This is a genomic window from Helicobacter cinaedi CCUG 18818 = ATCC BAA-847, assembly GCF_000155475.1.
Lineage (GTDB): Bacteria > Campylobacterota > Campylobacteria > Campylobacterales > Helicobacteraceae > Helicobacter_C > Helicobacter_C cinaedi.
Window position 1 is genome coordinate 112,535 of sequence record NZ_DS990393.1, and the last position, 57,671, is coordinate 170,205.

General features: G+C 38.7%; 60 protein-coding genes, 1 other RNA gene and 1 pseudogene (1 of these 62 cut by a window edge). 42 read left to right on the forward strand and 20 right to left on the reverse strand.

Annotated elements, in window-relative coordinates:
- Positions 1-82: 82 nt before the first annotated feature.
- Entirely contained in the window at positions 83-1,501 is a 1,419-nt protein-coding gene (fliI, locus tag HCCG_RS08450) for a flagellar protein export ATPase FliI (RefSeq protein ID WP_002957078.1), read from the reverse strand.
- A gap of 72 nt (positions 1,502-1,573) precedes the next feature.
- On the opposite strand from fliI, the gene tig reads away from it, so the two are divergent.
- Genes tig through HCCG_RS08480 form a run of 6 tightly spaced genes read left to right on the forward strand, consistent with a single transcriptional unit; the run spans position 1,574 to position 7,058 of the window.
- Positions 1,574-2,956 carry a trigger factor gene (gene tig, locus HCCG_RS08455; RefSeq protein WP_002957079.1) on the forward strand — a complete coding sequence of 461 codons (1,383 nt, stop codon included), beginning with the start codon at positions 1,574-1,576 and terminating at the stop codon, positions 2,954-2,956.
- A gap of 9 nt (positions 2,957-2,965) precedes the next feature.
- Entirely contained in the window at positions 2,966-3,556 is a 591-nt protein-coding gene (gene clpP, locus HCCG_RS08460; protein ID WP_002957080.1) for an ATP-dependent Clp endopeptidase proteolytic subunit ClpP, read from the forward strand.
- A 16-nt stretch (positions 3,557-3,572) separates the two neighbouring features.
- Positions 3,573-4,760, forward strand: coding sequence for a GGDEF domain-containing protein (locus tag HCCG_RS08465; protein ID WP_002957081.1), 1,188 nt, complete (start codon positions 3,573-3,575; stop codon positions 4,758-4,760).
- Positions 4,711-5,250, forward strand: a complete 540-nt coding sequence (gene def / locus HCCG_RS08470; RefSeq protein ID WP_002957082.1) for a peptide deformylase — start codon at positions 4,711-4,713, stop codon at positions 5,248-5,250. The genes HCCG_RS08465 and def overlap by 50 nt, the downstream gene beginning before the upstream one ends.
- Positions 5,250-6,776 (forward strand): YifB family Mg chelatase-like AAA ATPase, encoded by a 1,527-nt coding sequence (locus HCCG_RS08475; RefSeq protein ID WP_002957083.1) that lies wholly within the window; start codon positions 5,250-5,252, stop codon positions 6,774-6,776. Before def ends, HCCG_RS08475 begins: the two co-directional genes overlap by 1 nt.
- A gap of 9 nt (positions 6,777-6,785) precedes the next feature.
- Positions 6,786-7,058, forward strand: coding sequence for a metal-sensing transcriptional repressor (locus HCCG_RS08480; RefSeq protein ID WP_002957084.1), 273 nt, complete (start codon positions 6,786-6,788; stop codon positions 7,056-7,058).
- Positions 7,059-7,116: 58 nt separating this feature from the next.
- On the opposite strand, the gene HCCG_RS08485 is transcribed toward HCCG_RS08480, so the two are convergent.
- On the reverse strand, positions 7,117-7,557 hold the full coding sequence (locus HCCG_RS08485; RefSeq protein ID WP_002957085.1) for a MarR family winged helix-turn-helix transcriptional regulator: 441 nt from the start codon (positions 7,555-7,557) through the stop codon (positions 7,117-7,119).
- 62 nt (positions 7,558-7,619) lie between these two features.
- On the opposite strand from HCCG_RS08485, the gene rnpB reads away from it, so the two are divergent.
- The 23 genes from rnpB (at position 7,620) to HCCG_RS08595 (ending at position 29,838) form a co-directional block, all read left to right on the forward strand.
- An RNA gene (gene rnpB, locus HCCG_RS11545) (RNase P RNA component class A) lies at positions 7,620-7,945 on the forward strand.
- 102 nt (positions 7,946-8,047) lie between these two features.
- Positions 8,048-8,611, forward strand: coding sequence for a flagellar FLiS export co-chaperone (locus HCCG_RS08490; protein ID WP_230197936.1), 564 nt, complete (start codon positions 8,048-8,050; stop codon positions 8,609-8,611).
- A 2-nt stretch (positions 8,612-8,613) separates the two neighbouring features.
- Positions 8,614-9,996, forward strand: coding sequence for a glutamate--tRNA ligase (gltX, locus tag HCCG_RS08495; RefSeq protein WP_002957087.1), 1,383 nt, complete (start codon positions 8,614-8,616; stop codon positions 9,994-9,996).
- 9 nt (positions 9,997-10,005) lie between these two features.
- On the forward strand, positions 10,006-10,305 hold the full coding sequence (locus HCCG_RS08500) for a YggT family protein (protein WP_002957088.1): 300 nt from the start codon (positions 10,006-10,008) through the stop codon (positions 10,303-10,305).
- Positions 10,306-10,313: 8 nt separating this feature from the next.
- The gene (locus tag HCCG_RS08505) at positions 10,314-11,942 is read left to right on the forward strand and encodes a lytic transglycosylase domain-containing protein (protein ID WP_002957089.1); all 1,629 of its coding nucleotides are present in this window, start codon (positions 10,314-10,316) and stop codon (positions 11,940-11,942) included.
- A 9-nt stretch (positions 11,943-11,951) separates the two neighbouring features.
- The gene (gene galU, locus HCCG_RS08510; RefSeq protein ID WP_002957090.1) at positions 11,952-12,776 is read left to right on the forward strand and encodes a UTP--glucose-1-phosphate uridylyltransferase GalU; all 825 of its coding nucleotides are present in this window, start codon (positions 11,952-11,954) and stop codon (positions 12,774-12,776) included.
- Positions 12,777-12,786: 10 nt separating this feature from the next.
- On the forward strand, positions 12,787-13,194 hold the full coding sequence (locus tag HCCG_RS08515; RefSeq protein ID WP_002957091.1) for a hypothetical protein: 408 nt from the start codon (positions 12,787-12,789) through the stop codon (positions 13,192-13,194).
- A 21-nt stretch (positions 13,195-13,215) separates the two neighbouring features.
- The gene (murA, locus tag HCCG_RS08520; protein WP_002957092.1) at positions 13,216-14,481 is read left to right on the forward strand and encodes a UDP-N-acetylglucosamine 1-carboxyvinyltransferase; all 1,266 of its coding nucleotides are present in this window, start codon (positions 13,216-13,218) and stop codon (positions 14,479-14,481) included.
- Positions 14,482-14,516: 35 nt separating this feature from the next.
- Entirely contained in the window at positions 14,517-15,125 is a 609-nt protein-coding gene (locus tag HCCG_RS08525) for a toxin-antitoxin system YwqK family antitoxin (RefSeq protein WP_002957093.1), read from the forward strand.
- 11 nt (positions 15,126-15,136) lie between these two features.
- Positions 15,137-15,979 (forward strand): hypothetical protein, encoded by an 843-nt coding sequence (locus HCCG_RS08530; protein WP_002957094.1) that lies wholly within the window; start codon positions 15,137-15,139, stop codon positions 15,977-15,979.
- 92 nt (positions 15,980-16,071) lie between these two features.
- Positions 16,072-17,571 (forward strand): threonine synthase, encoded by a 1,500-nt coding sequence (thrC, locus tag HCCG_RS08535; protein ID WP_015453284.1) that lies wholly within the window; start codon positions 16,072-16,074, stop codon positions 17,569-17,571.
- 68 nt (positions 17,572-17,639) lie between these two features.
- Positions 17,640-18,134, forward strand: a complete 495-nt coding sequence (gene purE, locus HCCG_RS08540) for a 5-(carboxyamino)imidazole ribonucleotide mutase (protein ID WP_002957096.1) — start codon at positions 17,640-17,642, stop codon at positions 18,132-18,134.
- Between the two features lie 9 nt (positions 18,135-18,143).
- Positions 18,144-18,629, forward strand: coding sequence for a DUF3972 domain-containing protein (locus tag HCCG_RS08545; protein WP_002957097.1), 486 nt, complete (start codon positions 18,144-18,146; stop codon positions 18,627-18,629).
- Positions 18,626-19,588: a damage-control phosphatase ARMT1 family protein gene (locus HCCG_RS08550; protein WP_002957098.1), complete on the forward strand. Its 963-nt coding sequence runs from the start codon at positions 18,626-18,628 to the stop codon at positions 19,586-19,588. The genes HCCG_RS08545 and HCCG_RS08550 overlap by 4 nt, the downstream gene beginning before the upstream one ends.
- 1 nt (position 19,589) lies before the next feature.
- Positions 19,590-20,477 (forward strand): glycine--tRNA ligase subunit alpha, encoded by an 888-nt coding sequence (glyQ, locus tag HCCG_RS08555; protein ID WP_002957099.1) that lies wholly within the window; start codon positions 19,590-19,592, stop codon positions 20,475-20,477.
- Positions 20,477-22,576, forward strand: a complete 2,100-nt coding sequence (locus HCCG_RS08560) for a M99 family carboxypeptidase catalytic domain-containing protein (RefSeq protein ID WP_015453283.1) — start codon at positions 20,477-20,479, stop codon at positions 22,574-22,576. The genes glyQ and HCCG_RS08560 overlap by 1 nt, the downstream gene beginning before the upstream one ends.
- Positions 22,577-22,593: 17 nt before the next feature.
- Entirely contained in the window at positions 22,594-23,277 is a 684-nt protein-coding gene (locus HCCG_RS08565) for a metallophosphoesterase (protein WP_002957101.1), read from the forward strand.
- Between the two features lie 44 nt (positions 23,278-23,321).
- Positions 23,322-25,400 (forward strand): RNB domain-containing ribonuclease, encoded by a 2,079-nt coding sequence (locus tag HCCG_RS08570; RefSeq protein WP_002957102.1) that lies wholly within the window; start codon positions 23,322-23,324, stop codon positions 25,398-25,400.
- Positions 25,393-26,394, forward strand: coding sequence for a DNA polymerase III subunit delta (gene holA / locus HCCG_RS08575; protein ID WP_014666396.1), 1,002 nt, complete (start codon positions 25,393-25,395; stop codon positions 26,392-26,394). The genes HCCG_RS08570 and holA overlap by 8 nt, the downstream gene beginning before the upstream one ends.
- Positions 26,395-26,467: 73 nt before the next feature.
- Positions 26,468-26,878: a 30S ribosomal protein S6 gene (rpsF, locus tag HCCG_RS08580; protein ID WP_002957104.1), complete on the forward strand. Its 411-nt coding sequence runs from the start codon at positions 26,468-26,470 to the stop codon at positions 26,876-26,878.
- An 18-nt stretch (positions 26,879-26,896) separates the two neighbouring features.
- Positions 26,897-27,451: a single-stranded DNA-binding protein gene (locus tag HCCG_RS08585; RefSeq protein ID WP_002957105.1), complete on the forward strand. Its 555-nt coding sequence runs from the start codon at positions 26,897-26,899 to the stop codon at positions 27,449-27,451.
- A 26-nt stretch (positions 27,452-27,477) separates the two neighbouring features.
- Positions 27,478-27,732: a 30S ribosomal protein S18 gene (rpsR, locus tag HCCG_RS08590; RefSeq protein ID WP_002957106.1), complete on the forward strand. Its 255-nt coding sequence runs from the start codon at positions 27,478-27,480 to the stop codon at positions 27,730-27,732.
- Between the two features lie 147 nt (positions 27,733-27,879).
- Complete coding sequence (locus HCCG_RS08595; protein WP_034548444.1) at positions 27,880-29,838, forward strand: MMPL family transporter; 1,959 nt, start codon at positions 27,880-27,882, stop codon at positions 29,836-29,838.
- Positions 29,839-29,868: 30 nt separating this feature from the next.
- On the opposite strand, the gene rpsO is transcribed toward HCCG_RS08595, so the two are convergent.
- Positions 29,869-30,141, reverse strand: a complete 273-nt coding sequence (rpsO, locus tag HCCG_RS08600; RefSeq protein ID WP_002957108.1) for a 30S ribosomal protein S15 — start codon at positions 30,139-30,141, stop codon at positions 29,869-29,871.
- Between the two features lie 245 nt (positions 30,142-30,386).
- Between rpsO and HCCG_RS08605 the strand changes: the two genes are divergently transcribed.
- Entirely contained in the window at positions 30,387-30,917 is a 531-nt protein-coding gene (locus HCCG_RS08605) for a hypothetical protein (protein ID WP_002957109.1), read from the forward strand.
- Positions 30,918-31,151: 234 nt separating this feature from the next.
- On the opposite strand, the gene rpoD is transcribed toward HCCG_RS08605, so the two are convergent.
- From rpoD to HCCG_RS08630, 5 genes are all read right to left on the reverse strand, one after another.
- A complete protein-coding gene (rpoD, locus tag HCCG_RS08610; protein ID WP_002957111.1) occupies positions 31,152-33,023 on the reverse strand; it encodes an RNA polymerase sigma factor RpoD in 1,872 nt (623 codons plus the stop codon).
- A gap of 119 nt (positions 33,024-33,142) precedes the next feature.
- Positions 33,143-34,090 (reverse strand): thiamine pyrophosphate-dependent enzyme, encoded by a 948-nt coding sequence (locus HCCG_RS08615; protein WP_002957112.1) that lies wholly within the window; start codon positions 34,088-34,090, stop codon positions 33,143-33,145.
- Between the two features lie 12 nt (positions 34,091-34,102).
- Positions 34,103-35,323 (reverse strand): 2-oxoacid:ferredoxin oxidoreductase subunit alpha, encoded by a 1,221-nt coding sequence (locus HCCG_RS08620; protein WP_002957113.1) that lies wholly within the window; start codon positions 35,321-35,323, stop codon positions 34,103-34,105.
- 9 nt (positions 35,324-35,332) lie between these two features.
- Positions 35,333-35,737, reverse strand: a complete 405-nt coding sequence (locus HCCG_RS08625) for a 4Fe-4S dicluster domain-containing protein (protein WP_002957114.1) — start codon at positions 35,735-35,737, stop codon at positions 35,333-35,335.
- A gap of 15 nt (positions 35,738-35,752) precedes the next feature.
- Positions 35,753-36,313 carry a pyruvate flavodoxin oxidoreductase subunit gamma gene (locus HCCG_RS08630; protein ID WP_002957115.1) on the reverse strand — a complete coding sequence of 187 codons (561 nt, stop codon included), beginning with the start codon at positions 36,311-36,313 and terminating at the stop codon, positions 35,753-35,755.
- Positions 36,314-36,563: 250 nt separating this feature from the next.
- Here HCCG_RS08630 and trpS point away from each other — a divergent pair, with 250 nt between their 5' ends.
- The 6 genes from trpS to HCCG_RS11715 all read left to right on the forward strand — a co-directional run bounded on the left by trpS (position 36,564) and on the right by HCCG_RS11715 (position 43,546).
- Positions 36,564-37,586, forward strand: a complete 1,023-nt coding sequence (gene trpS / locus HCCG_RS08635) for a tryptophan--tRNA ligase (RefSeq protein ID WP_002957117.1) — start codon at positions 36,564-36,566, stop codon at positions 37,584-37,586.
- Between the two features lie 56 nt (positions 37,587-37,642).
- Entirely contained in the window at positions 37,643-38,488 is an 846-nt protein-coding gene (locus tag HCCG_RS08640) for a phosphatase PAP2 family protein (protein WP_002957118.1), read from the forward strand.
- Entirely contained in the window at positions 38,485-41,076 is a 2,592-nt protein-coding gene (locus tag HCCG_RS08645) for a PEP/pyruvate-binding domain-containing protein (protein WP_002957119.1), read from the forward strand. The genes HCCG_RS08640 and HCCG_RS08645 overlap by 4 nt, the downstream gene beginning before the upstream one ends.
- A 101-nt stretch (positions 41,077-41,177) precedes the next feature.
- On the forward strand, positions 41,178-42,617 hold the full coding sequence (gene glnA / locus HCCG_RS08650; RefSeq protein ID WP_014666389.1) for a type I glutamate--ammonia ligase: 1,440 nt from the start codon (positions 41,178-41,180) through the stop codon (positions 42,615-42,617).
- A gap of 85 nt (positions 42,618-42,702) precedes the next feature.
- Positions 42,703-43,329: a class I SAM-dependent methyltransferase gene (locus HCCG_RS08655; RefSeq protein ID WP_002957121.1), complete on the forward strand. Its 627-nt coding sequence runs from the start codon at positions 42,703-42,705 to the stop codon at positions 43,327-43,329.
- Positions 43,283-43,546, forward strand: a complete 264-nt coding sequence (locus HCCG_RS11715) for a class I SAM-dependent methyltransferase (protein ID WP_002957122.1) — start codon at positions 43,283-43,285, stop codon at positions 43,544-43,546. Before HCCG_RS08655 ends, HCCG_RS11715 begins: the two co-directional genes overlap by 47 nt.
- A 3-nt stretch (positions 43,547-43,549) precedes the next feature.
- Here the strand turns inward: HCCG_RS11715 and HCCG_RS08660 are convergent, their stop codons facing one another.
- On the reverse strand, positions 43,550-45,799 hold the full coding sequence (locus HCCG_RS08660; protein ID WP_230197937.1) for a heavy metal translocating P-type ATPase: 2,250 nt from the start codon (positions 45,797-45,799) through the stop codon (positions 43,550-43,552).
- Positions 45,800-45,985: 186 nt separating this feature from the next.
- Positions 45,986-46,267: a hypothetical protein gene (locus HCCG_RS08665; RefSeq protein ID WP_015453280.1), complete on the reverse strand. Its 282-nt coding sequence runs from the start codon at positions 46,265-46,267 to the stop codon at positions 45,986-45,988.
- Between the two features lie 25 nt (positions 46,268-46,292).
- On the opposite strand from HCCG_RS08665, the gene HCCG_RS12210 reads away from it, so the two are divergent.
- Positions 46,293-46,466 (forward strand): hypothetical protein, encoded by a 174-nt coding sequence (locus tag HCCG_RS12210; RefSeq protein ID WP_015453279.1) that lies wholly within the window; start codon positions 46,293-46,295, stop codon positions 46,464-46,466.
- 50 nt (positions 46,467-46,516) lie between these two features.
- On the opposite strand, the gene HCCG_RS12215 is transcribed toward HCCG_RS12210, so the two are convergent.
- The 9 genes from HCCG_RS12215 to HCCG_RS08695 form a co-directional block, all read right to left on the reverse strand.
- The gene (locus HCCG_RS12215; protein ID WP_133247153.1) at positions 46,517-47,101 is read right to left on the reverse strand and encodes a hypothetical protein; all 585 of its coding nucleotides are present in this window, start codon (positions 47,099-47,101) and stop codon (positions 46,517-46,519) included.
- On the reverse strand, positions 47,019-47,303 hold the full coding sequence (locus tag HCCG_RS08675; protein WP_002957127.1) for a hypothetical protein: 285 nt from the start codon (positions 47,301-47,303) through the stop codon (positions 47,019-47,021). The genes HCCG_RS12215 and HCCG_RS08675 overlap by 83 nt, the downstream gene beginning before the upstream one ends.
- Before the next feature lie 120 nt (positions 47,304-47,423).
- Positions 47,424-47,564, reverse strand: a complete 141-nt coding sequence (locus HCCG_RS12220; protein WP_002957128.1) for a hypothetical protein — start codon at positions 47,562-47,564, stop codon at positions 47,424-47,426.
- A 286-nt stretch (positions 47,565-47,850) separates the two neighbouring features.
- On the reverse strand, positions 47,851-47,982 hold the full coding sequence (locus HCCG_RS12855; RefSeq protein ID WP_268257958.1) for a hypothetical protein: 132 nt from the start codon (positions 47,980-47,982) through the stop codon (positions 47,851-47,853).
- A 13-nt stretch (positions 47,983-47,995) separates the two neighbouring features.
- Positions 47,996-48,151: a hypothetical protein gene (locus tag HCCG_RS12225; protein ID WP_002957131.1), complete on the reverse strand. Its 156-nt coding sequence runs from the start codon at positions 48,149-48,151 to the stop codon at positions 47,996-47,998.
- Between the two features lie 124 nt (positions 48,152-48,275).
- Positions 48,276-48,851 carry a uracil phosphoribosyltransferase gene (locus tag HCCG_RS08680; RefSeq protein WP_002957132.1) on the reverse strand — a complete coding sequence of 192 codons (576 nt, stop codon included), beginning with the start codon at positions 48,849-48,851 and terminating at the stop codon, positions 48,276-48,278.
- The gene (locus HCCG_RS08685) at positions 48,848-50,038 is read right to left on the reverse strand and encodes an AAA family ATPase (RefSeq protein WP_002957133.1); all 1,191 of its coding nucleotides are present in this window, start codon (positions 50,036-50,038) and stop codon (positions 48,848-48,850) included. The genes HCCG_RS08680 and HCCG_RS08685 overlap by 4 nt, the downstream gene beginning before the upstream one ends.
- The gene (locus tag HCCG_RS08690; RefSeq protein ID WP_002957134.1) at positions 50,025-50,945 is read right to left on the reverse strand and encodes a radical SAM protein; all 921 of its coding nucleotides are present in this window, start codon (positions 50,943-50,945) and stop codon (positions 50,025-50,027) included. Before HCCG_RS08690 ends, HCCG_RS08685 begins: the two co-directional genes overlap by 14 nt.
- Positions 50,935-51,930, reverse strand: a complete 996-nt coding sequence (locus HCCG_RS08695; protein ID WP_015453278.1) for an ankyrin repeat domain-containing protein — start codon at positions 51,928-51,930, stop codon at positions 50,935-50,937. Before HCCG_RS08695 ends, HCCG_RS08690 begins: the two co-directional genes overlap by 11 nt.
- 132 nt (positions 51,931-52,062) lie before the next feature.
- Here HCCG_RS08695 and ilvD point away from each other — a divergent pair, with 132 nt between their 5' ends.
- The 5 genes and pseudogenes from ilvD to HCCG_RS08715 all read left to right on the forward strand — a co-directional run bounded on the left by ilvD (position 52,063) and on the right by HCCG_RS08715 (position 56,761).
- Complete coding sequence (gene ilvD, locus HCCG_RS08700; RefSeq protein ID WP_002957136.1) at positions 52,063-54,114, forward strand: dihydroxy-acid dehydratase; 2,052 nt, start codon at positions 52,063-52,065, stop codon at positions 54,112-54,114.
- Positions 54,115-54,169: 55 nt separating this feature from the next.
- Complete coding sequence (locus tag HCCG_RS08705; protein ID WP_002957137.1) at positions 54,170-54,919, forward strand: BsaWI family type II restriction enzyme; 750 nt, start codon at positions 54,170-54,172, stop codon at positions 54,917-54,919.
- Complete coding sequence (locus tag HCCG_RS08710) at positions 54,916-56,136, forward strand: TRM11 family methyltransferase (protein ID WP_002957138.1); 1,221 nt, start codon at positions 54,916-54,918, stop codon at positions 56,134-56,136. The genes HCCG_RS08705 and HCCG_RS08710 overlap by 4 nt, the downstream gene beginning before the upstream one ends.
- An 11-nt stretch (positions 56,137-56,147) precedes the next feature.
- Positions 56,148-56,265, forward strand: a pseudogene (locus HCCG_RS12000) (class I SAM-dependent methyltransferase); the annotation flags it as partial.
- Between the two features lie 67 nt (positions 56,266-56,332).
- Positions 56,333-56,761 carry a hypothetical protein gene (locus tag HCCG_RS08715; RefSeq protein WP_015453277.1) on the forward strand — a complete coding sequence of 143 codons (429 nt, stop codon included), beginning with the start codon at positions 56,333-56,335 and terminating at the stop codon, positions 56,759-56,761.
- Positions 56,762-56,789: 28 nt separating this feature from the next.
- Here HCCG_RS08715 and cysK read toward each other — a convergent pair whose 3' ends face one another.
- On the reverse strand, positions 56,790-57,671 hold the 3' portion of the coding sequence (gene cysK / locus HCCG_RS08720) for a cysteine synthase A (protein ID WP_002957140.1). It continues 24 nt past the right edge of the window; only the last 882 of its 906 coding nucleotides appear in the window; the start codon falls outside the window, past its right edge — the gene reads right to left on this strand; its stop codon occupies positions 56,790-56,792.

The window sequence follows — 57,671 nt, forward strand, 5'->3', positions numbered from 1 at the left end:
TGTGTGTTTTTATGCTTTTGTAGTTTGTAGAATTTTTATATTCTAATCTGCTTAAATTTTAGATTCATTTCCTAGCTTCAAACTACTCCTGCATAATCTTGCATAGCTCATCAAGAGAGCGTTGAAAGTCCCACTTTTCATCAATCTCTTGTTTTAAAAATGCTTCCATTGCTGTGCGTTTATTTATCGCCTCATCAAGTTCTATATCTGCCCCCCTTTGATACGCTCCAATGCGGATAAGCACTTCATTTTCTTTAATCAATGAATACAACCGCCGAAACTTCCGCACATAGCCTAAATGCTCCGGGCTAATAATATCATTAATAATCCTTGAAGCAGAGTTTAGAATATTTATCGGTGGGTAGATTCCCATATCTGTCAAATCACGATTAAGCACAATATGCCCATCTAGGATACTTCTGCTTTGGTCTGCAATAGGATCGCTCAAGTCATCACCCTCAACTAGCACGGTAAAAAACGCTGTGATAGAGCCTACGCTATCTTCTTTCCCCGCCCTTTCCATAAGCTGTGGCAGGAGCGTTAAGACTGATGGGGGATAGCCCTTACTCGTAGGTGGCTCTCCTAGGGCTAGTCCTATCTCTCGCTGAGCCATAGCAAAACGCGTAACAGAATCCATAATAAACAGCACATCATTGCCAAGCGATTTAAAATATTCAGCAATAGCCATTGCACTAAATGCCCCATATTTACGCATAAGTGGCGAATCATCGCTTGTAGCCACCACAAGAATGGTATTTGTCAAATCATTATTAAGATTCTTATAGATAAACTCCGGCACTTCCCTGCCCCGCTCCCCTATCAATGCAATAACCTTAATGGGTGCTTTTGCCCCACGCACTATCATACCCATAAGCGTGGATTTGCCTACGCCACTTCCAGCAAAGATTCCCATTTTTTGCCCTTTGCCACAAGTAAGAATACTATCAATGGATTTTACCCCCACCTCAAAGACTTCATCTATAAGCCCTCGCTTTAACGCACTTAGCGGCGAACGCATAAGCGGCGTTGTCGCTTGAGTATGCAAACTCCCCTTATCATCAATAGGCTCTCCCAAAGGATTCACCACTCGCCCCAGCATAGCCTCCCCCACAGGAATATTTAACCCGTGGTTTAGAATCTCCACCTTATCACCACATTTATGCCCCTCTACAAAGGAAAATGGGCTAATAAAAAATTTCTCCCCCTCAATGGCTATCACCATACCCAAACTTTGCTTTTTTTCACCCTGTGTGTGAATCTCGCTTTCATCTTCTTTATCAAATTCTTTATCAAATTTGCCACAAAGCTCCCCATTAAGTCTCCCATTACGATTTTGTGCGTTTAGATTCTGCCTACTTGGGATAATTTTTACAATATCGCCAACTGAAGGCTTCACACCATTAGCTACAAACATATTTTGCATAACTTTTATAAGCTGCCCGTAGCTTGGAGAAAGATTCATATTATGTTTTAATTTTTCTTTGATGTGAGATAATGGCATTACAAAACCTACTTTTAAGATTTTTTTTTATAGAATACCAAATTATACTTTTTTATTTCATTAAGGACCACTATGAATTTCACAACAAAACGCACAAACAACGCTAATGCCATCATTAATGGTAGTATTGCTCAATCCAAACTTGAGGAAAAGTTTGACAAAGTCATCAAAAAAATCGCTCAAAGCGTGAAAATTGATGGGTTTAGAAAAGGCAAGGTCCCCGCACAAGTCATCAAAGCAAGATACAAGGATCAAGTAGAGCAAGACGCACAGCAAGAGGCGATACAAGATTTACTTGACTTGGCACTTAAGGAGTTAAATGTCGCTCCAAACTCGCTTATTGGGAATCCTATGATTCTAAAGTTTGATAAGAATGAAGATAAGATTGATTTAGAGATAAAAATTAGCATTACACCAAGCTTTGAAACCGATAATGTAGAAAAATATGTCCCTGAAGTGCAGCTTGAAGCTATTACAAAAGCTCAAATTGATGAGCGATTAGCAGAGATTGCTAAAAGTCGCGCTCCGCTTAGTGAAATTACAGAAAATAGGGCTTTAGCAAAAGACGATACGGCAAATATTGACTTTGAAGGCTTTGTTGATGGCAAGGCGTTTGAGGGTGGTAAGGGAGAGAATTTCAACCTTGTCATTGGCTCAAATCAGTTTATCCCCGGCTTTGAAGATACTCTTATTGGTATGAAAAAGGGTGAAAAGCGAAGTATTGATGTTACTTTCCCAGAAAATTATCAAGCCACACATCTTGCGGGTAAAAAGGCGAAGTTTGATGTAACACTTCACAAGATTTTGCAAAAAGATTCAACTAAAATTGATGATGAGTTTGCAAAGAGTATCGCCGGAGTTGAATCTAGCCTTGAATCCTTAAAAGATATGATTAAAGAACAGCTTGAAATGGAGCAAAAAACCGAGCTTTATAATAAAGAGCTTAAAGAAAGGCTTGTGGAAGCATTGCTTAAAAATATCTCTTTTGACCTGCCCGAGCTTATTGTAGAGCAGGAAATGGATATTTTATTTAGAAATGCCCTATCTCAACTTGCCCCAGAAGAGATTGAAAAAATGAAAAACAATCAAGAAGAGGCAAAAAAGGTGCGTGAAACACACCGAGATGAAGCGTGTAAAAGTGTGCAAATCACTTTCATTATGGATAAATTAGCAAAACAATATAATATCGTTATCCAAGATAATGAAGTTTTACAAACGATTTATTATGAAGCGATGATGATGGGGCAGAATCCAAAAGAAGTTTTAGAATACTATCAACAAAATAACCTTGTCCCTGCTATTAAAATGACAATGATTGAAGATAGGGTGTTACATTATTTGCTTAATGAAAAGTTTGCAAAAAGCAAAGAAAAAGGCACAACTTCAAAAGCGGATTCCAAAGCAGAATCTAAGGCGGATTCAGGCAAAACGGAATCTAGCAAAAAAACTAAATAAGGATAAGCAATGAGTGGATATATTCCTTTTGTTATAGAACGCACGGGGCGAGGTGAGCGAAGTTATGATATTTACTCGCGTTTGCTTAAAGACCGCATTATTTTGCTAAGTGGCGAGATAAATGACCATATCGCTTCTTCAATCGTAGCCCAACTGCTATTCTTAGAAGCTGAAGACCCGGATAAGGATATTAACTTTTATATCAACTCGCCCGGTGGGGTTATCACAAGTGCGTTTAGCATTTATGATACGATGAATTATATCCGCTCTGATATAAGCACCATTTGCATTGGACAAGCTGCGTCTGCTGGGGCATTCTTACTTAGCTCTGGCACAAAGGGTAAGCGTTTCTCTCTGCCAAACTCTCGCATTATGATTCACCAACCACTTGGTGGCGCACAAGGACAAGCCACAGACATTGAGATTCAGGCTAAAGAGATTTTGCGTTTGAAAAAGATTCTTAATGAGATTATGGCGGAAAACACAGGGCAGAGTGTGGAAAATATCACACAAGATACGGAACGAGATTTTTTTATGAGTGGAGAAGAAGCGAAAGATTACGGATTGGTTGATAAGATTCTTACAAAAAGTTTGAAATAGGTTTTGGAGGTATTTTATGGATTTAAGTGGATTAGACTTAGATATTGGCAATAATGATTTTTTTGGGAATCTTGATGTCGTGGGGCTAGAAGGCGGTAAAGCAAAAACGCAGTCTATCCCCTCTGTGTCCATAACCCCGACAGATACGACACAAAAGCTCAGCTCTATTTCCAAACAGACAATGGAAGCCCTTGAAAAAGATGACATTTTGCCTTTACCCGAAAACTTTGAAGCTTATTTTGAAAAAACACTCTCACAAGAACAAGATGAAAATGTGCGAGAAAAGATTAAGGCGATGGTAGAGAGTGCAAATCACGATTCTAGGCTTATTGCCCTTGAAAAAACTTTCAATGATAATTTTACAACGCTTAAATCCGTTTTGGAGCAGCTCCTTACCCTTTGTAAGCAACTCTCATCAATGGAGAGCAATACAAACAAACGCCTTGCTGAAATTGCTGCTATCACAAATCCCCTTGGCACACAGAATGCCATTAAGGTGTTGCTAAACGAGATTAAGGGCTTTCACAAGCAGTTTGTTACACAAGCTGATAATATCTCTCGCTCATATCGAGATATGTATGCAAAGTCCTCCACAGCCAAAACAAGTGCTATGTATGACACAACACTTGGAATCCACAGCAAAAGCTTTTTCCTGCAATCTTTGGAACTTGAATGTAAAAATGGCAAAGAGTTTCCACGCCACTCTGCACTTGTAGTGTTTTCTCCGTCAAAGGAGCTTGGCGCACAACTCACAGACCAAACAAAGCTTGTTACGACTTTTAAAAATATCGCTAAAATCGTTTCAAAGAATATCGGCACAAAGGACCTTGTCAGCTATCTTGGCGGTGGGCGATTTGGAATGTTGCTTAAAAATGTTCAAGCCCAAGGTGCGATAGACTTGTGCGAAGAAGTGATTAAAAAATGCAAGACGACCAATATTTTTATCGGTGATTTGGATTTGCATTTGCATATCGTTATGGGCGGGATTGTATTTGATGTCAATAAAACGCCTGAATCTATGCTAGAAGAGGCAAAAGCCGCACTTGATGAAGCATTGAGCGAAAACAAACACTTGCAATTTAAACAAGCAGAAAATAGCAGCGGGGGCGGGACATTTGGCAGTGCAGATTCAGATGATTTAGATATATCTAAAGATGGCTTTGGAGATGATTTTGGCGACTTTGGCGATTTTGAAATATCCTAACCCCATTTTGCGTCAAAAATCTACAAAAGTAGAATCTTTTGATGAATCTCTACATACCCTACTTGATGATATGTATGAGACGATGATAGAAAGTGGCGGTGTGGGACTGGCGGCAATTCAAGTCGGCATTGCCAAGCGGATTCTTGTTATCAATCTCCCACGAGATGAGGATAAGCAACAATACAAAGAAGATTTACTAGAAGTAATTAATCCCACTTTTTTAACCCAAGAAGATGATATAGAGTGGGAGGAGGGCTGTCTGTCTGTGCCGGAGTTTTATGAAAGTGTGAAGCGATTTAATAAAGTGTCAGTCGCTTATAAAGATAGATTTGGCAATGATAAGATTCTCCAAGCAGAGGGCTTTTTAGCCGTGGCATTACAACACGAGATAGATCATTTAAATGGAATCTTATTTGTAGATAAGCTCCCCATTCTTAGACGCAAGAAGTTTGAAAAAGAACTCAAAAAACTAAAAAATCAAAAAACATAATGGTTAATACAATCCTTAGTGCGACAAGCTTTGGCACGAGTGCAAAAATCATTCAGGTAGAAGCCACTTTCATTAGGGGACTGCCTAGCTTTAATATCACAGGTCTAGCCCATAGCTCTATCCAAGAATCCAAACAACGCGTCCAAGCTGCACTTGCCAATATCGGTATCACCCTGCCACCGCAAAAAATTAATATCAATCTCTCCCCCTCAGATATTCCCAAAAATGGAGGGCATTTTGACTTGCCAATCGCCCTAGCACTGCAAAAAACGCAGCTCAAGGATATTTTTGCCTTTGGGGAGCTAGGGCTTGATGGGAGTGTGAAATACACAGATTCTATTTATCCACTCCTGCTTGACATTACCCTTTTGCATAAGGACGCAAAAGTCATTGTCCCCTTGTCTGCAAAAGAGCTTCTATCCCCCATTCCGCATTTGCAATTTTATTTTGTCTCGCACCTGCAAGAAGCCATAGATATTTTGAATAATCTAGAATCTAATCCGCATAGCACAACGCCCCATAGCATAGATTCTATCTCGCATTTTGGCTTTGCAAACTTTGAAGTGCAAGGGGAGAAATATTTTTATAATGAAAATTTTGACTTTGATTTTAGCGAAGTGCAGGGGCAGGATATTGCTAAGCGTGTTGCCCTTATTGCTGCTGCTGGGCTTCATAACTTCATTATGGAAGGCTCACCGGGTAGTGGCAAAAGTATGATAGCCAAGCGTTTGCCCTATATTCTCCCGCCTAGCTCACTGCAAGAGATGATAGAAACCATAAAATATCAGTCCCTAAACAAGCAAACTGCCACTTATACGCCACTTCGCCCATTCCGCAATCCCCATCAAAGTGCGAGTAAATCAAGTATCCTAGGCTCTGCTACGCAGTATGAAGTCAAGCCCGGGGAAGTGGCATTAGCCCATAATGGCATTTTATTTTTTGATGAATTACCGCATTTTAAAAAAGATATTTTAGAATCTCTGCGTGAGCCACTTGAAAATAATAAACTTAGCATTTCACGCGTGCATTCAAAGCTTGAATATGATACAAACTTCCTATTTGTCGCCGCACTCAATCCCTGCCCGTGCGGGAATCTGCTTAGTAAAACAAAGGAATGCCGCTGTCAAGAACGAGAGATTAGTCTCTATCGTGGGCGATTATCCCAGCCATTTTTAGATAGGATTGATTTATTCGTGCAGATGAATGAGTATGAAAAAGATAGGAATCTACCAAAAGGGCTAGATTCTAAGAGTATGCAAGAGCTTGTATTTCAAGCCTTTACAATGCAAAAGCAAAGGGGGCAAAACGCCTTCAATGGCAAGTTAAATGAAAAAGAGATTGAGACATATTGCAAGCTAGATTCACAATCACTTGCCTTACTTACCCAAGCAAGTGAGCGTTTCTCACTCTCATATCGTGGGCTAAATAAGATTAAAAAAGTCGCACGAACCATTGCCGATTTAGCAGGGGAGCAGGAGATACAAAAAGCCCATATCCTAGAAGCGTTGAGTTATAGGAAAATCTAAGGAGAGACTATGCACGATAAACAAGCCCTGCATCGCCGTTTAAAAAAAATCATAGGTCAGCTTAATGGCATTGATAAGATGATAAGTGAAGACGCTCCCTGCCCTGATGTGCTTATCCAGCTTAATGCCGCAAAAAGTGCCATTCACAAAGTGGGGCAGATTGTGCTTGAGGGGCATATTAATCATTGTGTGCGAGATAGTATCGCAGATTCTAAAAGCGATATTGACACGGCACTTAGTGATCTTGCCAAAGCCCTAGAGCATTTTGGTCGTATGAGTTAGAAGCATCTCTATTGCTTAATAAACAAAGTGTGTTAAGCAGAATCTTAAAAAAAAGCCTCTACTCTTGCAAACTTTCCTTAATCGCCAAACGCATATTTTCAAGCACATTTAGGCAGGTGTTAATCTCATCTTGTGAAAAACGCGAAAAAAGCAAAGATTCTAATTTTTTGATTTTATCTTTAATAAGATTAAGTGCATTTTCACCATTTGGGGTAAGCACAAGGAGTGTAGTGCGTTTATCACAAGAATCTTGAGTTTTTACAAACAAGCCCTTATTGACAAGGGAATTAGCCTCGCGTGAAATAGTCGCCTTATCCTTATGCAGCTCCCTTGCGATATGGCTAATGTGAATTTTGGGATTTTCTGATACCATAAAAAGTATCACACCTTGCTCAAAGCTAAGATTATGAGCCTTAAGCTCTTTAATGAAAAATTCCTGAAAACTTCTAGCCGTTCTACCGATGTGATGCCCGATGAGATATTGCGTATCATTCTGCAAAATTTAAGCCTTTTTAAAGTTAGATTGTGGGTATTGTAACAAATTTTGCTATAATTTGCACTTAGGCATAGTAGGTGGTTGCTTTTGTTTAACAAAAGAGGAAAGTCCGAGCTACAAAGACAGGATTCCATTTAACAAATGGCTAAGGTAACTTAAGGGAAAGTGCAACAGAAAACAACCGCTTTTGCAAGAAAGTAAGGGTGAAAAGGTGGGGTAAGAGCCTACCGATTTTGCAGCAATGCAAAATGTCAATGCAAACCCAATCCGTAGCAAGAAGAGTATGGTTATCGTCTTACACTTCAAACTCTTCGCTTGAGACATATTGTGAAATATGCCCTAGATAAATAGCCACCCACGACAGAACTCGGCTTATCGCTATGCCTAGTTTGACGCATATTTAATGACTATACATTCTTTCAAGCTAGAATCCAAACTCGCTAAAACCGCTTAGAACTAAATTACAAAGACAACGCATTATATGGAACAAAATATGCTTAAACAATCAACAAGATTCCAAAGTGAAGAGGTAAATATGCAAAATATAATCGCCATGATGCAAAAGCACCAAAAGGACATAGAAAAGCAATTTAGCCAAGATTCTAATACGCAAAGCATACATAAATTTAGCGAGGATATGAAAGGGGCAAATGAGTTTATAGGAGCATTGCAAACGGCGAATGTAGCGTGTAGAAAGATTTTGAAACTAGCAAAAGATTTGGGTGCAAACAGCCTTTCACAAGATTCGCAAGACTTGCAGGACATTATAGAAAACACCGCTTTTATGGGGGTAAAGCTCTTTAACACACAGCTTAGCACGACACTCAATGCGACTTCTTACATATTTTGTATTGATAACCCTATGCCACTGCTTCAAGCAGATTCAAATACACAAGCCCTTATTGCCTACATAGAGGAAAAATCACAGGAAATCACGCAGATGCTTCTAACTCTTAGCGATGCGTTAATAGAATCTAGCACACCTAGCACATCAAGCGAGAATTACAACTTTAATGAGTTTAACGCCAAGGCGTTTAGCCAAATGCTTAAAGGATAGAAATGTTGCGTTTTGCTCCATCTCCCACAGGTGATATACATATAGGCAACCTGCGGGCTGCGATTTTTAACTACATTATTGCCAAACAAACTAACCAAAAGTTCCTTATCCGCATTGAAGATACAGACTTAGCAAGAAATATTGAAGGCAAAGATAAGGAGATTCTCTCTCTTTTAAATCTTTTTGGCTTATTGTGGGATAATCTTATCTATCAAAGTCATAATTTTGACAAGCACCGCCAACTCGCACAATATCTCATAGAAAAAGATTTAGCCTTTTACTGCTACTGCTCTAAGGAGTTTTTAGAATCTAAGCGAGAAGAGGCAAAAGCACAAAAAAAGCCTTTTCGCTACGATATGCAGTGGGCGGAGCTTGAAAAGCATACAAATAAAAATCCCGTTATCCGCATTAAAGGAGCAAGCTCCACCATTAGCTTTGAAGATTCAATCAAAGGACATCTAAGCTTTGAACCCCACGAGATTGATAGCTTTGTGATTATCAAAGAAGATGGAATCCCAACCTATAACTTCGCTTGTGCGGTAGATGATATGCTCTATGATGTAAGCTTTGTAGTGCGTGGAGAAGATCATACAAGCAACACTCCACGGCAGATTCTAATCCATCGTGCTTTGGGCTATGAAAAAGTCTTAGGCTACGCACATTTGCCTATTATTTTGGGAGAAAGCGGTAGTAAGATGAGTAAGCGAGATAGTGCCTCATCTGTGGCGTGGCTGTTAGAGCAGGGCTTTTTACCACAAGCGATTATCAACTATCTCATCTCAATGGGGAATCATACGCCCCAAGAAGTGTTTAAACTGCAAGAAAGCTTTGCGTGGTTTGATATAAAAAATATCGCTAGATCGCCTGTGAAGTTTGACATCAAGCGATTAAGATTCTTAAATAGAGAACATTTAAAAATGCTAAACGAGCAGGAATTTGCCCTGCTTGTTGATAGCAAAGATTCAAGTGTGGGGGCATTAGCAAAGCTACATTTGCAAGAGGCAAGCACACTTAATGAGATAAGAGAAAAGCTAGATAAGATTTTTGCTCCAAAGTGCATAGAGACTGCTGAAAATGGAGAGAGCGGAGAAAACTATGTGGAGGAATGTAAAATTTTATATGCGATTTTATGCGAGATGATAGAATCTAAGGACTTAAATTTGCAAGATTATGAAAGCTTGAAAAATGCCCTAATGCAACGCTCAAACTTAAAGGGCAAAAAATTCTTTAAGCCTTTAAGGATTCTGCTCACCGGACAAACGCACGGCTTAGAATTAAGCGAGATTTACCCCTATTTGCGATTTTTCCTAAAAGATATTGTGCGATTAGATAGAAATGCCATTGCGGATTCAAATGCAGATTCAACACAAGCTATAAAAGACTAGGAGGAGATGATGGTAGTAGGCACTCTCTTAAATGCGGTTGCTATGATTTTGAGTATGCTTATAAATCTTTATGTGTGGGTGATTGTGATTGCCGCACTTGTAAGCTGGGTAAGACCTGATCCATACAACCCCATCGTGCAAGTGCTAAATCGCCTAACACAGCCCCTTTATGCTAGGCTACGCTCCATTATACCAACAGCGATAAATGGCATTGACTTTGCCCCACTTATTGTGGCGGTGCTACTTAAATTTATTGATTTATCTCTCGTGCAGATTCTAGCCAACTACGCTAAAACTTTGCAAATTTAAGGATAAAAATGAGAAGCTTAATCTTACTGCTTTTAGCCCTTTGTATTGGTTTTGCCAAAACGGATATTATACTTGAATTTTTAGAATCTAAGCCAAAAGGCTTGGCAAGGGATTTTTACATCTGGCAATTTTTATCAAATGAGCATACTTCATTGCAAGATGCACTCAAAGCCTATGAGCTTATCCACCGCAAAACTTCAAAGCTTGATAGCCTTATGAGTGCCAAAGGAAAAGTCAGCGAACTCCCACGCAAACTTTATTGCCAACGCTTGAGCTTTGAAAGTCTAAAAAAGCAAGACAAAGATTGTATAAAATCAGGGCTAAATCTCGCTAATGTCCCCACAATGCCACAGAAAAATAAAGACTTTTTGCTCAAAACCTTTCAAAATGATCCTACATACAAAAAACGCATTGAGATTCTAAGCAAACCAAATATCCTAACAGGTATGCTAAATAGCGATGCGGCGACTTTTGCAGCCTTGTATTATACACTAAGAGATAACCAACGCTTACAGATTATCAATCAAACCATTAAACCCCAAGCCCTTAAAAAATTTGCTGATGAAAATAATAAATCTTTTAACAATATGCTACAAAAAATCATCGTTACCCACGATAACAGCTATGCAAAGTTTAAAAAATCGCTTATCGGTGCAAAAATTACAGGAGCAGATTCTTACACACTTTTTTTGCTAGGGCTTAATGAGATTTTACATCAAAAGCCCAAAGCGGCATTAGAATATTTTAGACTTTCAAGTAAAAATGCCCCAACAGCTATGCAAAAAAATCGTGCTTTGTTTTGGGAATACTCCCTAAGCCACGATAACAAAGTCTTAGAGAATCTTGCTTCAAGCACAAATGTGGATCTCTACACCATTTATGCTAATCAAAAGTTAGGCGTAAAACCAAGCTACGAAGTAGTAACAGATTTAGGCAAACTCTCACCTAAAAAGCCTGATTTTGACATTAAAGACCCATTCCAATGGCAACTTTTAAAAGATAATCTCTCGCAAGTTAAGAGTGATAAAGACTTAGAAGAGTTAAGCAAACATTTCACCTATGAAGATACAAGCGCACATCTTGCGTATGTTTTAAATCAGCTCAATAAATTTAAGATTCACTATTTTATCACGCCTTTTAGCGACAAGCTTAAGTGGAAAAGTGATCACGAAAAAGCCTTTACCTATGCTATTGCCAAGCAGGAAAGCACCCTTTTGCCCGCTCTTGTCTCGACTTCTTATGCTTTGGGTATGATGCAAATTATGCCTTTTAATGTAGAGCCTTTTGCCAAAAGCTTAAAACGCGACAATATCACGCTTGAAGATATGTTTAACCCCATAACCGCCCTAGAATTTGGGACATTCTATCTTAATGATTTGGGCAGGGAGTTTAAACATCCGCTTTTTGTATCTTATGCTTACAATGGCGGTCCGGGCTTTTTACGCCGCACATTAAAAACAAAAAAATTCTTTTTGAAAAATCGCAACTACGAGCCGTGGCTCTCTATGGAACTTATCCCCTATAAAGAATCCCGTGATTATGGCTTTAGAGTTTTAGCAAATTATATTGTTTATCAAGAGAGTTTTGGCAATACTATCAATCTTGAAGAATATCTCAAGCAAACACTTATCAATTAAGGAGATTCTATGATACATAAATGCTTATTTCCCGCCGCTGGGTATGGCACACGATTTTTACCCGCAACAAAAGCTATGCCAAAAGAAATGCTCCCTATTCTTACAAAGCCCCTTATTCAATATGGTGTAGAAGAAGCTTTAGAATCTGGTTGCCACAATATCGGCATTGTTACAGGGCGGGGCAAACGCAGTATTGAAGACCATTTTGATATAAATTATGAGCTAGAACATCAAATCTCTGGCACAGATAAAGAAGAACTACTCTCTAGCATTAGGAAACTCACAGATTCTTGCACCTTTTCTTACACAAGGCAAAATGAAATGAAAGGCTTAGGACACGCTATTTTGACAGGCGAAACACTCATTGGTAATGAAGCCTTTGCCGTAATCCTTGCTGATGACTTGTGTCATAATGCAAAAGGTGCAGGGGTGCTTAACCAAATGGTAGCTTTATACAAAAAATATCGTTGCTCCATTGTGGCTATTGAAGAAGTGGATAAGAATGAAGTGAATAAATACGGCATTATCCAAGGTGAAGAGATAGAATCTGGCGTGTATCGTGTAAGCGATATGATAGAAAAGCCAAGCATTGATAAAGCCCCTAGCAATCTTGCCATTATTGGTCGCTATATTTTAACGCCTGATATTTTTGATATTCTGCGTGTTACAAAGCCGGGCAAAAAAGGGGAGATTCAAATCACTGATGCCCTTTTAGAGCAAGCCAAGCAAGGCAGAGTATTAGCCTATAAATTTCAAGGCAAACGCTATGACTGCGGAAGTATTGATGGCTATGTAAAAGCAACAATTGATTTTTATGAGCATTTTAAGCACTAGAAGCCCTTAAATGTTTAATATTAGCTTTTATGTTGTTTGTTGGTTGGTATTTTTTCTGCTATGCTTACCTGTTATCTTTGCTGGGCTTTTGGCTGTTGCACTTGAAAATGATAAGACAGAGATACAAGAAAGTCGCTTGAGTATCCTGTTTAAAGAACTCAATGAGTTTGCAAATGACAAAGCTAAACTTAAGCCATTGCTTGATGAGTTTTTACGCTCTTTTAAGACTTATCCAAAGAATGGCGAAGAGTATGGCTTGTGGATTGAGCTTATTTCTGCCTTTGCTGTAAATATGAATCTTATGGAGGTTGATGAAGTAGTGAATTTTCAAGATAGCCTTGAATCTGCCAACCCTGAAAGCAAAGCAAATATCAAAGAGGCAATTGGCAGAGCCTTACAAAAACGCGAAAGCAAATAAGCACAAACAAAAGGATAAGAAATGGATTTTTTACAAATACACAAAACTCCAAAGATTCAAGGAAGCATTAGCATTTCTGGTGCGAAAAACTCCGCCCTACCCATACTTGCAGCCACACTTCTTAGTAAAAACGAAGTAACAATCAGCAATCTGCCTAATGTAGCTGATGTCAAAACTCTAGCTAAACTTTTAGAACATCTAGGCGTGAATCTTGAGTGGTGTAATCCTAACACACTCAAAGCTCAAGCCCAAAATATCGTGCATACTAAAGCCATTTATGATATTGTGCGAAAAATGCGTGCTTCTATTCTTGTGCTTGGACCGCTTTTAGCGCGATTTGGACATTGCGAGGTGAGTTTGCCCGGTGGCTGTGCTATTGGTGCGCGTCCTGTGGATTTGCATATCAAGGCTATGGAAAAAATGGGTGCAACAATTCAAATTAAGGGTGGATATATTATTGCTGAAGCCAAAGGCGGACTAAAAGGGGCTGATATTTTATTTGATAAAATCACCGTTACAGGCAGTGAAAATGTCATTATGGCAGCCGCCTTAGCTCAAGGCACAACGCGTATTATTAATGCTGCTAAAGAGCCTGAAGTCGTGCAACTATGCGAGATTCTAGCCCAAAGTGGCGTTGAGATTATAGGTATTGGGACAAATGAGCTAACTATTACAGGCAGTGGCGGAGAATTACTTGATTTTAATCCTATTGAAGTTATACCTGATAGAATTGAAGCTGGGACCTATCTATGTGTTGCGGCAATCACAAACTCTTCTATCACGCTTGAAAGGGTGCAAAATGCTCATCTTGGAGCGATTACTGATAAGCTAGAAGAGATTGGCTTTAGTTTTAACAGGCACGATTCTTCACTCACTTTGCTTCCAGCACAGAAGCTAAAACCTTTTGAGATTATTACCACTGAATATCCCGGATTCCCAACCGATATGCAAGCACAATTTATGGCTCTAGCGACACAATGTGAAGGCACAAGCGTGATTGAAGAGCGATTATTTGAAAATCGCTTTATGCATGTGAGTGAATTGCAACGCTTGGGTGCAGATATTTCACTCAAAGGCAATCACGCCACGATAAAGGGCATTAGCCCCCTTGTTGGAGCCGATGTAATGGCGACAGACTTAAGGGCAAGTTCCGCCCTCATCGTTGCTGCCCTTGTGAGTGAAGGGGTAACAAATATCCACAGAATCTACCACCTTGATAGAGGCTATGAACAAATTGAAAAAAAGCTTCTTAATCTAGGTGTCAATATCACACGCCTAAAGAGCTAGATTCTAAGTCTATGGGGAAAATCTAAGGGGGACAAGTGATAAAAAATGTGATAAAAAGAATCTTTTTAGTCTTAAGCGTAGTCTTTGCTTTCACAGCACTTGCAACACAGAGTGAAGTAAATGAGCTGGAATTAAGAATCTCCTACACAGGAAGCAAAGATTCACCTATCACCATAAAGACACAATACTGCAAAGGCACAACGCTCAAATGTGGCAAACAAATTAAAATCGCACCAAATGGCGTTGTGATTTTCCGTGCAAATTACATTAATGATAAATACGATGGACTTGTCCGCTCATATTACTTAAGCGGCAAACTTAAAGAATCCCGAGAATATATTGAGGGCAAAGAGACAAATACCCGCACACTTTATTATGAAAATGGCAAGATTGAAAGCTCACAAATGTATGTGGATAATAAACGCGAGGGCGAGGGCAAAAAATACTATGAATCTGGCAAAATAAAAGAACAGTTTTTTTACAAAAATGATATGCGTGAGGGCGTAAGGCAGGAATTTGACAAGTATGAAAAGCTCACTTTTGAGACAATGTATAAACAAGGCAAGAAGCAATGGATTAAGCAATACGACACAAAAGGTAATGTCATTAATGAAACAAGCTGTCGCTGGAATCCGTGCTACTAAAAGGAGGGAAAATGACAAAGGGCAAAATAATAACAAAAGCTTGTAGCTTTCTTATCTTTTGCTATGTGTTAGGGTTTTTGACCGCCTGCCAACGAGAGCCAACACCACAAGAAACCACAATTTCAACCCCCGCAAAAACACCCACACACAAACAAAACGAAAATACAAAGCCTAAGCAAAAGCCCACTCAAAAACCTACTCAAACTTCTGCTAAAAATGCTATCAAAGATTCTATCTCAAACCCTGCCCAAAGCCCCATAAATGAGCCAAACACAAGCACTCCAAGCAGTCAAAAAGAGCAAGATTTTGTAGCTTCCACAGAGCCTTTATCTCCACAAGAAAGCCAAACTCACAAAAAAACCTACACGCAAGAAATGCTTGAAAACATCACAGGAGAGGAAAAAAACGAGCAAATACAAGAAGATGGACGCACATATAACGCCCAAATCACTTACAAAAATGGCACAAAAATCAAGCACGGCAAAGAGATTCTATACTACCTTGATGGCGGAGTGGCACAGAGAGCATTTTATATTGATGGCAAAATGGAGGGGTTATTTCAAATGTTTAGCCAAAAAGGTGTGCTGATTTATGAAGCCCATTATCGTAATGGGCTACTTCACGGACCTTGCAGACTTTTTGATGTAACAAGTGGCAAGATTAAAAGTGAGATGAACTTTGCCTATGGTTTGCAAGAAGGACAGATGAATATTTATGACATAAAAAATGGCAAACTTTGGCATCAGCTCCACTACAAACAAGGCAAAAAAGAAGGCAAGGCAGTAGGGTTTGATGAATCCGGCAAGATTGTGCGTGAAGTGTTTTACAACCAAGATATGGAAATAAAGCGTTAAAACAAAATATGCTAGAATGCGGGGATTGCTACAAGAATTTTCACAAGTAAAGATTTTTACAAAAATTATCACAACATATAAAGGATTCTACAATGAGTATGTTTATTTCTACGCGAGATGATAATAAAGATTTAGGCGTTACTTTTCAACACGCAATACTTAATCCAAATGCCCCACAAGGCGGACTTTATACATTTTTTAAACTTCCTTTGTTTAGTCAAGAAATGCTACAAAGTTTTCAAAATCTCTCATATAAACAATTATGCGAAAGGCTCTTTTCTTCTTTGAATCTCAATCTTAACCCAAATCTTTTGCAACAAGCCCTGCAAAGCTATGATAGCTTTGATAATCCTACAAATCCCGCCCCGCTCCACACTTTAAGCAAAAATCTCTTTATGCTCAATCTCTATTCTGGTCCTACACGAGCTTTTAAGGATATGGCTTTGCAACCCTTTGGTGTTTTACTCTCTTCCTTTGCCAAAACAAATAAAACCCCTTTTATGATTCTAGCTGCTACAAGTGGTGATACCGGTCCTGCGACACTGCAAAGCTTTGCGAATAAAGAATATATAAAAGTTGTATGTCTCTACCCAAGTGGTGGCACAAGTGATGTGCAAAGACTGCAAATGACAACACAAGAATCTAAAAATTGCAAGGTTATTGGCATTAAGGGGGATTTTGATGATGCTCAAAGTGCGTTAAAATATCTCCTTGCCAACAAAGATTTTATCCATAAGCTTAACAATCTTGGAATCTCGCTCTCCGCTGCTAATTCTGTGAATATAGGACGCATTGTTTTTCAAATTGTGTATCATTTTTGGGCGTATATGAGTGCGGTAAAAAATGGCAATATCACCTTTGGAGAGAAGCTATCCATTGTCGTGCCTAGTGGGAATTTTGGCAATATTTTAGGGGCATTTTTTGCTAAAAAAATGGGCTTACCCATACACAAGCTTGTGGTTGCCTCTAATGTCAATACTATTTTAAGCGATTTTATAAATACGGGTGTATATGATATTTCTTTTCGTCATCTTATCAAGTCAAAATCCCCAGCAATGGATATTCTAAAAAGCTCAAATGTAGAGCGAATGCTGTATTTTTACTTTGGGGCTAAACGCACAAAGGAGCTAATGGAGAATCTCTCAACGCAAGGCAAATATAGCCTTTTAGATTCTGAACTTGCTCTTGTGAGAGAAGATTTTAGTGCGATGAGTTGCGATGATACACAATGTCTGCAAAGTATCGCAGAATGCTTTAAAAATGGCTATGTGCTTGACCCACACACGGCTATTGGCTATTATGTAGCAAAGACATTGCAGGAAAAAGGCGTGATAGATAAAAGCATTATCCTAGCCACAGCGGAATGGAGTAAATTCGCCCCAAGTGTGAATACCGCTCTAACACAAGGACAGATTCTAGAATCTTCCCAAAATATTTGTGATGAAGAAGCCATTAAAACAATCTGTGCCAAAGCCAACTGCACAATCTCAAAACAAATCACAGATCTTTTTAACAAAGATGAAGTGCAAAAAGATGTGCTTGATGTGGCAAAGCTAGAATCTTGCATTATAGAGTGGCTAAAGACATTCTAAAGGCACACAAGGAATTAATACAAATATGCTAGAATCCGCACATTTTAAAAGAGTCAAAAGGAGTGAAAATGGACTTTGTTAGCGTGATTATGGGGAGCAAGAGCGATTGGAGTGTGATGAGTGAATGTATAGAAGTATTTAAAAAATTTGATGTGGCTTATGAGGTGATTATAAGCTCGGCTCATCGCTCACCGGAACGCACAAAAGAATATGTCAAAGACGCACAATCTCGTGGCGCACAAGTTTTTATCGGTGCAGCGGGAATGGCAGCACATCTAGCCGGGGCGATTGCCTCTCAAACTTGTAGGCCTGTGATTGGTGTGCCTTTAAGTGGTGGGGCAATGGACGGACTTGATGCCTTGCTTTCAACGGTGCAAATGCCTAGCTCTATGCCTGTGGCAACGGTGAGTATCGGTAAGGCTGGGGCAATTAATGCGGCGTATTTAGCTATGCAGATTCTAAGTCTTAAAAATGATGAGCTAGCGGGGAAACTCATTGAAGATCGCGTGATGAAAGCCAAAAAGGTAGAGCTAGATTCGGCAGAGATTGAAGTGAGAATCTAAGGGGGATTTATGGAAAATACGACAACTTGGCTAGAACTCCACGAGTTTATTAAGCTCTCTGGGCTTGATGAAACAAAGATTATGGACTTAATCAATGAGGGGAGTATTAAAAGCAAGGAAGAGGAAAATAAGATTTTTGTTGATGCGACTTCTGGGACTTCCGCCCTTGTGAAAAAGGTAGAATCTGGGCTAGTGTCTGCGGATATGAATGGCAAGGAGCTTGATCCTGTCTTTGTAGAAAAGACAATTTCCACTATCCTTGGGCTGCACGATAAAGTTATTTCAGCAAAAGATGAAACCATCAGTGCTTTTAAAAATGAAAACTCATTTCTAAAAGATGCGCTTATTTCTATGCAGGAAGTGTATGATGATGATAAAAAGACAATGGAGACTTTGCGTTTGGAATTAGAGCGTTCAAGGGAAGAAATTGAATTTATGAAACGCAAATATCGCTTGATGTGGGGCAAAGTCTCCAATATGACAGAGACAAAATGATAGCACAAGAGATGTGTTTTGACTGCTTACAAAGGCAGATTAAAAACTTTTCAAAAATGCTTCCAACGCATAATTTACAACCCTTGCAAGAATGCGTTGAAAAAAAACTTTCATCTCTTAAACAAAGCTATATCACACCAAATAAGCAAGATAATCTTCTCACACCCCCACAAATTGCTATTGATATTTATAAAGATTTATCCACCACGCTACAAAATGATGACCCATACGCATACATCAAGCAAAAGAGCATACAAAAAGCCTTTCATATCTGCCAAGAGCTTATCTCACGCTACCCTGCCCCAAAGCTTGAGCCAACAATACATAATGAAAAAATAGTATGGGGTGAAGATTCTATCTTTGCTCGGCTAGATTGGGCAGTTAGAATGGCTATTTTAGGCAATGTTATTGACTATGGCTCACAGCATAGCTTTAGCTTTGACAATGCAGATTTTGATTTTAAATCTTTGCACTTTGGGGCGTATGACTTAAAGCCTTTTATCTCAAAATTAGAATCTGCTAGAAGTCTTTTATATATTGCGGATAATGCGGGGGAAAATATCTTTGATACTCTGCTTATTGCCACGCTTAAAGCTATTTATCCACATCTTAGCATAAGCTATGCGGTGCGTGGCAGGGCGATTATTAATGATTTGACATTGCAGGATATGCTTCACCCATTAGCACAGCCTTTGGCAGAATCTTGTGAAGTTTTAAGCTCAGGTGTGAGAAGTCCGGGCTTTGTGTATGCTGATGCGAATACTCAAACGCAAAGCCTTTATGATTCTGCGGATATGATTCTAGCCAAAGGTATGGGGAATTTTGAATGTTTAGAATCTTATAAAGATGAACGACTTTTTTTGCTTTTTAAGATTAAATGCGATGTTGTGGCAAAGTTTTGCAACAAAGCCAAAGGCACGATGATGTTTTTACACAATACACATTATATAAAGGAGTGATATGCTTAGTTTTTCAGATATTTTATTACAATTGCAGGAGTTTTGGAAAAATCAAGGTTGCCTTATCGTGCAGCCCTATGATATTCCCGCAGGAGCGGGGACATTCCACCCTGCGACTTTATTAAGAAGCCTAGATTCAAAGCCGTGGAGTGTAGCCTATGTCGCCCCATCTCGCCGCCCCACAGATGGACGCTATGGGGAAAATCCAAACCGCCTAGGGAGCTACTATCAATTCCAGGTGCTTATAAAGCCTAGCCCCGATAATATACAAGAGCTGTATTTGCGTAGTCTTGAATCTTTGGGACTAGATATAAAGGCTCACGATGTGCGTTTTGTAGAAGATAATTGGGAATCCCCAACACTTGGAGCGTGGGGGCTAGGCTGGGAAGTATGGCTAGATGGTATGGAAGTAACGCAATTTACATATTTTCAGCAAGTAGGCGGTATCCCCTGTCGCCCTGTGGCAGTAGAAATCACCTATGGTGTGGAAAGACTAGCAATGTATATTCAAGGCAAGGAAAATATTTTTGACATTGTGTGGAATACTAATCCGCCAATGCTCTATGCCGATGTGCATTTGCAAGGGGAATATGAGTTTTCAAAATATCACTTTGAAGTGGCAGATACACAAATGCTTTGTAGCATTTTTAATCAATACGCTAATGAAGTCAAAAACTGCTTGGAGCAGAAAATCCCCCTTGTTGCTTATGACTACACAATGCTTGCAAGCCATTGCTTTAATGTCCTTGATGCCAGAAAAGCCATTTCGGTAGCTCAAAGGCAAAACTACATTTTGCAAATTAGAGATTTAGCCAAATCCTGTGCCTTACTCTATAAAGAAATGGAGAGTGAAAGGGAGCATAGAATCACAAAGGCAAAAGGGCTATAATGCGTTTTATCCTTACTTTTTTTCTTACTTTTAGCACCTTTACACATCTGCTTTATGCGGAGAATCTCGTGCGGGATTTTGAGCTTTACAAGCTTAATTATGGCGATAAAAACGCACCGACTTTATTGCTTATGGGCGGGATTCACGGCGATGAACCCGGGGCGTATTATTCCACAGATTTATTTTTGCGACATTATAAGATAACAAAGGGGAGCGTGTGGGTTGTGCCTGTGGTGAATCCGCACGGAATGTTTGCCAATATGCGTGGCGTGTATGGCGATATGAATCGCAAGTTTGCTGCTTTGAGCCACAATGACCCAGATTATGAGAGTATCCAAAAAATTAAAAAGCTCCTTGCCAACCCGGAAATTGACATCTCTATGCACTTGCACGATGGGAGTGGATATTGGCGTCCAAAGTATGAAAGCAATCTTTTAAATCCACATAAATGGGGCAACTGCTCGGTTGTGGATCAAATACGCATTGATGGAAAATATGGGGAATTAGAATCCTTTGTGGCTCAAATGGTGGCTGATATTAATCTGCGGATTTTAAATCCCATTCATCGCTTCCACGTGCATAATACCCAAACAAAAGCCAAAAATGATGTTGGGCAACTCAAAGCTCTCACTTTCTTTTCACTCTCTTTAAATAAACCCGCCCTTACAAATGAGACAAGCAAAGAGCTTGATGTGCCAACGCGTGTGTTTTATCATCTTTTAGCTATTGAATCTCTGCTAGGACAGCTAGGTATTACTTTTGAGCGGGATTTTAAGCTGAATGTCGCTACGATTAAAACGCTTCTTAACACAACAGATTTATACGCAAAGATTGAAGATTCTATCTTTTTGCCCCTAGATTCCTTGCGGACTAACCTTGCCTATTTTCCACTGCCAAAGCAAAACAGCCCAAAACAGCTAAAGATTGAAAGCCCAAGCTATCTGCTTGGTATAGTTCCGGGCAAAAATGGCAAGCTCAATTTACACTATGGCTCACGCAAACTTAGCACACTTTCCCCACAATGGTATGAGTTTGAACATTCACTTGAAAATGTCAAGATCAAGGTTGATGGAGAGCTACAATCCGCACCAATAGGCTCAATAGTCTATGCTAAGCAAAGCGTTGAGTTTGAGCCTTTAGCCAATCATAGAGTAAATGTTATCGGTTTTGTCTTGCCTAATGATAATAATCCCCTGCCTAATGAAAGCGGTGTAACAATCTACAAAAAAGACTTTAAGCCCCAATATAGCCTTGATACTAATGCTTTACATTTTCGTGCGGAGTTTTACCGCGATAATGCCTTTAGCGGTATGATTATCATCTCTTTTGCCAAGCCTAGAGAGAAAAGAGTTTCAACCTTTCAGCAAGTGCATTACACGCCAGCTCCGCATTCTAAAACTGCCAAAGCCACGCAAACAGCAAAAATTGCAGATTCAAAACAAACCCAAGCAAAGACAATAGATTTAAAAACAACAGATTCACAAGCGACTTTAAAACCCAAGCCAAAAATAATAGAATCTGAATCTACAAACACAGCCCCCGCAATACTTGCTGTCAAATCAAATCTCGGGCTAAATTTAAGAGCAAAGCCTAGCACAGATTCTGCTATCATCGCCAAATTGCCAAAATATACACAGGTAAAAGTTTTACAACAAGTAGGCAAATGGAGCAAAGTTTCAGTAGATTCTATTCCACAAACAAAATCCACGCAAACATTGCAGGGCTATGTGATAAGCCAAGCTCTAAGCAACACGCTTTTGCCCCCACAAGAGCAAAGCCAAGCCCAAAACACAGAATCTACACCGCAAAAAACCACAAAAACGCCCCAAAGCACAGAGCAAGATTCTAAATTAGAGCAAAAAAAGACAGAATCTTATGCCAAAGTCATCGTTAATACCGCTATGGTAAGGGCAAAGCCTAGCACAGATTCTATCATCATCGCTAAAGCACCAAAGGGACGAAAAATGCAGATTCTATCCTTTGAAAAGGGCGAGAACAATGCACAGTGGGCGAAAATTTATTACATCTTTGAATCTCAAAGTGGCAAAAGAGAGATACAAGGCTATGTAGCAAAGCGACTTTTAGAGCCAATCCCATAAATTATAAGGATAAGGGTATGGATTTTATCATTAATGAAAATACTTTTCTTATCTCCGATAGCCACTTTGGACATAAAGCAGTATTGCAAAGAGAGCCTTCACGCCTAAAAAGTGCTAGGACAAATGGCTATGATGATTTTTATGCGTTTCATAAAGATTTATGGAATAAGGCAGTGGGGAAAAAAGATAGAATCTTACATTTGGGGGATTTGTATTATCCGGGTGGGTTTCACTACCTAAAAGAACTGCGGGGTAAAAAACAGCTCCTTGTCGGCAATAATGATGTTACGCGTTTTACCAAGCTTAAAGCACTGAAAAGCTGGCAGGTGCAAAGGGGCTTAAATTTGCAGATTCCAAATGCTAAGGCGATACGCAAAAAACTCTATGAAAAATACGGCAAGATGATGATAAAAGATGATGTGTATCTCAATGCTATTATTGCTGATTGTGGTGGGGAGCGGATTATGTTTTCGCATTTTCCGGTATTTCACCGCAAGGCACACGATAGATTTGCTAAGAGTAGAGAAAGCCTAGATACGCTTTTTGCCCTAGCAGATTGTAGCTTAAATATCCACGGACATATCCATTCACGCGATACAAATTATTCCTTTTGCTTTAATGTCAGCTGTGAGCGTTTGGGCTTTGAGCCAAAGACTTTGGGCGAGATTCTAAGATTATGGCGAGAAAAAAATAGAATCTAGAGGATAGAATCTAATGGGAAAAATAAGACTCAAAGGATAAAAGAATGATTTATTTTTACGCACTTATCGCCAATGGCACAAAGCAGATTCCAAGATCATTCCATAATGCCTTTGTAAAACTCCAAGAATACGATGTCCTTGAAACACAAGGGAATATCCATAAGCTTAAAAGTGATTTTATCATCGGCAGTGTGGATATTTCACAAAGTGGCAAGGTTTTTTTAAAAAGTTTTAGAGATACAGATTCTGCGGATTTTGTGCTTGAAAAAGGTAAATTTTATAAACTCAAAAAGGGCGATATTATCTTAGCTAAAAGGGGTAAAGCAAAAAGCAAAGGACAAAAAGGCAAAACAAAACAAAAAGCAAATCTTATCACACTTTTATACGCCATAAAGCCCTACGCCATTGCCGTGCTTGTGATGAAAAAGGGGTGCATTCTTGCCCTAGAGTTAGAATCTAGGGGCAAAAGGGGGCGTTACCTTGAGCTAAAACTCTCACAAAAATCACTCAAAGCCCTGCCAAAGCATTGTGTGGTAAAAGTGGAAGTGGCAAGTGGCAATATAGTTGAAGTTTTTGGGGTGCTAGAAGATGCAAATATTGATGAAAAAATAGCCCTAAGCACTTATAATCGTGCCTATGATTTTAGCCCTAGCTCTAATGAATTTGCTTTGTCTTTTGGTAATGAAGTGGATAAGGCTATGTATCCTAATCGTGCGGATTTAAGCCATTTGCCCTTTTGCGTGATAGATCCCATTGATGCAAAAGACCACGATGATGCGATTTATTTTGATGTAAAATCACGCACACTCTATGTGGCAATAGCCGATGTCAGCGAGTATGTAAGCTTTAATAGTGAGCTTGATAGAGAGGCTAAAAAAAGGGGCTTTAGTCTGTATTTTCCACACAAAGTCCTGCCTATGCTGCCTTTTGCCCTAAGCAGTGGAATCTGCTCTTTAAAGCAGAATGAACTGCGTTTAGCAATGGTGTGGGAGATAAGCTTAAACACAAAAGCAGAAGTGAAAAAAAGTAGGCTTTTTGAAGCCCTTATACAATCACACGCCAATGTCAGCTATGAAGAAATAGAATCTTTTTTACAAAATAAGTCCGTTAAATCCACGCAACTGCCCGATTCTGTTACGCAATGGCTCAAAGCCTATGTGCCATTTGTGAAAAAATGTAGAAAAAACCGCTTAAATGTGGGCTTTGATTTTAAAAATGAAGAGATAAAATTAAAGTTTAATAAATCTATGGAAATTTCCTCGTGGCAGAAAAACACTCAAAGTTTAGCCCATAGCATTATTGAAGAATCTATGCTTTTAGCTAATGTGGAGAGTGCAAAAATGCTAGATTCAGGTATTTTTAGAATCCACCCTCCGCCACAGCTAGAGCGAATAGATGAGCTAAGATGGGATTTAGAATCTATGGGCTATGAAGTGCCAAGGACACAAGATATACACACGCTGATTACGCAGATTCAAGCTCAAGCTGATGAAAACGATAACGCCAAAATATCTCAAAATGACAATCAAAGAGCAATAGTAGATGGGCTTATGATTAAATCTCTAAGCAAAGCGACTTATAGCTCAAAGCCTTTGGCACATTTTGGCTTAGGATTTGAATCTTACACGCATTTCACTTCACCTATCCGCCGATATAGTGATCTTATTGTGCATAGAATCTTAAAAGCGATTTTACATAAGGATAAAAATTTGCCATTTTTGCTTGAATCTTGCAATGCCACCACCCACGAACTCAACCTAAAAGAAAAGCAAATAGCCCAGATTGAATCGTATTTTTATCATCTTAAAATGTTGCGATATGCTAAAAGGCTGCTAGATAAAGGGCTTAGATGTGAGATTCTAGTCAGCAGAGATGAAGGGGAAGGTGTGGCTCTTAATGTCATTCCGCAAGTGAAAATCACACTTGATAGGTTTATGCCGCGTTTTAGCGTGGTGGAAGTGGAGATTATGGAGGTGGATTTGCTCACTATGAGTGTTTATGCAAAGGTGCTAGATTCACAAGCACAAGATTCTATGTTGCAGGATTTAGCACAAAAAACCACGCAAAAACGCACTAAAAATCACACAAATGCCACAAAGAAAAAAAAGGATAAAAATGAATAAAGCCCAGCTTGATACATTGCTCAAAGAAAATCCGCCTCGTGCGAGTTTGCTGTATGGAGATAGCTTTATGGTGGGCTATTATGGTAAGAAAATTGCCCAAAGCTTAAAGAGTGAAGAAAAAACCACCTTTTATTTTGATGAATACAATAATATCAGCATCAATACCCTGCTTTCACAAGGCTCACTTTTTGGCACAAGCTCCCTTGTGGTGCTAAAGATTAATCACAGACTTAGCAAAGCAGATATTGAACTCTTTTTACACTCTTTGAGTGCTAATACACATAATGCCTTGATTATAGAATATTATCAAGCACAAAATAAGTCTAGTGGCGATTATATGCGTGATTGCAAGGGTATTGTGGGGTATTTTCATCACCCTAAAATGCCAAAAAATAGCGTTGTTGAAGTGCGATTTTTTGAGCCAAATATGAGAGAATGTATAGGCTTTTTACAGGAAAGAAGCAAGGAGCTTGGGCTAAAGATTGAAGATAGAATCTTAACTCAAATTCTAAATATACAAAATAATGATATTGCCCTAAGCCTAAATGAGCTAGAGAAATTTAGCATTTATGCGGGAAAAAGCATTGATATGAGTGAAGTTAATCTATTATGCGATGGTGTGGGGAGCTTTAGCATAGAAGAGCTGTGCTGTGCGGTTATGGATAAAAAGCCCTTTATTCATATATTGCAAAATATTTATGAAGAGGGTGTGAATGAAATAATGATGATTGGGGAGATTCAGCGATTTTTTTATCAACTTTTTTTATTTTTTGCTTACGCGAAAAGCTATGGGAGTATCAATGCAAGGGAGATTCTAGGCTATAATCCCCCAAACCACATTATTGAGCGTTTATCACGCTACTGCATACGCTTTAAGGAAGCAGAATATATTCATATTTTTGAGTTACTTTCACTCTGGCGATATGAAGTCAGCAAGGGCAAATCTAAGCAATCTATGGGTGCTTTAATCAAAATTCAAGAATTGATACGCTAGAATCCGCCCCCTATGCCTTGCTCTTTTGGCTCATTTAGGCTACGAAAGGGCGGTTACACCAAAAGGAGACATAATGAAATTCTACGAGACGATGTTTATTCTCAAACCGACACTTGTTGAAGAAGAAATCAAGGCAAGAATTGATTTTTTCAAAGAAGTTATTACAAAAAATGGTGGCGAGATTGAAACCTGCCTTGATATGGGTATGCGGAATCTTGCTTATGAAATCAAAAAAAATAAACGCGGATACTATTTTGTTATCTACTTCAAAGCAGAGCCTAGCTTGATTTTGGAGCTTGAGCGAAATTACCGCATTAATGAAGAAATTTTGCGATTTATTGTGATTAAGTATGAGAGCAAAAAAGAGCAAAATGCGTGGCAATCGCTTGTCAATAAGGCAAATAATAAGCCTGAAGCAAAAGCTACAAAGCCAAAAAAAGAGGAAACCCCAAAGGCAGACACACAAGAATCTCCACAAGCCTAACACACAAAAGGACGCTAGATGTATAACAAGGTAATTATGATGGGAAATCTCACACGAGATGTAGAGCTACGATACTTGCCTAGCGGAAGTGCTCTAGCGACTATTGGATTGGCAAGCAATAGGAGATATAAAAAGCAAGATGGTTCGCAAGGCGAAGAAGTATGCTTTGTTGATGTGAAGCTTTTTGGGCGAAGTGCGGAAGTGGCAAATCAATACCTAAGAAAGGGGAGTAAGATTCTCATTGAAGGGCGATTAAGCTTTGAATCTTGGACCGATCAAAGTGGAGCTAAAAAAAGCAAACACACCATCACAGCTGAAAGTATGCAAATGCTAGATTCTAAATCTATGGGCGAAAGTGGTGCGTATAGCGAGAATGGAGGGGGATATAATAATGCCTACTCCGCAAATCCTGCAAACACCACAAACAATGGTGGATATAATAATCCAAATGCAGGATACAATCCTCAAGGCTATAATCAGCCACAAACTTATGGCGGTGGGAGAGAAGCAGCGGGAGGCTATTCTCAAAATATCCCTGAAATCAATATTGATGATGAAGACCTCCCATTCTAAGCATAATTTTTGGTAAGGAGACTCAAATGGAAAAGAAAAAATACTCAAAACGATACTGCCGATACACTGAAACTAAGCTTGAGTTTATTGACTACAAAGATGTGGAAATGCTGAAGCATTCACTTTCAGAGCGATATAAGATTATGCCAAGACGCTTGACAGGCAACACAAAGAGATGGCAAGAACGTGTGGAAGTAGCTATCAAACGGGCAAGACATATGGCACTTATTCCATATATTGTAGATAGAAAAAAGGTGGTTGAAAATCCTTTTAAAATCTAATTTGCCGATGTGAAAGGGCTTTGAATCTTTCACATAGCTGCTTTTGCAGCATAATCTCTTCATTTTTCTCGCATAACTTTAGCTTTCTCTTATAGCAAAGGTTTTATAATACTTACTTTGCATTCTCTTAGATTCCAAGGCTTAACAATGAACAAATCTGTCTCGCTACACTTAATACTTTTTGTCTGTATTTTTGGCATTTTTTTATGGATTGTAGATTCTTCTAGGATAAGTCAAGAGGTGCTTGATTTATTCCCAGATAATGATAACAGAGCCTTGATTGAAGCCCACAGACATTTTGCAAACTCAAAATATGTCCCCTTAGCTTTGCGTGGATTTGATGAATCTTCAAAAAAGCGATTTGAGACACTTCTTTCACAGGTTGAAAAAATTCCCAATGTCGCTTCCATCTCGCAATTCCGCTCCTCACAGCAGCAACAACTCTATGACTTTTTAACCAACCCTAGCTCATATCTCCTTACCCCAGATTCAAACTCACAGGCAGACTTAGATTTTACTCAAATTTTTACCCCTATATTGCAAACGCTCCAAACTTCGCAAACGCCACAAATTTTACAAGATTCACGCTCACCCCTTATTGCCAAAGATTATGGATTTTACGCCCTTGTGGAATTGCGTAGCCTTGAGGATACAGAGCTTCAAGGCACACTCCAAAGCTTCAAAGAGTTAGAATCTAGCTATACGGATATGCGATATTTTTCCGCTGATTTTATGCGAGTGGAGAATCTAGGCTTGATTTTACAAGAAGTCAAATTTCTTTTAGGCTTTGCATCGCTTGTATTTATTGTGCTGTATTTTGTGATTCTCCGCATACCGCTTTTGACTTTTCACACCATTTGCACACTTATTCTTGCTAATATCATTGCCATTTTGCTCGTGCTGTGCGTGTATCCAAAGGTTACGATTATGGCATTAAGCTTTGGTATGGGGATTTCAAATATTGCCATTGACTATATGATGCACCATCACTTTTTTGGGCTTTATGCACGGAAAAAAGCAATATTTAATCGTGCCGTGTTTTATGGCTACATTACCACAATACTAGGCTTTGGGGCGTGTTTGTTTATCCCTTTTCCGCTTTTAGCTCAACTTGCCCTATACGCGATGATTTCTTTAAGTATTGCTTATATGAGTTTTGCTTTTATCTATCCGCATTTGGGCTTAAATCCCCCTAGGCTTTTTTCTTTTATCAATCATTTAAGAAAGCCTTACATACCCTCTTTTGTGTTTTTGCTCCTAGCCTTTCTTGGCTTTATTTACGCCGCTTGGCATACAAGGCTTGATTTTGATCTCTCTAAGCTTGACTATCACAACACGCAAATGCTTGAACAAAGGGCATTTTTTGAAAGACTTCACAACGATACACCACAAGTTTTGCTACAAGCTAGAGAGCCTCAAGGGCTTATGCTCTTTGTGCGAGGACTTCTTAGCGAAGGGCTAAATATAACTTTTAATAAAAAGCAGGGAGAAACGCAAGAAAAGCATTTTTATCTTTTGGTAAATATGACACAAGAGCAGATAAAGCACGCCACTTCGCTCCTTGAAGCATTAAAAACAAATTCAAACAGCAACCTTAAGCTATGGAATGCAGCAGAGCAAAAGCAGATTCTAGAATCTGATCTTATGCTTGAAACACGCTCTTTACAAAGCATTATGGATAATCTTGCAGATTCTATTTATAAGCCTATGATGTTTGTTTTGAGCCTTGCTCTAGGGCTTATGCTTCTCTCTCTGTCCCTTAGTTTAAGAAAAGATTTTTTTCACGCAGTGGGATTTGTGCTTTTTCCTTTGAGTGTGGCACTTTGTGTTGTTGCGAGTCATAGTGAATTTAATATGATGCACCTTTTTGCGTTGCTTATCCTTGTGGTAGTAAGTGTAGATTATGGAATCTATGCGATAAAAGAGGGAGAAAATCCACGCACAAACCACGCTATTGTCTTTTCAGCCTTAACTACCGGGGCGAGTTTTGGGATTCTAATCCTATCACAAACCAAGGCACTTAATTCCTTTGGAGAAGTGATTTTTGGCGGTATGTGTTGTATGTTAATTCTGCTTGTGTTTGGAAGATTTGGAGAAAGATTCTAGTCTAAAATCAAGGCTAGAATCTTAAAAACGCTACCTATCTTTGAGTTTTAGCTCACCAATGAGTTTGGCATAGCGATTATATTGTGTTTTCTTAAGGTAGGCTAGAAGTGATTTTCTCTGTCCTACAAGCTTCAAAAGCCCCAAGCGACTTGAATGATCCTTTGGGTTTGCTTTTAAATGCTCTGTCAAATCCGCAATTCTCTGTGAAAGCAGTGCGATTTGCACCTCACTTGAGCCTGTATCCTTACCATCTCTTGCAAATTTTGCAATGATTTCCTTTTTTTTCGCCGTATCTAAAGCCATAATGACCTCCTTGATTGGTATAAAATAAAGGGTGGATTGTATCGTAATAAACTAAATATCAGTTAAAAGCAACTCCAAATCAACCTCCATTTTAAAATCATACTTTTTTATTATTTTGTAAAATTTTTACTTTTTTTTCAATTTGTATATCAAAATTTTCAACTTATCCCGTATTTTAATCTAAAATACGGGGGGGGGGGGGGGTAAAATCGCAATCTCAAAAAATACTTTTTGGAGGTTTGATTATGAATATTTTTAGGTGGCACATATGGATGTTTTTAGTCTTTTTGGGGGTTACTTCTGCTTCAGATTCTGTAGAATCTCTTCAAGCAAACACCAAAAAAGAACAATCAAAGCACGAAATAGAAATAAAACATCGCTACTTTGTGGGTGCAAGCTTAGGATATGGTATGAGTTCAATAACAAGCAGCGGTGTAACCCTTTTTACAGATAGTGGTAATGGATTGAATTATGGGTTTTATATAGGACAAGAAACACAAATGCCTGAAAGCGATTTCTCAGCTCGTTACTATACAAGTTTGGATTACATCTTAGTAAATTATCCCGGTCAGTGGGACATTAGCACATTTAAAATAGGTTTTAATTTTGATGTACTTTACAACATTAAGCATTATCTTGATGTATTTGGTGGATTAGGCGTTGGCTTTAATTTTTTTGGTGGCAATACGATTAACAACTATCGTGATGTATATATTAACCACAAAATAGGCTATAAACCTATGGGCAAATCTAGGAATAAGGAAATTATTTGCTAACAGGCATAGTTTAGAGTTTTTTACACGAGTGGCAATTCTACCTAGCACCATTTTTGACACAACAGCAACCAATATCTACACAGGTGCCACTGGGCGATTTGAGTTAAAAGATAGAACACACACCATTAATATACGCTATATCTTTCTATTTTAGTGTGTATGATAGCTGTCCATTAACCCAACTAAATACTCAATTTCATTGAGAGTAGTAATACCCTCAATGAAAACAACTACCTACTCTTCAATATAATTCTTTAATTTTCTGCCTACTTTTGGGTGTTTGAGCTTTTTAATCGCACTAGATTCTATTTGTCGCACACGCTCACGGGTAACATTTAGCTCCTTGCCAATCTCTTCTAGTGTGCGATCGCTCTCATCATCAAGCAATCCAAAACGCATACGGATAACCGCCTTTTCCCTATCATTAAGCTGTTCTAGCACATCATCAATTTGCACCTTCAAATCCTCTTTAAGGATATAGTCCATAGGACCAACAGAGCTTTTATCCTCTACAAAATCCCCAAACTTCCCATCATCATCGCTCCCAATAGGTGCATCAAGGCTTACTGGCTCTTTTGTAATCTTAATCACATTTTTGACTTTATCAATAGGCAATCCCACTTCTTTAGCAATATACTCAATATCTGGCTCTTTACCCGTTTCCTGTATATGCTTACGCATAATCTTGTGGATTCTATTAATCGTTTCTATCATATGGATAGGGATTCTAATTGTGCGTGCTTGATCGGCTATGGCACGAGAGATAGCTTGGCGAATCCACCAAGTCGCATAAGTAGAAAACTTAAAGCCCTTTTTATACTCAAACTTATCCACAGCTTTCATAAGCCCAATATTCCCCTCTTGAATCAAGTCCAAAAAAGGCAACCCACGATTTGTATAACGCTTGGCAATACTCACAACAAGGCGGAGATTTGACTTTGCCATTTTTGCCTTTGCTTTATCAGAAATGGACTTTCCACGTTTGATTTGCTCTAAAATCTCTTTTAACTTTTCTGGCTCTAGGTTAAAGCCCCCCTCACTTGCCTCTTTTGTTTGAAAAAGCTTCTTAAGCTCCATATACACACTAACCATAGTCGTCTCTGGCACCATTGAGGCAATCTCATCGCGACTCATCGCGGTAATATTAGCAAGAATCTTTTGATGATTTTCCACAAGCGTGTCATTAAATAATGGCAGTTTATATTCCAAACGCTTTAATTCACGCTCAAAGCCATCGCCACTTTTTAAGCTATTCTCCATAGCTCTTACAAGCTCATTAATAAGCTTACTTGTAGGTCCCAAATCCAAAAGCTTCATTTTCAAAATATGCTTTTTGTGGGAGAGCAACAAAATATGCCCTAATTCATCTTCACTTTCACTAATGGGCGTCTCGAGCACTTTGAGCCAATCCTTCTTAGCCTTATCAAGTACTTTAAAACTCTCCATTACCTTTTCAATTCTCTTTTGATCTTTTTTGGAATTTGCCTTGCGTGAGTTCTCCTCCTCTTCAACAGCATCAAACTCCTCTTCCTCCTCTTCGCCCTCTTCTTCCTCATCATCAAAGCTTTTAAACAGCTCTTTTACGCGTCTCTCTCTATTAATCAACGCATCTTTATAGTCATAAATAAAATCAATCAAATACGGCACAGAGCAAATCGCATCAAGTATGGTATTCTCACCTAGCTCTATATTCTTACTTAGGCTTACTTCCTCTTCTTTTGTTAATAATGGAATCTGTCCCATCTCCCGCAGATACATTCTTACAGGGCTATCACTTCTACTCCACTCTAACAGCTCCTTGTCTTTCATAAAATCAAATTCATCTTCAAGCTCTTCATTGAGTAGCTTTTTTCTATCAGCTTGGCGTTGAATCTGCTCTTTGGTATTCAGCATTTTTGCTACTTCAGATGAGCTTAAAAGCTGTTTTTTATACTTTTTACTTAAATCTTTTATTTTTTTGACTTGTGCTGTTGTTGGGGCTTTGAGCATAATCTGTGCGATTTTCTCATAAGTGATATAATCGCTATCCTCTTCTTTAAAAAGATTTTCTAGTTCTGCATTAACTTCTTTTGATTTTTTGCCTATTTTTTCGGATTTTTCTGACATTTATTGTATCCTTAGCAGTGAAATAGTGGAAAATAAAATCGGCAATTGTATTTAAAATTGCATAAATCTTTGATTAAGACTTTTAATTCTCCCCAATCCTAAAGATTAGGGATTGGGGATTATTTGGGGTTGATTTCTTCGCGTCTTTGGAGATATTCCCAACGCGCTTCTACATCTTTTTGGAATTGTGTAATGATATGCTCATTTTCAGGCTTGAAAAGATGTTTGAATCGCCCTTGTGCGCCAAGATAATCACGCACAGGAATCACATTTCTTGGGCGATATGTAATGTGAAGCTCCACACCATGAATAATCTCAAACAATGGGAACACGAGAGAATCCACAGCCAAATCACTCACTTCAACCGTCTTATTAGATTCAAATCGCCACTCTGTGGTGCAGGCACTCATTGCATTAATAAAAGTAGGACCCTCTGTGTCAATGGCTCGTTTAATTTTTTTATTCATATCTTTCCACTTATTGGGTGCGACTTGAGCGACATACGGAGAGCCGTGAGCTGCCATAATAAAAAGCAGATCTTTTTTCTTTTCTTTCTTACCATAGCTTGAGCTTCCAGCAGGGGTTGTTGAAGTGCTTGAACCAAGCGGAGTAGAGCCACTTCTCTGCCCACCGGTATTCGCATAAACTTCATTATCAAGGCAGATATAAGTCATATCGTGCCCTCTTTCAAAGCAACCGCTAATCCATTGAAACCCAATATCATAAGTCGCCCCATCACCACCAAAAGCTACAAATTTTGGCTTTTCTCCAGTATATCGCCCCTTGCGTGCCAAAGCCTTATACATCGCTTCAGCTCCAGCCACTGCCGTAGAGCCATTCTCAAAACCTATGTGAATCCACGGCACATCCCAGCTTGTATGTGGATATACCGCACTTGACACTTCCAAGCACCCTGTTGAGTTTCCTAAAATAATAGGTCCATCAACCGCACTTAGCACCTCACGCACAATCATTCCGTGTGCACAGCCCGGACAAAGTAAATGTGCACCTTCAAATTTTTTTGATGATTTTTGAAATTCTTTTAGATTCTTGACTTCTTTTACCATTGCATTCTCCTTTTAAAAAAAGCTCATCTTAGGTCCGCGTAAGCCCAGCATTTGCTGAAGTGGGTGGGTAAGCTTACCAGCCTTTGCATTTGCATCAAGTTCAGCAAAAATACCCTCTAAATGTGCTTGTGTCAAATCGCGTCCGCCAAGCCCATAGATATAGTTTGACATTATAGGGTGTGCCCCAGCTGAAAGAGCTGCTGCTGAAAATTCATTAAATAACATTCCAAGCGCTCCAGCAGGCAAACTTCTATCCAAACACGCCATCGCTTTAAGATTCTTCATCGCTTCGCCAACTTCTTTAAATGGAAAGGGACGCAAAGAGCGGATAGATAGCACACCAGCTTTTATGCCCTTTTGCTCACGCACCTCTTTTGCTGCCACACGCGCAGATTCTACACTTGTGCCAAGTGCGACAATCGCCACCTCCGCATCTTCTAAGTCATAGCTTTCAACAAGGCTATACTTACGCCCACTTAGCTTTTCAAATGCTTCAAACACTTCATTAATCACAATATGTGAATCCATAATGCCCTTATGTAGCTGTGCCTTATGCTCAAAATGCCAATCTTCTTCAGTTTGCGCACCATAGGTAATAGGATTAGAAAAATTCAGCATAGGATTATGTGAGATGTACTCACCAATAAACTTATATGCCACCTCATCGCTAAAAGGTCGCACAGATTGTGCTGTATGAGAGCAAATAAAGCCATCTTGATTTACAATTACCGGCACTCTCACACGCATATCTTCAGCAATTTTAAACGCCATAAGGTTGAAGTCATACGCCTCTTGGGGATTGTATGTGCAGAGATTTATCCAGCCTGTATCGCGGCTAAGATACATATCAGAATGATCGCCATTAACATTAAGTGGTGCGGCTAAGGCACGATTGACAAGATTTAGCACGATAGGCAAACGCATACCAGACGCTTGATACAACACCTCAACCATCAAAGCAAAGCCTTGAGAGCTAGTCGCTGTGGCTACACGCCCACCAGCAGCTGCAGCCCCCACACACGCACTCATCGCCGCGTGTTCAGATTCTACCATTACAAACTCACCATCAATGTAGCCATTACTCACAAAACTCCCATAATTTTGCACGATAGGCGTTGAAGGCGTGATAGGATAGGCTGCCACGACATCAATTTGAGCTTGACGCAACGCTTGGGAAGCAGCCATATTCCCATCCCATACTTCAATATCTCTTACTTCCATTACTTTTGCCATATTCTCCTCCTATGCTTCTGTCTTTTTAGGTTGCTTTTGGGGCCACTCTCTTAATGCCTCATCATTATCCTTGTGATCATTAAACATAAGCAAAGACTTAGGATTTGTAGGACATACATCTACACAAACACCACAACCCTTGCAATGCACATAATCCACCCCAGCTAACTTATCATTACTTGTCAAAATAGCCGCATCAGGGCAAAATACCCAGCAATTAAAGCAGTTAATGCAAATCTCGCTATTATGCACAGGCTTTTCCACACGCCAATGTGCCACACTATCAGTAAATGAGCTATCGCCACTATAAGTTCTCTCGCATTTATAAAGCTCCATCGCCCCATCTACACCCTTTTTAAAAGGAAAAAGCACGGAGCCTATTTCAAATTGATCCCAATCTTTTAACTTTTCCATAAAATCTCCTTTATGTTATTTGACTTCCTCATAAGCTCGTCTAATCGCCACCTTATTCGCATCAATCACCTTTTGAGGAAGCTTCTTGCCAAGCACTTTTGAAAAAGATTCTAAAAAATAATCAATCTCAAGCATACCTGAAACTTTCATCAATGCCCCAAGCATAGGTGCATTTGGCACGGATTTACCAATGGCATCAATAGAGATTTGAATACAATCAAGTGTGTAAAGCTTCTTTGTCGCAAGTTCTGGCTTTTTCTCTATAAGCTCTTCCTTGCTTAAACGCGTAGTGATGATGTATTTTGTAGAAGGCTTATCATACAAGCAAATATTTGTGATAAACACCAAGCCCGGGTCAATCACCAAAATATAATCCGGATTCATAAATTTCTCGTGATTTAAAATCGGCTCAGAATCTATCCTATTGTACGCCGTCATTGATGCACCGCGTTTGGCTGAACCATAAAACGCAAATGCCTGCACTTCTTTGCCTGTCCCTGCGATTACATCGGCTAGACCCTTCGCACCTGTTACAGCACCTTGCCCAGCACGAGAATGCCATCTAATTTCAAGCATCTTTATATCTCCTTCCATTGTTGGATTTTGTGTGGGGATTCTAGCACAGCAATGCTAAATAATCGTGTCATTTTGAAACATTTTAATTTTATATAAAGAAAAAAGGGGGAGATTCTACACATTTTCGTAAAGAAAAACTTTACCAAAATTTAGGCAGTTTTTTTGCTATAAACACAACTTTTCACGCTAAGATTTTAGGCTATAATACCGCCTTGATAATCTTTATCATCTCACAACATTAAGGAATCTTATGACTGACACAGCACAGAGAGAATCTCACACGATAGAATCTAAAAAACGCGTTTTTTCAGGCATTCAGCCCACCGGCAATATCCACCTTGGCAACTATCTAGGAGCAATCAAGCAATGGGTAAGCTCACAAAATGAGTATGAAAACATCTTTTGCATTGTCAATTCCCACGCCATTACCACGCGTCAAAACCCTGCCGAATTGAAACAAAAAACCTTTGAACTTGCTGGAATCCTACTTGCCTGCGGGATTGATACAAGCAAATCAAGCCTTTTTATCCAAAGTCAAATTGATGAGCACCCGGCATTAGCGTGGATTCTAGACTGCCATATTCCTATGGGCGATATGAGTCGTATGACGCAGTTTAAAGATAAATCAAACAAGAATTCAAAAAATATTAATGTCGGTTTGTTTAACTATCCAGCCCTTATGGCAGCAGATATTCTGCTCTATCAAGCTCACAATGTGCCTGTGGGCGAAGATCAAAAGCAGCACCTAGAGCTAACGCGTAATGTCGCTATCCGCTTTAACCGCGAGTATGGCGAGTGCTTTAGGATTCCAGAGCCTATAATCCCTAAAATTGGTGCTAGGATTATGGGGCTAGATGACCCACATTCTAAAATGAGTAAATCCGCCAAAGGCGAAAATCACGCGATTTTCCTGCTTGATAGCCCAGATATAATCACACGAAAAATCAAAAAAGCCATTACAGATTCACAAACTGAAATTGTCTTTGATGAAAGTCGCTCAGGGCTTTATAATCTTTTGTGCATTTATGAGATTTTCACGCAAAAAAGTCGCCACGATATAGAATCTGAATTTATAGGCAAGGGCTATGGACATCTTAAATCCGCCATTGCCGAAGTATTGGTAGAATCTTTGCGTCCTATTCAAGAAGCTTATGCCAAAATCAGCCAAGATAAAGCCTATATCCAAAGTGTGCTTGATAGCAGTGCGGATTCTATCCGCCCCATTGCCAAGGCTACTTATGATAAAGCCAAACAACTTGTCGGGCTAGTGTAATGGCAAAATCTATGAAATCTGTGAAATGCTTATCAAGCTTGTATTGAAGGAACAAAATGTCAAAACTCGCTCAACCCAAAAGAATGCTACTCCACGAATATTTATGGTTTATCCTACTTGGCATTATCGCTACAAGGCTTGTGTATTCTAGCCACACAGGCACAAGCCTGTCTTTTATACTTGCCCTTATACTTCTTGTGCTGCTCAACACACGCATAACAGCCTTTATCGTGCGGTTTGGATTCTATATCGTGCTAATGAATGTGCTATTTATAAGTTTAAGGGATATTTCGCCACTTATCAATCCACAAGGCAAGGTAGATTCTTTGCTCTATGGGCTTGATACTTGGCTTTGTGGAGAGTATCTAGGCAAACTCTTTTCCTACTCGCACTCTAGCCTTTCACTTTTACTTGATGATTTTTTTAGCTTTTTTTATTTGCTTTTTTTGTTTGAATTGCTGTATTTTTTTATCTATTATCTGCTCTATAAGCCTTCAGCAAGGTTTTTCATAGGCATTATGAGTGTATATGCCATTGGCTTTTTGGGTTATATTTTTCTCCCTGCTATCGGTCCTTATGCCTTTTTACAAGATGAGCTTACCGCTCCGCAAGGCTATTTTTTCTACCCGCTCCTTGCGGAGCATTACACGCTAGGCAGTAACTTAACTGATGTCTTTCCAAGTCTGCATTGTGGAATCTCGCTTTTTATCCTGCTGTATAATTTTGCCTTTTCACGCACACAGTTTAAAATCTGGCTCCTGCCAAGCGTGTTTTTATGGATTTCTACCATTTATTTGCATTATCATTATGTGATTGACTGCCTTGCGGGATTTTCCCTAGCTATCATCTGCATTTTGCCTTTCTATCTTAGCACACATCTCAACACAAGGGGGAGAAAATGAATCTTTTACATTTTAGCGACAAGGAGGCTTTAAAGCTTTCACTAAGTGGAGGCAAAGGGGCAAGTCTAGCCAAAGTCTTTCAAGTGGGATTTGCTGTGCCACAGGGCTTTATCATCACTACTAAAGCTTATGAAGCCTTTTTATCAAACGCCAATGAAATTCCATCTTTTCCAAGCGATGACTTAGCCCTTTTAGAATCTAAAGCCACGCAATACAAAGAGCATTTACTCACTCTTCCCCTGCCGCCCTCTTGTCTCAAAGAGCTAGAATCTGCCCTAACTCACTTTAGCCCACAACAAGCCTTTAGTGTTCGCTCTTCTTCCACACTTGAAGATTTAAATGCCGGAGCATTTGCTGGAGCACACGATACATTTTTAAACTGCGTTGGACTAGAGATGATTGAGCAAAAAATCAAAGAATGCTTTGTCTCGCTCTGGCATACCCGTGCTATTGCATATCGTTGTGAGCTTGGATTTTCCCACAAAGACGCATTAATGGCGGTAGTGGTGCAAACAATGGTGTCAAGCCAAAAATCAGGCGTGAGCTTCTCTATAAACCCCATTACTTGCAACCTTAATGAAGTGCTGATTAACGCCAATTATGGCTTAGGGGAAAGTGTCGTAGGCGGGGAGTTTGATGTTGATGAATATCGCTTTAACACCTTAGAGCAGAAAATAGAATCTAGCCATATCGCTCATAAAACCAAAGGCATTTTTCCCACACACTGCACACAAGATTGCATTGCTCCACAGGATAAAGCTTCACCCCAAAGCCCACAGGATTTAAAAGATTCACAAGATTCTACGCAAGGCACAATGGAATGTCATATAGATTCTGCCTTTGCTGATATAGCAGTGCTAAGTGAAAAAGAAATTACGCAAGTTGCTTCACTAAACCTTGCCTTACAGCGATTTTATGGCTTTCCACAAGATATAGAATGGGCGATTGTAGATGACAATCTCTACCTTTTGCAATCTCGCCCCATTACGACTATCCCGCCGCGTTGGAGCAGAGATGAGTCTGCGGAGCGATACCCAAAGGCACTAAGCCCTTTCACTTGGGACTATGTAGATAGGGCGTTTCACATCTCGCTTGATTATTCCTTTAAGCTTTTAGGACTGCCGCCTATGCAGGGCAAGTGGTTTGCTATGTTTGATAACTACATCTATGGCAATCAAAATGCGATCAATCTGTATATGGGGCAGAATACACTGCCCTTTACTGATTTAGATTCACTCATACAAGCCCTGCCCTCACTCACAAATAAGCTAGAATCTATAAAAACCCTGCCAAAGCTATGGCATCGTGATTTAGCCACATATCTCCAAGAGCTAGGAGCGTTAAAAGCACAGGATTTAAGCAATGCAAACTTACAAGAAGTATGGGAGTTTATAGGGCAAATCGTGCGAGTTGGCACAGAGTATTTTAAGCCAAATATCGCTATTTCCATTACTCAAGCTATGCTCTATAAGATTCTATTTGCCCTGCTTAAGCTTATTGATAGCACAAATGCCCAAAGCCTTTTTACACTGCTTACCACCACGGATAACACCAAAACAAGCCTTGTGAATGATGAGCTTTTCAAACTCGCTTGTATGATAAAAAATAATCAAAGCTTGTATGATTTGCTCCATAGCACAGATTCTAAAAGCATTATAGAGCAGAATCTATTGCGGGATTTTGGGGCATTTTCTCAAAGCTTACAAACATTTTTACACAATCACGGACATCGCGAAGTGGAGTTTGACGCCTACATTCCCACTTGGGGTGAAGCCATAGATGTCGTGCTTGATACACTTAAACTTCTTAGCACTTCACCCCAACCCAAAGCAAGTGATATTGTGGCAAAAAAATATCAAGCTAAAAAGCAGATTCTATCCCTTGTGGGAAGCCAAAGTGTGGAGCTTGAGCTGTTTTTGCATGAGTTTTTAGAGCTTGTTGAAACTTATACGATTTTAGATGATGAAGAGCATTATCAAACAACGCGACTTACCCCTATTGTGCGTAAAGGCGTGTATGTCTTAGGTGAGCGACTTAAGGCTTTGGATATTGTGAGTGAAAATTTTGATGTATTTTTTGCTAATATCGCCTCGCTAGAATCCTTTGTCAAGGGCGAAATCTCACAAAAACAACTCAAAAGCCACATCACTCAAAATAAACAAACCTATTTAGAAAATGCCGCTAAAACGCCAAAATGGGAGCTAGATTCCACACAAGATTGCTTAGATTCTACTGCGGATAACTGCTCACATATAGAATCCAGCGATATTCTGCAAGGTATCCCAGCAAGTGCGGGGATAGTGGAGGGGGAGGTGTTTATCGTGCGTGGGAGCGAAGACTTTGGCAAGTTTATCCCACAGAGCATTCTTATAGCCCAAAGCACAAATCCCGCTTGGACATCACTTTTTTACAATGCCAAAGCAGTGGTAACCCAAAGTGGTGGCGCACTCTCGCACGGAGCGGTTACCGCTAGAGAGATGAAAATCCCCGCCGTTATGGCTGTGCCAAATGTAATGCAGATTCTCAAAAATGGCGATAGAATCCGCGTGAATGGTAATAATGGCAAGGTGGAGATTCTAATCCGCTAGAGAGATTTTCACAAGCATACAAAGCAAGAATCTAGAAAGTAGCACAAAGTCATTTTACTTACTTGTGCTATAATCCGCACATTTTGATAAAGGGAGCAAAAATGAGTAGAGTAAGCGTAGATAAGACAAAAGTGGCGGAGTTTTTTAGATTCTGCGATGAAAATGAAGTGGAGTTTATAGACTTTAGGTTTAGCGATATTAAGGGCGTGTGGCATCACGTGAGCTTTTCACGAAATGCGATTGATGAAGGAAGCTTTGAAGGTGTGCCTTTTGATGGTAGCTCAATCCCTGCGTGGCAGAGTGTGGATAAATCGGATATGATTCTTATACCCGATCCGGTGCGATATTTTATCGATCCTTTTACTGCGGATACAACGGTGGTGGTGTTTTGCGATATTTGGGACATTTATAAAAATGAGCCGTATGAAAAATGCCCTAGAAGCATTGTAAAAAGGGCGATGAAATTTTTACAAGAGAGTGGAATCGGCGATGTGGCGTATTATGGACCAGAGAATGAGTTTTTCGTCTTTGATTCTATTAAGATAAAAGATGCGGTGAATTGCCAATACTATGAGATAGATTCTGAAGAGGGCGAGTGGAATCGTGCTAGAGAATTTGAAGGTGGTGTGAATATGGGACATCGCCCCGGGACTAAGGGTGGCTACTTTCCCGTAGCTCCTGTGGATACGATGGTGGATTTGCGTGCAGAAATGGTAAAGGTGCTAAATCAAGTGGGGCTAGAAACCTTTGTCGTGCATCACGAAGTGGCACAGGGGCAAGGGGAGATTGGCGTAAAATTTGGTGATATGTTAGAAGCGGCTGATAATGTGCAAAAGCTTAAATATGTTGTCAAAATGGTAGCACATTTAAATGGCAAAACTGCAACCTTTATGCCAAAACCTTTGTATGGCGATAATGGCAGCGGAATGCACGTGCATATCAGCATTTGGAAAGATGGCAAAAATCTCTTTGCTGGAGATTCTTATCAAGGTTTAAGTGATATGGCATTGCATTTTCTAGGCGGTGTGCTTAAACACGCAAGGGCGTTAGCTGCTTTTACAAATCCTAGCACAAACTCATACAAACGCCTAATCCCGGGCTTTGAAGCACCAAGCATTTTAACTTACTCCGCACAAAATCGCTCTGCAAGTATTAGAATCCCTTACAACAGCGGTGAGAAAGCTAAAAGAATGGAGTTTAGATTCCCTGATAGCTCGGCAAATCCTTATCTTGCCTTTGCAAGTTTGCTGCTCGCAGGGATTGATGGGATTAAAAATAAAATTGAACCCGGTGAGCCAATGGAGATAAATCTTTTTGAACTAACATTAGATGAGATTAGAGAAAAAGGCATTAAGCAGTTACCTCACACACTTCGCCACGCCATTGAAGAAATGCTTGTTGATAGAGCATATCTCAAGGAGGGCGGCGTATTTAGCGAAGAGTTTATCCAAACCTACAAAGCTTATAAATTTGAAACTGAAATCTGGCCTTGGGAAGCCCGCCCCCACCCATTTGAGTTTTTAACGACTTATAGTTGTTAGAATCTTACACTAGAAAACAATTACCTTTGTGTTATAATCCACCAAGCAACTTTATGTTGCAAAATTTAAACACAAGGAGTTTTCTATGAGTATAATTAGGAACATACTCAATTTTGTTAAGGATATATATCGCTACATATATTTTCCTTATGCTTTTATTGCGTTTCGTGGTGTGTATGATGGCTTTAAATCTGCCACAAAAGCTATACCAAAACATAGCAAAAAAAGGGGCTTAGGCTACAATGATGTAAAATCTCAAGGTACTCAAGCATTTATCAAGTTCTACTCAAAACCTACACCTATGGTGGATACAGAATATCCCGTATTCTTTTGGCTTGATAGAATTATCTCTTCACAAATCAAAAATGGTATCACACCTAATATATGCGACTTTGGTGGCGGGGAAGGACGGCATTATTTTGCCTATGTAAGCCACACTCATCACAAGCCACTATGGCGTGTATGTGAGCTAGGGCACAATGTTAAGCTTGGCAGAGCCATTACAGCAGAGCTAGGAGCTAAGAATCTACACTTTATATCAAAGCTAGATGAAAAGATTATGTCTCTAACCCCACAAGAGCAAAATTGCAATATTTTTCTTTCATCAGGTGCATTATTCTATCTGGAAAATGTTTATACAACATTAAGAGAATATTTAACGGGGGGTGGGGATAGAACATATACTACTCACACGCCTACCCTTACAAGATAAAACCCCAACCTATGTAACACTTCAAAACGCACTCAATCAATTCTACACACCACTTTATATTTTTAATCGTGATGAATTTATCGGATTCTTCAACGATCTGGGCTATGAATTATATGATGAGTGGAAAGACCCATTTGATGGCTCAAACATACCTTTTCACAGAGATATATCCGCTTTGTGCTGGAGCGGACTATATTTTAGACGCAAACAGCAGTAAGAGTTAGTTTCTCTTATTTATATCTATGGGGCGTTTAGCATTCAGCAAGGCTAGAAGTGCTACGCCCACATCGCCAAAGACAGCTAGCCACATATTCGCCACACCCACAACCCCTAGCACAATCAAAAAAAGCTTACTCACAAGGGCAAAGCTGATATTCTGCCAAGTAATTTTGCGTGTGTGTTGAGCGATTTTCAAAGCACTCACCAAGCTCTGCAAGGAATTTTGCTGCAAAATAATATCCGCACTCTCTTTGCTTATATCATTCCCACCCTCGCCCGTGTTAATACTCACGCCCACATCGCTCCGCCTTAGCACGATAGAATCATTTATCCCATCGCCTACAAAGGCAGTTTTTCCACTCCAACACCCCATAAGCTCCACGAGCTTTTGTGCTTTTTCCTGTGGCAAAAGATTCCCATACGCATAGGGAATATTAAGCTCCTTTGCTACTCTATTGACCTGCGTTTGACTATCCCCGCTCAAAATCGCAAAATGCTCCACACCATATCGCCTAAGGGCTTGTATAGATTCTACACTATCATTTTTAAGCCTATCGCCAACGCTTATATACCCCACATACACGCCATTATACGCGATATGCACCATTGTAAGCCCTATGTCTTGCGGAGTAAATTGAATACCCTTTTCTTTCATTAGCCTTTCATTCCCAGCTAGAATCTCCCCCTTTTCACAACGCACAATCACACCCCTCCCGCTTAGCTCTTCATAAGATTCTATACGCCACGCATTGTTTTGTGTTTGAGCAAGTTTTACAATACTTTGAGCGATGGGGTGAGTGGATTGACTTTCCGCACATACAGCCAAAGAGATAAGAAAATCCTTATCATACTCCCCATTTGGCACAACTTCTAATACCTCAAAATTCCCCAAAGTCAAAGTCCCCGTCTTATCAAAAATCATATTTTTCACTTGCGATAAAGATTCTAAATGGATTGAGCCTTTAAACAAAACGCCTAGCTTACTTGCATAACCAATAGAGGCAAAATACCCCAAAGGCACGGCGATGACTAACGCACACGGACAACTTATCATCAGCACCACCAACGCACGATAGATCCACTCGTGCCATAAGGTAGAATCACCCCCAAGCACAAGCGGAGGCACAAAAGCAATCAGCAAGGCTAAGGCAAAGATAATGGGCGTGTAGATTCTAGCAAAGCTTGTAATGGCTTTTTGCGTTTTTGCCTTATTGGCACTTGCTTCTTGTGTGAGTTTAGCAATCTTAGCAATGTGAGAATCTTCAAACACCCTTTCCACACGCACTTCTAAAACCGCACTTGTATTTATCGCCCCGGCAATGACATTTTGCCCAGAATCCACGCTAATTGGCACACTCTCGCCATTAATTGAACGCATATCAAGGTAGCTTTTCCCCTGCAACACCACACCATCAGTTGGTATCTTTTCCCCCACTCTCACCACTATACAATCCCCCACTTTTAGCTCACTTGGGTGTAAATCGGTTAAAATCTCGCCATTTTCCGCATTTATTGTTTTTTTATGTGCGATTGTGGGAATGACTTGCAAAAGGGCTTTTATAGAATCTTTAGACTTCTGCACTGCCCTTGATTCTAAAAATTCTCCTAAGCGAAAGAACAGCATAACCGCCACCGCTTCACTTATCTCGCCTAAGCAAAATGCCGCAATCGTGGCAAAAAGCATAAGAAAATTTTCATCAAAAATGACTTTGTTTTTAAGATTACTCAGCGTATTTAAAAAAATAGGCTTACCAGCGGTGAGATATAAAAGAGCTAAAACTCCATATACATAGGGGGCATTCTGCTCCCCAAAAGTTGTCAAGTGCAACGCCCCCATACATAAGCCAAAAATCCCTATAAGTGTGAGAATAAATGCAGATTCTAAAAATACAAAGCCCTTTTGTGCTTGTGGCGTTTGCGTGGAAATTACAAATGTAGAATCTTGGGGCGAAGTGAGCCTAGCCTGTGGCTCAATGGTGTGAATTGTAGATATAGCAAGATTTAAATCACTTGTTGAGAGATAGAGTGTGTTGGTGCTAAAATCAACATTTGCTTTACTCACTTGTGGCAGGGCGTTTAGGGAATCTTCTATGCGTGAAGCACAGCTTGGGCAATCAAGCCCAGAGATTGAAAGCGTATAGTCTTTATATGTAGGGTTTGCTAAAGTGCTATCCTGTGTTAAATATTCATCATCTGCTAAAAATGCTTGAGTCTGTCCTGTGTGCTGTGTCATTTTTATTTGTCTATCCATTTGATCCATTTGCAATGCCTTTTTTATTCATATCGTGGTATCAATTTTTAGGCATTATTCCACATATTTGTAAATATACATATAGGGGGTATATGTATTAAGGATTCTAGAATCATTATTGCCCTATCCAAACACAACAATCAAGTCAGCTTTTAATAGGCTATCATAAACCCATTATTGATTTTCTTATTGAATCTGCTTTTTATCTTCGTCTGCATTTGATTGCAATATCTCCCCTAGCAAAAATCGCGTTGGGACTTTTCGGCGTTCTTTTGCACCGCTACATTCAAAGAGTATATACTCTCCAAGCGAAGAAACAACCTTTACATTAGAAATTGTAAGCGTGTTATTTGCCCCCTGTGTCGGCTGACATAGAGCGATAGAATCTGCGGTTTCTTGTGTGAAAATAAGCTCTTTTGCTGTGTATTTGCCTATGTGGAGTTTGCTTACAATAAAGGAGCTTAACAAAAAAGGTATAACTACTAGGCATAAAATGCCAATTACAAATGAAAACTTTACCAAATTAAAACGAGTAGATGCCAAAGCCCCCCACAAACAATATAGAGTAACAAACAATAAGAATGGAAACAACAATAAAATCTATGGATTGCATAGCAGAATCAAATCTAATGATCCAAGCCACTATCATAAGATAAGCACACATTAATATAAAAGACAATGTAACAAACAGCATTATCTTTTCAAAATTAAGATAATCTAGCTTTGCAAGACAAATACGGACAAGTAAAGCATAAAGAACAATGGAGCATATCGCAAATGCAAAAAATTTATAACCAAGCTGAATATCAAACAAATAAAGCAACATAAACACAAACAAACCAAATGTTGGCAATACAGCAATAGCCCCAAAAGCCATATTTGCCCATTTTTCTGGTCTTGGCTTATCATAAAATATAAGATGAATAGCATAGATATAGGGCAAAGAAAAAATATACCCATCGCAAAAGCAATAAAAACGCCCAAAATAGTCGTAGCAAAAATATAATACAGCACACTATCCTTGCTGATAGTTGGTAAATATTGAGCATTAAAAGCAAAATAACACATCAAAATCAATGCCCCAATGACAGCTGGAATCCAAATAAGCAAAGATAAATGCTTGCTTACATATTTTCGCACACCTTTAAGCGACTCAATAAACTCTTGTGTATCATAGTGAATCTGCAATTCCTGTAAAAGTCTTTTTGTTACCCCTAACTTATCTTGTGTTGCTTGAGATTCCTTTTTTATGTATTGCAACACCACACGCACAGCGCAATATCTGCCTATCAAGCTCATCAATTTTCTGCCTTTTATTATCCATATCCTGCAAATCAGCAAAGACTTTATATTTCTGCCTCATATACTTATCAAAACTCTCAATAACCACAAGCTTTTTATTATTGTCTTTATACAACTCACGCAAGGTTTGTATAGATTCTTCTATATCTGCATATTGTGTTAGAAACAGCTCCCTTTGCATGCAAAGATTTTGTAACGACATTTTTCACCCCTTTTGCATTTGTGTTATTATAAGCTAGATTTTATAATCTTACTCGTAACAAATATTAGCATTTTAGTCTGCTATTATTTTGCACTATCCTGCTTCTTATCCCATTTAACATCAGCATAATCTTTGTAAAGCCATTGACAGATTTTGGTAGAAGTAGTATCGCCCCATAGTCTCTTTTTCACTCCCACTATTTAGAATCTTTGTATAAAGCACAGAGGATTTTAGACTTGGATTCTCATAGATTTTTCGCACATATCTGGGGCTTACTAGCTCTAGCGTTACTTGCTATGATTTGTCTATCATTTCGTGCAATTCTCCTATGCGATGACCTGTCTCTATATATAAATAATCTAAAAGATCTTTGCTAGTTTCTGCATTGTTGCATTTTATATTACGCTTTTTTAGCCATTATAGTTGCTCTTTTTTAATCATAGAACTTTGCTCATTGCTCCACGCAGAGTATAAAAGCTATTACAAATGCCTTTTTCAACCTTGCTTAAGCTCTGCTTCTCACAATCAAATCCCCCTTTTTTTTAAATCACGAGTAGATTTCACTTAGAGTGCCTACTTTGCTTTTATCACTTGACATCTCACAAGTGCTAGAATCTAGCCTCTTGTGAGAGCGAAAGTAAATTTCTTTAGAATCTTTGCTAAGAGTTTTGTATCGCACTTTGCTTATAGCATCAGCCGATTTTACTAAGTGGATCGCATTGGCTCATCTCTCCCCATACACTCTCCCATTCACTGCCTTTGTAAAAGCTATCGACAGATTTGCTGATATATTCGCATAGCCCTGTTGGATTGCTCTCAAAATCACCTACTATGCTTTTACAACGCATACCACTATTATTGCCAACACTACTAGAATCTTATATTATGTCTCCTTTGGAATCTATTTAGAATTACTGATATCACATCATAAGTAAATTGTAAGATGTCTAATTTAAAACCATAAATAAAACATTAAGATTTGATGTTAAAAAGTCTGTTGCCCGTATCATTGCTACCTTGTCCTATATAGCTATTTGTAGAACTTCTAATGCTAAAAATATGCACACTAGGATATTGCTTGAATATCTCTTTTATACTTGCTTCATAAATAACACTAGTGGCTATATAATATTCTTCTGCTTGTATTATTGCAAGGAAATTACGCAGAGTTTTGCCAGTATTTATCACACTATCAGCGATAATAACTTTTTTAAATACGATAGATTCTAATTCTTGCGGGGCTTTTACTAAAAAATATTGTGCATTTGGGAATACTTCCCTTATTCCTTCTGCAATATATAATCCTGCCCTAAGAATGCCGATGATAGCAAATCCACTCTCATCATAATATGGTAAATCTTGTAATGTATTATGAGAAAGTTGCTTTGTTTTGTAGATACTAGGCTGCATACCTAAGATTTCTCTGCCAAGTAGAATGCCAAATTGATAATGAATGCCAGTAAGCATACTTGCTGTTGTATCACAAGCTCTTGTTTGATTGATAAGATTTTGTAAGGGATATTTATATTGCAATTCATAAAAATTCATAGCACCGCCTTTATAGAATCTATAGAAATATTAGGGTTACAAACTATAAGTTTTTCTCTTGTGTGCCGACTTAATTGAGAGATAATTAAGCCTTTCTTATTAGATTCTATTAAAATGGGTTGTGTTGCATATTCAAGCATACCTATATCGACAAGACCATCACCTAAAGCTATGACTTTATATCCAAGATTTGTTAGCTCTTTTGCAAAGTATGCTTTGCAATCTTGTGTGATAATACTCTCTCTATCATTAGCAATAATGTGAAATGGCGCTTCTAATCTTGCAAATACATCACTCCAAATCTGTCTTATACCAGCACTTATAGCTATAACACTCGTATTGCTACTATGTAGCATTTCAATAAGATTTATATGTGGTCGCATAGAATCTGCCGCAAGTTTTACTGCTTGTAAAAAAGTCTTTTCGGGGATTTCTAGTCGCTTTTTTGTTAAACGAAAAAACTGATAAAAGCCATAGAATCTATGATTATGAAATGCGTTTGGGACCTTAAAATCACACACGGCTTTAATTTTGTAAAATTCTTTTACAGCGTCTTTATTATCCAGTGTCCCGTCGCAATCTGTAAGGATTATAGTTTGCATTAAAGATGAAGTGTGTGTTTTCATAAAATCTTCAAATATTTCTTTGGGATCTAGTTTTGTTTTATTTGTGCGAAAAAACTCAATAAAACTCCCCACATCACTAGCATTAGAATCTATCGCACTAAAAAATACATTGTGCTTTTTACATTCTATTTGTAAGCCTTGTAACTCAAAGTCATTCCACTTTTGAATAGATTCTAAGCTTATGTTTTTATTATCTCTATTTTGCATTCTTTGATGAATTACTTCATTATCAGAATCTAAAAATAATATCAAATCATAGAATCTTACATCCTCCTTCATTGCAATTTCAAAGGTAGCATTTTCATTTAAAAAGCTATAATGCCCACTTACAATCACATTTTCATTTGTAGATTCTAAATTTGCTAAAAACTCTTTTCTTAGCCTATCCTTATTTGCTTCATCTAGATTTTTCAGCATTTGCTTGTCTATCCTACCAATCTCACATAATGCCTGAGAGCCTTCAATAATTTTAAAATGTGGCAATAAATCTTTCAATTTTTCCAAAAGCGTGCTTTTACCAGAGCAATTTATACCAACAATGCAAATTTTAATATTTTTCATAATGACATACTCCTATCAATTTATCTAGCGGTTGTTTTAGGATTTGCATATTTTGTATGATGTTTGGTAGCAAGTCATCATATTTACCTATACTTCTATCATCTTCAACAAAACGCATACAAGGATACACTTTATCATTGCAGTAAAAAATATTGTTATATCCCACACCACAAGTATGCCCATACATTATGCAATCACATTTATTTTGTTCTTTTGCTATGATATTTCGGATATTAAATTTATATGAAGCGAAAAAGTCAATAAACTCTAAAAATGCTTTATGTGTGATTTCAAGATTCTTATTATCACAATGAAAAAGTCGAGTAAAAGTAATATCGCTAAATTTATGTTGTAACAAAAAATCCAAAATATAATCCCTGTGTTCAAGACTAAGTTTGCTTACACTCATATTAATACTTGGCATCTTATGTAGAATCTTTTGGTATAAAGCAATATTTTGCATAATGCGTTTATGTGTAGTCTTATGTAGTTTATCTATACGCAAAGCATTATGAGTAGTCTCATCGCCATCAAGTGAGACAACAAGATTCACACAATTATGCAATTTCTTATATGAGAGTAAAAACTTCTCATTTATCAAGATTCCATTTGTGATGATATAAAAAAATAGTTGATTGTTTTTATCTTGCTTGCGTATTTTGTTTAAACTAGATTCTAAAGTTTGCCAATCAAGCAGTGGCTCTCCACCACCAGCAAAACCTATAATAAATCGTGAAAGTCCGTTATCTTGCGTATATGTTAGAATATTAGTAAGTATCCTATCCAGCTTTTGGGTATTAAGAGATTCTATATTTGTCATATCTAAATTCTCATTTTCATAAAAATGGCAATATTTACAAGCAAGATTGCATTTCGCATTGATAGAGATACAGCACTTATTTAACATTATAATCCTCCAACATTGCAACTATTTTATTATGCTTATTAGACTTAGCGTGAGTGAGTGCATCTCTACCCTCAAAATCACGAATATGAGAATCTGCCCCTTTTGCCAAAAGCCACCTAACAATATTGCTATGCCCTTTAATACACGCTTTAATCAATCCGCTAAATCCATTTCCATCAACTTGATTAATTGATATTCCACTATCAAGCAATAATGCCATAATAGCAATCGCATTTTTCCTATTATCCCAACACGCCATTAAAAATGGAGTGTTACTTTTATTTTTACCCATATTGCCAACATAAGCACACGCTTTATGTTTTAACAACAAAATAACCATTTCTACATTATCATCTTGCACTGTATACGCTAAGGGTGTCATCTTTAAATGCGATTTATCACATTTGTGCATATCAATGTCTTTATATTCACATAAAAGATTCACTATCTCTAAGTCTCTTTTCTTAATTGCGTAAATAAGCGGTGTTAAGCCCTTATTATCGTAAGCATTGATTTTTAACTCACTCTCTTTTAAAAGTGTTTTTACTTTGTTTATATCCCTTTTTTGTATCGCGTTAAAAAGCTGTTCTGTTGCCAAATTTGGAATATCATCAAGGTAAGTTGCAAATTGTTCTTTAAATTCTTTTATTGTCAAGGTTTGTTTATACAAAGTCTTAAAGGTTTTATCTTCACTGATGATGTAGGCATTAGATTCACTCGCACATTGCCTAATTTGCTCATCTGGCTTTTTGCCATTTAAGCGTTTCTTGTAGATTTCACATTGATAGCTATTGATTGCTTGTATTGCTCTATGTGCATTTCTATTTTCTTTATACCCTTTATTATCTTTCAATCTATCAAGCTCATCAATTACGATTTGTGGAAGTGTAATTTTAAAACCATTTTTGTGGCAAATATCAAAGATAAGATTGCAGCTTAAAAGCAAACAATTTGTATCAACGACAAATATCTTTTGTGTCTGCATTACGCCATCTCCTTGAATGTTAATGCAAACTCTATCCAAAAAAAACAATTAATGAATATATAGAATATTTGTAAAATAAGATTTTTAATCTATAATTTCATTAATTTTTACGACTTTAAAAAAGGAGATTCTATGCGAAGTGATATTGTAAAAAAGGGACATAATCGCGCCCCACACAGAAGTTTGCTAAGGGCTACGGGGCTAAAAGATGAAGATTTTAATAAGCCCTTTATCGGCGTAGCAAATAGCTATATTGACATCATTCCGGGGCATTTTTTCCTAAACAAATACGCTGAAATTGTAAAAGATGAGATACGCAAGGCTGGTGGCGTGCCTTTTGAGTTTAACACTATCGGCGTAGATGATGGTATCGCTATGGGACATAGCGGTATGCTCTATTCCCTGCCTAGCCGAGAGCTGATTGCTGATTGCATAGAATCTGTGATGAACGCCCACGCATTAGATGCGATGATTTGCCTGCCAAACTGCGATAAAATCGTGCCCGGAATGCTTATGGGAGCGTTGCGTGTGAATGTGCCCACAATCTTTGTGAGTGGCGGTCCTATGAAAGCGGGTCGTTTGGAAGATGGCACAATACTTGATTTAAACTCAGCATTTGAAGCAGTAGGTGCGTATGAAAGCGGTAAGATTAGCGAAAAAAGACTGCACGAGATAGAGTGTCAAGCCTGTCCTAGCGGAGGGAGTTGTAGTGGAATGTTTACGGCAAACTCTATGAATACACTCTGTGAAGCTATGGGCGTGGCATTACCGGGCAATGGCACGATTCCGGCTTTAACGCCAGAAAGGGAAGAGTTGCTAAGGCAGGGGGCTAGACGCATTGTAGAGATTGCCCTAGATTCTAGCCTAAGTGAAAAATTTAGATTCCGCAATATTTTAAATGCAAAAGCCGTGCATAATGCCTTTGTCGTGGATATGGCAATGGGCGGAAGCACGAATACGATTTTGCATATGTTAGCCATCGCCAAGGAAGCGGAAGTGGATTTCAACCTAGAATCTATCAATAATATTGCCACAAATGTTGCCCATATTGCCAAAATCGCCCCGGCGTTAAGTAGTGTGCATATGGAAGACATTAACCGAGCGGGGGGTGTGTCGGCAGTGATGAATGAAATCTCTAAGCGTGGCAATTCGTCTTTGGGTATGCAATGCGACAAGGTTGAGAATTTTGTGAAAGGCACGGACGCCAAGTCCGCTAACCTTCCCCAAAATTCTCAAAACTTGCACAGCCACACCGCAAATACTAGAATTGTGGATTCTAAAAACCCAGAATCTCAAGTAGATTTAGCAACGCTCAAAGTGGCAAAGCACAACTTTGCCACAAATATAATCAATGAAAGTGCGAAGCACAACCTTGAAAGCGTCGTAGGGGTGGGGGATACACAAGGGAGAGGGAGCGACTTCTCGTGCAGCGAAGCAAACCCACACTTGCAAATTCAAGCCCCTCCCCCTTGTGAAAAAGAAAGTAAAGATTCTAGTTTTGTAAATTCTATTTTACATTTAGACGCTCTTACAATCACAGGCGAAACTTTGGGAGAGAGAATAACAAACGCAAATATCACAGACCCCGAAATTATCCGCCATAATGACAATGCCTACTCACAAGTTGGCGGATTAAAAATCCTTTTTGGCAATTTGTGCAAACAAGGGGCGGTGCTAAAAGTCGCAGCAGTAGCAGAATCTATGAAAGAATTTAGCGGCAAGGCAATTTGCTTTAACTCCCAAGATGAAGCGATTAAGGGCATCGCAGGGGGCAAGGTAAAGGCTGGAAGCGTGGTAGTTATCCGCTATGAAGGACCAAAGGGGGGACCGGGAATGCAAGAGATGTTAAGCCCTACAAGTCTTATTATGGGAATGGGCTTAGGCGAAAGCGTGGCACTCATAACCGATGGGCGATTTAGTGGGGCGACAAGGGGGGCTTGTATCGGGCATATAAGCCCGGAGGCTGCTGAAGGGGGGCTTATCGCACTGATTGAAGATGGTGATGAAATAGAGATTTCTGTCTCGCGTGGGAGCTTGGAGCTAAAGGTAGATTCTAAGATTCTAGAATCTAGAAAGGCAAAATGGAAACCAATCAAAAAAGAGATAACAAGCAAATGGCTCAAACGCTACTCGCTACTTGTAAGCAACGCCGCAAATGGTGCGGTTTTAAAGACGGAGTTGTAAAAGGGTAAAATACGAGAAATGGGTAGCAAAAGCTTAAAGTAACAAAGGAATAAAAATGCTAAATAACATTGAAATAAAAACATTGCAAGAGATAGAAAACAAATACTATATGCAGCCTATGCTTGAATCCATAATAAAAGATTTAAAAAATAATAAGCTTAATTTACAGGAAGTTTTTAACAATCTCTATGGATATTTGCTAAATTCTAAAGATGCAGTTGAAAGATTGCTGAAAGAACGAGTTGATAGAAATGAGATTAAAGATATAAGTCAAGCAAGAAAGAGCATAGCAGGAAGTGCTTTTTCAAACCTTATTATTTGGGTATTTTTAAAAAATAAAGAAAGCAAAAATATTGATAAAGATATTTTTATCACCAATAAAATATCACAAATCCCACATTTTAAAGACTTGTTTTATATAAAAGTGGGCGAAGAAACGCAAAAACCAGATGTAGATTTAGTAATTTATCGACTAGATTCTAAACAAAATTTAGCAAGTTGCCTTATCTTATCTCTTAAAACTTCTCTAAGAGAAAGGGCTGGTCAAACATACAAATGGAAGCTTCTAATGGAAATTGCCAATACAGAATCTAGCATTAAAGAAAAATACAATATTAGCTATAACCCACCTATTCAACCTTTAGTATGTTTTGCTACCGTTAATTTTTATAATGAAATCAATAATCCGCAACATAGGGGTATGTTTAAATTTTTTGATTGCGCTTTTATAGGGAAAAATATACAAACAGGGGATTTTATTAAACCTTTAAGCTATATGCTTGATTATATAAGGGAGCAATTATGACCCTAGCAATACAAGAATCCATAAAAACTATATATAATCCAAAATATGATTTTTTAGGGCAAAGCTATGCGTCAATGTATCCTAATTTACACAAATATCCAGCGACTATGCTCCCACAAATTGGCTATGAATTATTAAAAGAGTTTAAGGCAAAGAAAACAGCTCTTTTAGACCCATATTGTGGAAGTGGTAGTAGTTTTATAAGTGGTTTAGAGTATGGTATAAAGCATTTTGTGGGCTTTGATTTAAATCCTTTAGCAATCCTTATATCAAAAGCTAAACTTAACTATATAGAAAGAGAGAGTCTCTTAAGAGAAAAGGCTAAGTTACTTGAAAATATGGTAAAAATTATAGAAGTTAAGAAAGCTAATATTACAAATATTGATTTTTGGATAGAGAAACAAGCACAGGTGGATTTAGCCCTTATTTTTCATCATTTAAACAATACTAAAGAATGGAATATAAAAAACTTATTTTTACTTGCTTTTAGTGAAACTTTAAGAGAAGCAAGCTATACAAGAAATAATGAATTTAAACTTTTTAGAATGAAAGATTATGAAAATTACAAGCCAAACACGCATAAAATCTTTAAAGAAAAGCTGGATTCTCTTATTGATGATTATTTATCTTTTTATCAACATAAAATAAAAAATATTACGCATAATATTACAAACTCAAGTTTTACAAATACCACTGAAAAGTTTGACACCATTCTCACTAGCCCACCTTATGGCGATTCTAAAACGACAGTGGCTTATGGACAATTTAGCACTTTTATCAATGAGTATTTAGGGGTTAAAAATGCAAGGAAACTTGACTCGCAGCTTTTAGGCGGCAAAAAGTCAAAAGAGCTTTATAACAGGGGAATAATGCAAGAATATATAAAAGAAATTGCTAAAATTGATAGCAAAAGAGCTTTAGAAGTTTCAAGCTTTTATGTAGATTTGGAACGAAGCATTTTAAAGTTGATAAATGTTTTGAATGTCGGGGCTAAAACTTTTTTTGTAGTAGGTAATCGTCAAGTTAAAAAGATACAACTTCCAACCGATAAGTTTATCGCCGAAGTTTTTTGCAATAATGGCTTTAAGCATTTGACTACCATAAGACGCAAGATTTCTAACAAAGCTATGCCACTTAAAAATTCCCCCACAAATAAGATTGGAATCTTATCTAACACAATGAATGAAGAATGGATAGTGGTGTGTGAGAAAACTTAACAATTCTACAAAAGCCAAATAGCATAGATTGGCAGGAGCTTGGATTTGTGTGATGGGCGATTTCTCTTCTCGCAAAGAAGCTTAGAAAACGCAATGTTAGATTCTAGTTTTAATGCTTTAACCCTCTAAGTGTATAGGCTCTATTATGAAAAATTTGTGCTAGAATCCACTACGCCCAAACAAAAAAGGCTCTATGATGAAAAAATATGCACTGCTTTATGGCATTATTGGCACATTGCTTTGGCTCTTTGTATTGGTGTATCTGCTGATAGGCTTTAAAGACTTAGCAAAAGATTTACACAAAGCCGCCATAGAGACGCACTCAAGCCTAGCCCCTTTTTACAAAGCTGTAAAACAATGTATAGATAAGCACAATACCTATCCTAAAGAACTCCTGCAACTTGGCAAAGAAGAAAGCCTAAAAGTTAGCTTTATACTCAAAGCTAATACTTGCGAGATTCAATCTCTCGCATTTGATAAGCCCAAAAGCGAGTTTGCCCCACATATCACAAGAGTGCTTCACAAAGCTAAAGCCTGTATAAAAGCACAATGCCAAAAACACAACTTGCAAGAAGACACGCAATATACTATTCCATTTTTCTATCGCGTAATACCCGATGAGTAAAGCCTAGCTCATCTCTACTACACAAACTCTAAAGCGTATTAAACAAATCCGTTGAGAGATACCGCTCGGCTGTGTCATTGAGCATTGTTAGCACTTTTTTGTTTGGATTTTCTAAGGCGATTTTTCTAGCCATAGCCACATTTGCCCCACTTGAGATTCCAACCATAACGCCAACTCTGCCCAGCTCTTGAGCCGTTTGTATCGCCACTTCATTTTCCACACATACAATAGAATCTATAACATCACGATTAAGAATGCTAGGGATAAAATTCGCCCCAATGCCCTGAATCTTATGCGCTCCAGCTTGTCCTTGACTTAATAGCGGTGAGGCAGAAGGCTCAACACCAATAATTTGAATATGTGGAATCTTCTCTTTTAGCACCTCTCCTACACCACTTATAGTCCCACCTGTGCCAAAGCCTGCAACAAAATAGTCCAACTCCCCTTCAAAACTCTCATAAATCTCCAAAGCCGTAGTGCGTTTGTGCATTTGCTTATTATCAAGATTATCAAACTGGCTTGGCATAAAGACATTAGGCGTAGAATCTAAAATCTCTTTAGCCTTATCTAACGCCCCTTTCATACCTTCACTTGCTGGAGTTAGCACGAGATTTGCCCCAAAAAAGCTTATCATTTTTCGTCGCTCTACACTCATAGATTCAGGCATAGTGATAGTGATTTTAAGCCCAAAACTTGCACAAATCATCGCAAGGGAAATCCCCATATTCCCGCTTGTGCATTCTACAATCATCGTGTCTTTATTGATTTTGCCCTGTTTCATTGCCTCATCTATCATCGCATACGCAGGGCGGTCCTTGACAGAATGGCTAGGGTTTAAAAACTCACATTTGCCATAAAGATTTGGGGCAAACTCCTTTAGATTCAAAATGGGCGTATTGCCGATAATATC

Bases quoted from the DNA above. Each gene is read 5' to 3' on its own strand.
- fliI (WP_002957078.1), bottom strand. From the start codon at position 1,501: ATGCCATTATCTCACATCAAAGAAAAATTAAAACATAATATGAATCTT.
- tig (WP_002957079.1), top strand. From the start codon at position 1,574: ATGAATTTCACAACAAAACGCACAAACAACGCTAATGCCATCATTAAT.
- clpP (WP_002957080.1), top strand. From the start codon at position 2,966: ATGAGTGGATATATTCCTTTTGTTATAGAACGCACGGGGCGAGGTGAG.
- HCCG_RS08465 (WP_002957081.1), top strand. From the start codon at position 3,573: ATGGATTTAAGTGGATTAGACTTAGATATTGGCAATAATGATTTTTTT.
- def (WP_002957082.1), top strand. From the start codon at position 4,711: ATGGCTTTGGAGATGATTTTGGCGACTTTGGCGATTTTGAAATATCCT.
- HCCG_RS08475 (WP_002957083.1), top strand. From the start codon at position 5,250: ATGGTTAATACAATCCTTAGTGCGACAAGCTTTGGCACGAGTGCAAAA.
- HCCG_RS08480 (WP_002957084.1), top strand. From the start codon at position 6,786: ATGCACGATAAACAAGCCCTGCATCGCCGTTTAAAAAAAATCATAGGT.
- HCCG_RS08490 (WP_230197936.1), top strand. From the start codon at position 8,048: ATGCTTAAACAATCAACAAGATTCCAAAGTGAAGAGGTAAATATGCAA.
- gltX (WP_002957087.1), top strand. From the start codon at position 8,614: ATGTTGCGTTTTGCTCCATCTCCCACAGGTGATATACATATAGGCAAC.
- HCCG_RS08500 (WP_002957088.1), top strand. From the start codon at position 10,006: ATGGTAGTAGGCACTCTCTTAAATGCGGTTGCTATGATTTTGAGTATG.
- HCCG_RS08505 (WP_002957089.1), top strand. From the start codon at position 10,314: ATGAGAAGCTTAATCTTACTGCTTTTAGCCCTTTGTATTGGTTTTGCC.
- galU (WP_002957090.1), top strand. From the start codon at position 11,952: ATGATACATAAATGCTTATTTCCCGCCGCTGGGTATGGCACACGATTT.
- HCCG_RS08515 (WP_002957091.1), top strand. From the start codon at position 12,787: ATGTTTAATATTAGCTTTTATGTTGTTTGTTGGTTGGTATTTTTTCTG.
- murA (WP_002957092.1), top strand. From the start codon at position 13,216: ATGGATTTTTTACAAATACACAAAACTCCAAAGATTCAAGGAAGCATT.
- HCCG_RS08530 (WP_002957094.1), top strand. From the start codon at position 15,137: ATGACAAAGGGCAAAATAATAACAAAAGCTTGTAGCTTTCTTATCTTT.
- thrC (WP_015453284.1), top strand. From the start codon at position 16,072: ATGAGTATGTTTATTTCTACGCGAGATGATAATAAAGATTTAGGCGTT.
- purE (WP_002957096.1), top strand. From the start codon at position 17,640: ATGGACTTTGTTAGCGTGATTATGGGGAGCAAGAGCGATTGGAGTGTG.
- HCCG_RS08545 (WP_002957097.1), top strand. From the start codon at position 18,144: ATGGAAAATACGACAACTTGGCTAGAACTCCACGAGTTTATTAAGCTC.
- HCCG_RS08550 (WP_002957098.1), top strand. From the start codon at position 18,626: ATGATAGCACAAGAGATGTGTTTTGACTGCTTACAAAGGCAGATTAAA.
- glyQ (WP_002957099.1), top strand. From the start codon at position 19,590: ATGCTTAGTTTTTCAGATATTTTATTACAATTGCAGGAGTTTTGGAAA.
- HCCG_RS08560 (WP_015453283.1), top strand. From the start codon at position 20,477: ATGCGTTTTATCCTTACTTTTTTTCTTACTTTTAGCACCTTTACACAT.
- HCCG_RS08565 (WP_002957101.1), top strand. From the start codon at position 22,594: ATGGATTTTATCATTAATGAAAATACTTTTCTTATCTCCGATAGCCAC.
- HCCG_RS08570 (WP_002957102.1), top strand. From the start codon at position 23,322: ATGATTTATTTTTACGCACTTATCGCCAATGGCACAAAGCAGATTCCA.
- holA (WP_014666396.1), top strand. From the start codon at position 25,393: ATGAATAAAGCCCAGCTTGATACATTGCTCAAAGAAAATCCGCCTCGT.
- rpsF (WP_002957104.1), top strand. From the start codon at position 26,468: ATGAAATTCTACGAGACGATGTTTATTCTCAAACCGACACTTGTTGAA.
- HCCG_RS08585 (WP_002957105.1), top strand. From the start codon at position 26,897: ATGTATAACAAGGTAATTATGATGGGAAATCTCACACGAGATGTAGAG.
- rpsR (WP_002957106.1), top strand. From the start codon at position 27,478: ATGGAAAAGAAAAAATACTCAAAACGATACTGCCGATACACTGAAACT.
- HCCG_RS08595 (WP_034548444.1), top strand. From the start codon at position 27,880: ATGAACAAATCTGTCTCGCTACACTTAATACTTTTTGTCTGTATTTTT.
- rpsO (WP_002957108.1), bottom strand. From the start codon at position 30,141: ATGGCTTTAGATACGGCGAAAAAAAAGGAAATCATTGCAAAATTTGCA.
- HCCG_RS08605 (WP_002957109.1), top strand. From the start codon at position 30,387: ATGAATATTTTTAGGTGGCACATATGGATGTTTTTAGTCTTTTTGGGG.
- rpoD (WP_002957111.1), bottom strand. From the start codon at position 33,023: ATGTCAGAAAAATCCGAAAAAATAGGCAAAAAATCAAAAGAAGTTAAT.
- HCCG_RS08615 (WP_002957112.1), bottom strand. From the start codon at position 34,090: ATGGTAAAAGAAGTCAAGAATCTAAAAGAATTTCAAAAATCATCAAAA.
- HCCG_RS08620 (WP_002957113.1), bottom strand. From the start codon at position 35,323: ATGGCAAAAGTAATGGAAGTAAGAGATATTGAAGTATGGGATGGGAAT.
- HCCG_RS08625 (WP_002957114.1), bottom strand. From the start codon at position 35,737: ATGGAAAAGTTAAAAGATTGGGATCAATTTGAAATAGGCTCCGTGCTT.
- HCCG_RS08630 (WP_002957115.1), bottom strand. From the start codon at position 36,313: ATGCTTGAAATTAGATGGCATTCTCGTGCTGGGCAAGGTGCTGTAACA.
- trpS (WP_002957117.1), top strand. From the start codon at position 36,564: ATGACTGACACAGCACAGAGAGAATCTCACACGATAGAATCTAAAAAA.
- HCCG_RS08640 (WP_002957118.1), top strand. From the start codon at position 37,643: ATGTCAAAACTCGCTCAACCCAAAAGAATGCTACTCCACGAATATTTA.
- HCCG_RS08645 (WP_002957119.1), top strand. From the start codon at position 38,485: ATGAATCTTTTACATTTTAGCGACAAGGAGGCTTTAAAGCTTTCACTA.
- glnA (WP_014666389.1), top strand. From the start codon at position 41,178: ATGAGTAGAGTAAGCGTAGATAAGACAAAAGTGGCGGAGTTTTTTAGA.
- HCCG_RS08655 (WP_002957121.1), top strand. From the start codon at position 42,703: ATGAGTATAATTAGGAACATACTCAATTTTGTTAAGGATATATATCGC.
- HCCG_RS08660 (WP_230197937.1), bottom strand. From the start codon at position 45,799: ATGGATAGACAAATAAAAATGACACAGCACACAGGACAGACTCAAGCA.
- HCCG_RS12210 (WP_015453279.1), top strand. From the start codon at position 46,293: ATGCCAATTACAAATGAAAACTTTACCAAATTAAAACGAGTAGATGCC.
- HCCG_RS08675 (WP_002957127.1), bottom strand. From the start codon at position 47,303: ATGTCGTTACAAAATCTTTGCATGCAAAGGGAGCTGTTTCTAACACAA.
- HCCG_RS12225 (WP_002957131.1), bottom strand. From the start codon at position 48,151: ATGCGTTGTAAAAGCATAGTAGGTGATTTTGAGAGCAATCCAACAGGG.
- HCCG_RS08680 (WP_002957132.1), bottom strand. From the start codon at position 48,851: ATGAATTTTTATGAATTGCAATATAAATATCCCTTACAAAATCTTATC.
- HCCG_RS08685 (WP_002957133.1), bottom strand. From the start codon at position 50,038: ATGAAAAATATTAAAATTTGCATTGTTGGTATAAATTGCTCTGGTAAA.
- HCCG_RS08690 (WP_002957134.1), bottom strand. From the start codon at position 50,945: ATGTTAAATAAGTGCTGTATCTCTATCAATGCGAAATGCAATCTTGCT.
- HCCG_RS08695 (WP_015453278.1), bottom strand. From the start codon at position 51,930: ATGCAGACACAAAAGATATTTGTCGTTGATACAAATTGTTTGCTTTTA.
- ilvD (WP_002957136.1), top strand. From the start codon at position 52,063: ATGCGAAGTGATATTGTAAAAAAGGGACATAATCGCGCCCCACACAGA.
- HCCG_RS08705 (WP_002957137.1), top strand. From the start codon at position 54,170: ATGCTAAATAACATTGAAATAAAAACATTGCAAGAGATAGAAAACAAA.
- HCCG_RS08710 (WP_002957138.1), top strand. From the start codon at position 54,916: ATGACCCTAGCAATACAAGAATCCATAAAAACTATATATAATCCAAAA.
- HCCG_RS08715 (WP_015453277.1), top strand. From the start codon at position 56,333: ATGAAAAAATATGCACTGCTTTATGGCATTATTGGCACATTGCTTTGG.